This is a genomic window from Thermobrachium celere DSM 8682 (genome assembly GCF_000430995.1).
Taxonomy (GTDB): domain Bacteria; phylum Bacillota; class Clostridia; order Clostridiales; family Caloramatoraceae; genus Thermobrachium; species Thermobrachium celere.
On sequence record NZ_HF952018.1, the window covers coordinates 233,851 to 284,177 of the forward strand.

The 50,327-nt window shown below is 29.7% G+C and carries 43 protein-coding genes, 1 pseudogene and 1 riboswitch; of the genes and pseudogenes, 40 read left to right on the forward strand and 4 right to left on the reverse strand.

Features of this window, described 5'->3' with window-relative positions:
* Positions 1 to 179: 179 nt before the first annotated feature.
* From TCEL_RS01815 to TCEL_RS01855, 9 genes are all read left to right on the forward strand, one after another.
* Positions 180 to 1,019, forward strand: coding sequence for a Rossmann-like and DUF2520 domain-containing protein (locus TCEL_RS01815; RefSeq protein WP_018660517.1), 840 nt, complete (start codon positions 180 to 182; stop codon positions 1,017 to 1,019).
* Positions 1,020 to 1,021: 2 nt separating this feature from the next.
* Entirely contained in the window at positions 1,022 to 1,858 is an 837-nt protein-coding gene (panB, locus tag TCEL_RS01820) for a 3-methyl-2-oxobutanoate hydroxymethyltransferase (protein WP_018660520.1), read from the forward strand.
* Positions 1,859 to 1,870: 12 nt separating this feature from the next.
* Entirely contained in the window at positions 1,871 to 2,716 is an 846-nt protein-coding gene (gene panC, locus TCEL_RS01825) for a pantoate--beta-alanine ligase (protein WP_018660523.1), read from the forward strand.
* Positions 2,713 to 3,093 (forward strand): aspartate 1-decarboxylase, encoded by a 381-nt coding sequence (gene panD / locus TCEL_RS01830; RefSeq protein ID WP_018660525.1) that lies wholly within the window; start codon positions 2,713 to 2,715, stop codon positions 3,091 to 3,093. Before panC ends, panD begins: the two co-directional genes overlap by 4 nt.
* Positions 3,094 to 3,171: 78 nt before the next feature.
* On the forward strand, positions 3,172 to 4,647 hold the full coding sequence (locus TCEL_RS01835) for a methyl-accepting chemotaxis protein (protein WP_018660527.1): 1,476 nt from the start codon (positions 3,172 to 3,174) through the stop codon (positions 4,645 to 4,647).
* Between the two features lie 136 nt (positions 4,648 to 4,783).
* A complete protein-coding gene (locus tag TCEL_RS01840) occupies positions 4,784 to 5,509 on the forward strand; it encodes an ABC transporter ATP-binding protein (protein WP_018660529.1) in 726 nt (241 codons plus the stop codon).
* Positions 5,502 to 7,157, forward strand: coding sequence for a putative ABC transporter permease subunit (locus tag TCEL_RS01845; protein WP_018660531.1), 1,656 nt, complete (start codon positions 5,502 to 5,504; stop codon positions 7,155 to 7,157). The genes TCEL_RS01840 and TCEL_RS01845 overlap by 8 nt, the downstream gene beginning before the upstream one ends.
* A gap of 314 nt (positions 7,158 to 7,471) precedes the next feature.
* Complete coding sequence (locus TCEL_RS01850; RefSeq protein WP_018660533.1) at positions 7,472 to 8,407, forward strand: FAD:protein FMN transferase; 936 nt, start codon at positions 7,472 to 7,474, stop codon at positions 8,405 to 8,407.
* 10 nt (positions 8,408 to 8,417) lie between these two features.
* The gene (locus TCEL_RS01855; RefSeq protein ID WP_018660537.1) at positions 8,418 to 9,659 is read left to right on the forward strand and encodes an FMN-binding protein; all 1,242 of its coding nucleotides are present in this window, start codon (positions 8,418 to 8,420) and stop codon (positions 9,657 to 9,659) included.
* A gap of 126 nt (positions 9,660 to 9,785) precedes the next feature.
* Here TCEL_RS01855 and TCEL_RS01860 read toward each other — a convergent pair whose 3' ends face one another.
* Positions 9,786 to 10,841 (reverse strand): Gfo/Idh/MocA family oxidoreductase, encoded by a 1,056-nt coding sequence (locus tag TCEL_RS01860; RefSeq protein WP_018660539.1) that lies wholly within the window; start codon positions 10,839 to 10,841, stop codon positions 9,786 to 9,788.
* A gap of 273 nt (positions 10,842 to 11,114) precedes the next feature.
* On the opposite strand from TCEL_RS01860, the gene TCEL_RS13775 reads away from it, so the two are divergent.
* From TCEL_RS13775 to TCEL_RS01915, 11 genes are all read left to right on the forward strand, one after another.
* Positions 11,115 to 12,398: a phosphatase PAP2 family protein gene (locus TCEL_RS13775; RefSeq protein WP_018660540.1), complete on the forward strand. Its 1,284-nt coding sequence runs from the start codon at positions 11,115 to 11,117 to the stop codon at positions 12,396 to 12,398.
* Position 12,399: 1 nt separating this feature from the next.
* On the forward strand, positions 12,400 to 13,251 hold the full coding sequence (locus tag TCEL_RS01870) for a homocysteine S-methyltransferase family protein (protein ID WP_018660542.1): 852 nt from the start codon (positions 12,400 to 12,402) through the stop codon (positions 13,249 to 13,251).
* Between the two features lie 203 nt (positions 13,252 to 13,454).
* Positions 13,455 to 15,044 carry a methyl-accepting chemotaxis protein gene (locus tag TCEL_RS01875; RefSeq protein WP_198010632.1) on the forward strand — a complete coding sequence of 530 codons (1,590 nt, stop codon included), beginning with the start codon at positions 13,455 to 13,457 and terminating at the stop codon, positions 15,042 to 15,044.
* A gap of 62 nt (positions 15,045 to 15,106) precedes the next feature.
* Positions 15,107 to 15,496, forward strand: a complete 390-nt coding sequence (locus TCEL_RS01880; RefSeq protein WP_018660547.1) for a bacteriohemerythrin — start codon at positions 15,107 to 15,109, stop codon at positions 15,494 to 15,496.
* A gap of 64 nt (positions 15,497 to 15,560) precedes the next feature.
* Positions 15,561 to 15,674, forward strand: a riboswitch (TPP riboswitch).
* 79 nt (positions 15,675 to 15,753) lie between these two features.
* A complete protein-coding gene (gene thiD / locus TCEL_RS01885; RefSeq protein ID WP_018660549.1) occupies positions 15,754 to 16,563 on the forward strand; it encodes a bifunctional hydroxymethylpyrimidine kinase/phosphomethylpyrimidine kinase in 810 nt (269 codons plus the stop codon).
* Positions 16,553 to 17,746 carry a putative hydroxymethylpyrimidine transporter CytX gene (gene cytX, locus TCEL_RS01890; RefSeq protein ID WP_018660551.1) on the forward strand — a complete coding sequence of 398 codons (1,194 nt, stop codon included), beginning with the start codon at positions 16,553 to 16,555 and terminating at the stop codon, positions 17,744 to 17,746. The genes thiD and cytX overlap by 11 nt, the downstream gene beginning before the upstream one ends.
* Complete coding sequence (gene thiM / locus TCEL_RS01895) at positions 17,721 to 18,527, forward strand: hydroxyethylthiazole kinase (RefSeq protein WP_018660553.1); 807 nt, start codon at positions 17,721 to 17,723, stop codon at positions 18,525 to 18,527. Before cytX ends, thiM begins: the two co-directional genes overlap by 26 nt.
* A complete protein-coding gene (gene thiE / locus TCEL_RS01900; RefSeq protein ID WP_018660555.1) occupies positions 18,514 to 19,143 on the forward strand; it encodes a thiamine phosphate synthase in 630 nt (209 codons plus the stop codon). Before thiM ends, thiE begins: the two co-directional genes overlap by 14 nt.
* A gap of 179 nt (positions 19,144 to 19,322) precedes the next feature.
* On the forward strand, positions 19,323 to 20,360 hold the full coding sequence (locus tag TCEL_RS01905) for a S1C family serine protease (RefSeq protein ID WP_018660557.1): 1,038 nt from the start codon (positions 19,323 to 19,325) through the stop codon (positions 20,358 to 20,360).
* Between the two features lies 1 nt (position 20,361).
* Positions 20,362 to 22,218, forward strand: a complete 1,857-nt coding sequence (locus TCEL_RS01910; protein ID WP_018660559.1) for a hypothetical protein — start codon at positions 20,362 to 20,364, stop codon at positions 22,216 to 22,218.
* A gap of 89 nt (positions 22,219 to 22,307) precedes the next feature.
* Entirely contained in the window at positions 22,308 to 23,213 is a 906-nt protein-coding gene (locus TCEL_RS01915; RefSeq protein ID WP_018660561.1) for a DMT family transporter, read from the forward strand.
* 10 nt (positions 23,214 to 23,223) lie between these two features.
* On the opposite strand, the gene TCEL_RS01920 is transcribed toward TCEL_RS01915, so the two are convergent.
* Positions 23,224 to 24,546, reverse strand: coding sequence for a glycosyl hydrolase family 18 protein (locus TCEL_RS01920; RefSeq protein ID WP_018660563.1), 1,323 nt, complete (start codon positions 24,544 to 24,546; stop codon positions 23,224 to 23,226).
* 168 nt (positions 24,547 to 24,714) lie between these two features.
* Between TCEL_RS01920 and TCEL_RS01925 the strand changes: the two genes are divergently transcribed.
* The 9 genes from TCEL_RS01925 (at position 24,715) to TCEL_RS01965 (ending at position 37,713) form a co-directional block, all read left to right on the forward strand.
* Positions 24,715 to 25,485 (forward strand): ABC transporter ATP-binding protein, encoded by a 771-nt coding sequence (locus tag TCEL_RS01925; RefSeq protein WP_018660565.1) that lies wholly within the window; start codon positions 24,715 to 24,717, stop codon positions 25,483 to 25,485.
* Between the two features lie 177 nt (positions 25,486 to 25,662).
* Complete coding sequence (locus TCEL_RS01930; RefSeq protein ID WP_018660567.1) at positions 25,663 to 26,589, forward strand: DUF5692 family protein; 927 nt, start codon at positions 25,663 to 25,665, stop codon at positions 26,587 to 26,589.
* A 124-nt stretch (positions 26,590 to 26,713) separates the two neighbouring features.
* Positions 26,714 to 29,788 (forward strand): PD-(D/E)XK nuclease family protein, encoded by a 3,075-nt coding sequence (locus TCEL_RS01935; protein WP_018660569.1) that lies wholly within the window; start codon positions 26,714 to 26,716, stop codon positions 29,786 to 29,788.
* Positions 29,785 to 32,997, forward strand: coding sequence for a UvrD-helicase domain-containing protein (locus tag TCEL_RS01940; protein WP_018660571.1), 3,213 nt, complete (start codon positions 29,785 to 29,787; stop codon positions 32,995 to 32,997). Before TCEL_RS01935 ends, TCEL_RS01940 begins: the two co-directional genes overlap by 4 nt.
* A gap of 77 nt (positions 32,998 to 33,074) precedes the next feature.
* Positions 33,075 to 33,761 carry a TIGR00266 family protein gene (locus TCEL_RS01945; protein WP_018660573.1) on the forward strand — a complete coding sequence of 229 codons (687 nt, stop codon included), beginning with the start codon at positions 33,075 to 33,077 and terminating at the stop codon, positions 33,759 to 33,761.
* 238 nt (positions 33,762 to 33,999) lie between these two features.
* The gene (locus TCEL_RS01950; RefSeq protein WP_018660575.1) at positions 34,000 to 35,313 is read left to right on the forward strand and encodes a BglG family transcription antiterminator; all 1,314 of its coding nucleotides are present in this window, start codon (positions 34,000 to 34,002) and stop codon (positions 35,311 to 35,313) included.
* Positions 35,280 to 36,134 carry a PTS sugar transporter subunit IIA gene (locus tag TCEL_RS14030; RefSeq protein WP_018660577.1) on the forward strand — a complete coding sequence of 285 codons (855 nt, stop codon included), beginning with the start codon at positions 35,280 to 35,282 and terminating at the stop codon, positions 36,132 to 36,134. The genes TCEL_RS01950 and TCEL_RS14030 overlap by 34 nt, the downstream gene beginning before the upstream one ends.
* Before the next feature lie 11 nt (positions 36,135 to 36,145).
* Positions 36,146 to 36,427, forward strand: a complete 282-nt coding sequence (locus TCEL_RS01960) for a PTS sugar transporter subunit IIB (protein ID WP_018660579.1) — start codon at positions 36,146 to 36,148, stop codon at positions 36,425 to 36,427.
* Between the two features lie 23 nt (positions 36,428 to 36,450).
* Positions 36,451 to 37,713: a PTS ascorbate transporter subunit IIC gene (locus TCEL_RS01965; protein ID WP_018660581.1), complete on the forward strand. Its 1,263-nt coding sequence runs from the start codon at positions 36,451 to 36,453 to the stop codon at positions 37,711 to 37,713.
* 574 nt (positions 37,714 to 38,287) lie between these two features.
* Here the strand turns inward: TCEL_RS01965 and TCEL_RS01970 are convergent.
* Complete coding sequence (locus TCEL_RS01970; RefSeq protein ID WP_018660584.1) at positions 38,288 to 39,595, reverse strand: short-chain fatty acid transporter; 1,308 nt, start codon at positions 39,593 to 39,595, stop codon at positions 38,288 to 38,290.
* Positions 39,596 to 39,826: 231 nt separating this feature from the next.
* Between TCEL_RS01970 and TCEL_RS01975 the strand changes: the two genes are divergently transcribed.
* The 11 genes from TCEL_RS01975 to TCEL_RS02025 all read left to right on the forward strand — a co-directional run bounded on the left by TCEL_RS01975 (position 39,827) and on the right by TCEL_RS02025 (position 49,885).
* Positions 39,827 to 40,441 carry an SOS response-associated peptidase gene (locus TCEL_RS01975; RefSeq protein WP_018660586.1) on the forward strand — a complete coding sequence of 205 codons (615 nt, stop codon included), beginning with the start codon at positions 39,827 to 39,829 and terminating at the stop codon, positions 40,439 to 40,441.
* A 16-nt stretch (positions 40,442 to 40,457) separates the two neighbouring features.
* Positions 40,458 to 41,681, forward strand: a complete 1,224-nt coding sequence (locus TCEL_RS01980; protein ID WP_018660588.1) for an MFS transporter — start codon at positions 40,458 to 40,460, stop codon at positions 41,679 to 41,681.
* 17 nt (positions 41,682 to 41,698) lie between these two features.
* A complete protein-coding gene (nagA, locus tag TCEL_RS01985; protein ID WP_018660590.1) occupies positions 41,699 to 42,835 on the forward strand; it encodes an N-acetylglucosamine-6-phosphate deacetylase in 1,137 nt (378 codons plus the stop codon).
* A 208-nt stretch (positions 42,836 to 43,043) separates the two neighbouring features.
* Complete coding sequence (locus TCEL_RS01990) at positions 43,044 to 44,090, forward strand: HD-GYP domain-containing protein (protein ID WP_018660592.1); 1,047 nt, start codon at positions 43,044 to 43,046, stop codon at positions 44,088 to 44,090.
* Between the two features lie 172 nt (positions 44,091 to 44,262).
* The gene (locus tag TCEL_RS01995) at positions 44,263 to 44,535 is read left to right on the forward strand and encodes an acylphosphatase (protein WP_018660594.1); all 273 of its coding nucleotides are present in this window, start codon (positions 44,263 to 44,265) and stop codon (positions 44,533 to 44,535) included.
* A 165-nt stretch (positions 44,536 to 44,700) separates the two neighbouring features.
* The gene (locus tag TCEL_RS02000; RefSeq protein WP_018660596.1) at positions 44,701 to 46,773 is read left to right on the forward strand and encodes a sigma 54-interacting transcriptional regulator; all 2,073 of its coding nucleotides are present in this window, start codon (positions 44,701 to 44,703) and stop codon (positions 46,771 to 46,773) included.
* A 164-nt stretch (positions 46,774 to 46,937) separates the two neighbouring features.
* Positions 46,938 to 47,933 carry a dihydroxyacetone kinase subunit DhaK gene (dhaK, locus tag TCEL_RS02005; RefSeq protein ID WP_018660598.1) on the forward strand — a complete coding sequence of 332 codons (996 nt, stop codon included), beginning with the start codon at positions 46,938 to 46,940 and terminating at the stop codon, positions 47,931 to 47,933.
* A 15-nt stretch (positions 47,934 to 47,948) separates the two neighbouring features.
* Positions 47,949 to 48,590 carry a dihydroxyacetone kinase subunit DhaL gene (dhaL, locus tag TCEL_RS02010; protein ID WP_018660600.1) on the forward strand — a complete coding sequence of 214 codons (642 nt, stop codon included), beginning with the start codon at positions 47,949 to 47,951 and terminating at the stop codon, positions 48,588 to 48,590.
* Between the two features lie 5 nt (positions 48,591 to 48,595).
* Positions 48,596 to 48,979 (forward strand): dihydroxyacetone kinase phosphoryl donor subunit DhaM, encoded by a 384-nt coding sequence (dhaM, locus tag TCEL_RS02015; RefSeq protein WP_018660602.1) that lies wholly within the window; start codon positions 48,596 to 48,598, stop codon positions 48,977 to 48,979.
* A 135-nt stretch (positions 48,980 to 49,114) separates the two neighbouring features.
* Positions 49,115 to 49,465, forward strand: a complete 351-nt coding sequence (locus tag TCEL_RS02020; protein ID WP_018660604.1) for a CD225/dispanin family protein — start codon at positions 49,115 to 49,117, stop codon at positions 49,463 to 49,465.
* Between the two features lie 9 nt (positions 49,466 to 49,474).
* Entirely contained in the window at positions 49,475 to 49,885 is a 411-nt protein-coding gene (locus tag TCEL_RS02025; protein WP_018660606.1) for a DUF2752 domain-containing protein, read from the forward strand.
* A gap of 57 nt (positions 49,886 to 49,942) precedes the next feature.
* On the opposite strand, the pseudogene TCEL_RS13385 reads toward TCEL_RS02025, so the two are convergent.
* Positions 49,943 to 50,327 (reverse strand): annotated as a pseudogene (locus TCEL_RS13385) (transposase); the annotation flags it as partial.

Sequence of the window (50,327 nt, forward strand, 5' to 3'; positions counted from 1 at the left end):
GAAATTATCCAATTTTTTCATAATCAATTCGAAAAAGCAACCGAAAATAATCCTAAATTTTTGTAACTTGAATATAATAATATGTTTAATATTCAAAATTTTGATATAATAATCTTGAAGTATCCCTTGCACCAGAGCTCATATCCTGCAGGAGTGAGACTCAGAAAGGGGAGGATATGTTGAAAATAGGTTTTATTGGCGCCGGAAAGGTAGGAAGTGCCTTCGGACGCTACCTAAAAGAACAGGGTTTAGAAATTTATGGATATTTTAGCAAAACATCAGAATCAGCTAAATCTTCTGCTGAATTTACATCATCTAGGGAAGCTTGTTCAATTGATGAGATAGTAGAAAACTGCGACTATATATTTATAACAACTCCAGATGATGTTATACTTGAAATAGCTTCACATTTAAAACACTTCAACCTGCAGGATAAAAAAATATTTCATATGAGCGGATCACTATCTTCTAATGTATTTTTTGAATTAGAAGAAAAAGGTGCACATGGATACTCACTTCACCCTATCTTTCCATTCCCAGATAGAAATGTATACAAATACTTGAAAAATGCTTATTTTACAATTGAAGGTAAAAACCTAGAATTAATAATTGGATTTTTAGAGAAAATATCTATAAACTATATTGAAATACCTTCATATTGTAAGGAAAAATATCATGCGGCTATGGTATTTGCTTCGAATTATATAGTAGCTTTAGCAAAAATATCAAAGGAGCTTTTGAAACAATGTGATTTCCCAGATGATAAGATTGAAAAAGCTCTATACCCCCTTATGATTTCAGCTGTAGAGAATATAAAAGAAAAAGGGATAGAGGGGGCACTTACAGGTCCAATAGTTAGAGGTGATGTTGGAACAGTAAAAAAACACTTGCAAAATATAGGGGAATATAAACATATATATAGTCTACTTGGAGAAGTTGCACTTTCCATTACAGCTGAAAGGAGAAATTTAGATAGTGAAAAGTTACATTTACTTTTAAGAGCTCTAAGGGAGGAATAGTTATGAAAAAAACAACCACATATTTTAAAGAAGCAAAAAAAAGAGGGGAAAAACTTACAATGCTAACAGCCTATGATTATTCAATGGCAAAACTTATAGATTCTGCAGGAATAGATGGAATATTAGTTGGCGATTCACTAGGTATGGTAGTTTTAGGATACGAAAATACGCTTCAGGTAACAGTTGAAGATATAATACATCATACAAGAGCAGTTGCAAGAGGTGCAAAGGATGCACTAATTGTTGCTGATATGCCCTTTTTGTCCTACCACATAAGTGTTGAGGATGCTATAAGAAATGCAGGACGAATGATAAAGGAAGGTATGGCCCACGCTGTTAAATTAGAAGGCGGAGAGGAAATAATAGATAAAGTAAGAGCAATAATAAATGCACAAATACCTGTTATGGGACATTTAGGCTTAACTCCCCAATCAGTAAATGTGTTTGGAGGATTTAAAGTTCAGGGTAAAAATAAAAGCCAGATAGAAAAATTAATAAAAGATGCAAAACTTTTAGAGGAAGCAGGTGTGTTTGCAATAGTTCTTGAAGGAATTCCAAAGGAGGTTGCAGAGCGTATAACTGAAACTGTTTCTGTTCCTACAATTGGAATTGGTGCAGGTGTACATTGTGATGGACAAATTCTTGTAACCCAAGACCTACTAGGATTATACAGCGATTTTGTACCTAAATTTGTAAAGCAGTACAGGAAGCTAAGTGTAGATATAATGGAGGCCTTTAAGGAATATATAAGTGATGTAAAAAAAGGTCAATTTCCAAAAGATGAACATTCATTTAAACTAGATGAACAGACAAAAAATGAACTTGAAAAACTGTATTAAAGGAGGAATAACATGTTAATTATCAAATCAGTTGATGAAATGAAAAGGCATATGAAGGATATAAAAAAACAGGGGAGAAGCATAGGTTTTGTTCCAACTATGGGATATCTTCATGAAGGACATATGAGCCTTATAAAAAGAGCTAGAGGAGAAAATGAAGTAGTTGTAGTTAGCGTTTTTGTAAATCCTACACAATTTGGACCAAATGAGGACTATGAAAGATATCCAAGGGATGAAGAAAGAGATAAAAAGATGTGCGAAGAGGCAGGCTGCGACATCCTATTTATGCCAAATAAAGATGATATGTACAGAGAAAATTATTCAACCTATGTTGAGGTTCATGGCTTAACAGAAGGATTGTGTGGTGCCAAAAGGCCTGGTCATTTTAGAGGTGTTGCAACAATAGTAACTAAGCTTTTTAATATAGTAAAGCCAGATAGGGCATATTTTGGCCAAAAGGATGCACAGCAACTTGCAGTTATAAAAAGAATGGTTAAGGATTTAGATTTTGATATAGAAATAGTAGGTTGTGAAATAGTAAGAGATGTTGATGGCTTAGCATTAAGTTCAAGAAATACATATTTGTCAGAAGAGGAAAGAAAACAGGCACCTATATTATATAAATCTTTACTAAAGGCAAAAGAAGAAATAGAAAAGGGAGAAAGAGCTTCAGAGAAGCTAATTGACTTAATAAAGACAACAATATTAGAGATGCCAGATGCACAGATAGACTATATAGAGATTGTAAATAACGAAACATTAAAGCCAATAGAAAAGGTAGAGGGTGAAGTTTTAATAGCACTTGCAGTTAAATTTGGTAAAACAAGGCTTATTGACAATATGGTGGTGAGAGTATGATGCTTTGTATGTTAAAGAGTAAAATACATAGGGCAACAGTGACAGAAGCAAATCTAAATTATGTTGGAAGCATAACAATAGATGAGGAACTAATGAATGCAGTCGGACTACTTGAAAATGAAAGGGTTCAGATAGTAAATGTAAACAATGGAGAAAGATTTGATACATATGTAATAAAGGGTGAAAGAGGAAAGGGAGATATATGCCTAAATGGTGCAGCAGCAAGGCTTGTTCATGTAGGAGATAAGGTTATTATAATGGCATATGCGTATGTTGATGAGGAAGAAGCAAAAAACATGAGGCCTAAGGTTATTTTAGTAGATGATAACAATAGGATACTTGATTATTTAACTGAAGAGGCAAAAAAGTCAGTTTAGTTAAAAATGAAATATAAAGTTTTTCCATATTCATCCGATAAAATAACTAGATTACTTGGTTTAGAAAGGGGAAGGTAAATGGGTATTGTTGAAAGAGAATTAATAATGATCAACAAGAGAGTTTTACAAATCCACGTATTGATTTTTGTTATTTTTGCATTAGGATTTACTGGGGAATATATGAAGGGGAATAGAACACTTGTCTTCATTTTTCCTGTCTTAGCAATTGCACTTGCTGGGCTTGTTCTTTCTTATGCTATATATAATAAGAAAAAGGATTCAACAAAAATTAAATGGATTTTGATGGTAAGCTATGGTATTCCATACATTATAACTCTTTTAACTGCAGAAAAGGCAATGACATTTATATTCTTCTTTCCTTATGCTGTTATATATACACTTTATGCCGACTGGTTATTAACTATAATTCAAAATACAGTTGCATTTGTTACAATAATCTTATTTATATTAATAAGGATTAATGCAGGTGCAACAAAAAGTCTTGATACGTCAAATTATATGTTGATGATAGGAACTGTTTTAATGTATATTCCAGCAACTTTTACTATAGTTAGAGTAACTAGAAACTTACGTATGCAAACGTTATCAAATTTAGCAGAGCTTGAAAATAAAGAAAAAGACGTAAGAAAGGCAATGGAAAACTTAATTGAAATCGCAAGTTTAGTAAAGAGTAATTCAAATGAATTAAATAACATAATTGATGAAATTGCGTCATCAACAATGGCCTTTTCAAATGCAGTAGAGGAGATTGCTCATGGAGCTTCAAATACAGCAGAAGAAATACAAGATGCAAATAATGCAATACAATCTATAAGGGATGAGATAGAAAACACATCAAAAGCATCTTCAAAAATAAAGGAAGCAACAGAAGAGACAACAGAAATTGTACAAAGTGGACAAGCAATAATAAATGATCTATCAAATATGTCAAAGGAAGTTAAAGAAAAGAATGCAAGTGTGAGTCATACAATGGATGCATTAAAGATAAAATCAGATGATATTGTGAATATAACAGGTGTAATTGCGCAGATTGCAGAACAGACAAATCTTCTTGCACTTAATGCAGCAATAGAGGCAGCAAGAGTTGGAGAAGCAGGACGTGGATTTGCAGTAGTTGCAGATGAAATTAAAAAGCTTGCACTTGAGAGCAAGAATAATTCAGATAACATTGCAAGAATAATAAATGAGCTTCAAAATGAAACAATAACTTCAATAAAGGCTGTTGCAGAGCTTATTAGGATAAATGAAAAACAACAAAAATTAGTTGAAGAAGTAAGCAGTATGTTTGGAAAGATTAATTCAAATGTATCTGATATTAAAGAAAAGACAAATATGCTGAATAAAATGATGGAGAATGTAATAGTAGAAATGAATAAAATAGCAAATGCAGGAGAAAACATAGCAGCAGTATCACAGGAGACAATGGCAAATTCTGAAGAGGCAGCGGCAATGTCAAGAGAACATATTAATCAAGCAGAAAATGCAAAGAGGCTTTCAAATGAGCTTCTAGAGATGGCAAATAGACTTGTTTAAAAAAAGGGCAGGTTTTGGGCATACCAAAACTTGTCCTTTTTTACTTGTTCTATTGCATTTTAATCTTACGTTTGTTAAAATGTAATTAGATATTTAGACAAATATCTAATTACAAATTTTTCAAAGAGGTGTTGTTATGATAAAAATTGAAAATGTATCTAAAACCTATGGAAAAAACAAGGTTAAGGCACTTGATAATATTAATCTTGAGGTTAGGGATGGAGAAATATTTGGATTTTTAGGTCCAAATGGTGCAGGAAAAACCACAACGATAAAGCTTATAACAGGAATACTTAATATGGATGAAGGTAGGATATTGGTAAATGGAATAGATGTAAAAAAGAATCCTATTGAGGCAAAAAAGCAAATAGGCTTTGTTCCAGACAACCCTGAAATATTTAATAGACTAACAGGATTAGAGTACCTAAATTTTATTGCAGATGTATTTGAGATGGATAGCAAAGAGAGAGCAGATATAATAATGAAACTTGCTGAAGAATTTGAAATAAAATCCGCACTTAAAGAGAGCATAAACAGTTATTCCCATGGTATGAAGCAAAAATTAGTTTTAATAGGTGCATTGATGCATAATCCTCCTGTATGGATACTTGATGAACCTATGGTGGGGCTTGATCCTAAATCTGCCTTTACGCTAAAAAAGATGATGAGGCAGCACGCAGATAGTGGTAAAACAGTTTTCTTCTCAACCCATGTTATGGAGGTTGCAGAAAAGATGTGTGACAGAATAGGAATTATAAAGGGCGGACGAATAATATTTGTTGGAACAGTTGAAGAATTAAAGGAAAGAAAGAATGATGAGTCATTAGAAAATATATTTTTGGAGTTGATTGAAAATGAGTAAGGGATTAAGTTTAGCTAAAATTTATATAAATTCAACGTACGGATTAAGCAGATTTATAAGGGATTTAAAATATAATAAAAAGAATGCTGTAAAAACGATAGGTTTTATCCTGTTAATTATATTTTCATTAAGTGGAATGTTTGGAATGTATCTATACTTTAACATTAAGATGTATGATCTATTGAAAAAAATAAATCAACAAGGAGCAGTAATAACTTTAGCTGTAGTATCTTCCTCAACTTTAACACTTATGTTTGGTATTTTAACAGTTTTAGCAAATTATTTTTACAACCAAGAGGGAGATATTATATTAGCACTTCCTATAAAAAAGATGGATTTACTCTTTGCTAAGTTTATAAATGCATACATTGTGGAGTTAGTTGTGACATTTATATTTATGGGAGTTGGCATTGGTGTTTATGGAATAAAATCGGGTGAAGGAATTTTATTTTATTTAGTATCAATAATTTCAACTATTTTTATTCCGCTAATTCCACTTTCAATTTGTTATTTTTTAATAATACCCTTGATGAAATATGGAAACTTAACAAAGAAAAAAGACCTTTTTATGATTTTAGGTGGATTCTTTGGTATTATAATTGCCCTAATATATCAGGTATCAATAAATAAACTTGCTAGCACTAATGCTGGATCAGAGGATATAATAAAGAGCTTGATGAGAGAAAATGGATTAATTGATTTGGTTGGAAGGATTTATTACCCATCAATATGGATAAGTAATGGAATATTGAATTACAAGAGTATATCAGGAATTTTGTATTTAGTTGCATTTGCTTTATTGTCTATTTTAATTGTATATTTGCTTTTACTTACTACTTCAAATTTATATTATTCAAGTATTATTGGAAGCAGTGAGGTTACAAAGAAAAATAGAGAGATTAAAGGTGAAGAGATAGATAAAGTATTTAAGAGAAGAAGCTTATTAAGTTCACTATTTATAAGAGAAATGAAGCTTATGAATAGAGAGCCTATATATTTTTTAAATGGGCCCTTTGTAGTTTTATTACTTCCACTTATATTTGCTATAATGTTTACAGTTAACAAACAAAGTTTGGGTCCGATAGATACATTAATAAAGCAACTTGATAATGTAAAATACTTACTTTTGATTTCAACAGGTATAATAATGTTTATTGGTTCTACAACTTCAATAACATCAACCTGTATATCAAGGGAAGGTAGTGGAATATATGTTTTAAAATCACTTCCAATTAGGCCTATTGACATTATAAAGGCAAAATTTCTTCACGGTGCCTTCTTTGGGTTTATTGCCTCAATAATTGTAAGTGTAGGTCTTTTATACTTAAAGGTTCCTTTTTATATAATTTTTCTTTCAGTTGTAATAGGAAACCTATATCTTTTCGTAATCTACCTTGTAGGGATAATCCTTGAATTAAACTGGCCAAAATTAGTTTGGGATAATCCTCAAAAACCAATGAAACAGAACATTAATGCTGTTTTTATAATATTTATCGATTTTGCTTTGATAGGAATTAACTATCTTATAGCTAAGACGATACCTCAAAGCATTCTAATATTAGCATTTTTTATAATACCAATTATATTGCTTTTATTTGTATACCTATATTTAAATAAAAATATTGAGGGACTCTATAGTAGGTTATAAGATGAGTTTAATAAGTTGCAAGTATAATAAGTATTAAATGGGATAGTATATAAAAAATAAGGTTTAAAAGAACAAAAGTTTATTAATGGAATGCTTATAGTTAAAGGAAATATGAATTAAGTTTTAAAGGTTTCAGTTTGGTGAGGTGCAGCCAAATTGAAACCTTTTATTTTGTTAAGAACCTTCAATATTTGTGCATATGGCATTAAATGGATAATGTCACATTTCACCTGGGTGGCACTTTTATTTACACTTTGTTAATAAAATTTGCATCGTAATGTCACGATGCTACAATAGAATTAACTCATAAGGAGGTGTGGACAATTAAAGGGATATATGCCTTAGGAAGCGATATTTATGTTAATGTATCTGGAGCTTTTGGTAAGATAGTTACTGAACTTATTTTTAGAAGGGTTTTAAATATTGATAAGAAAATGTCAGCATTTAGTGATGACAGTGAAGTAGGATTAATTAATAAAAATGCAGGTATTAAAGAGGTTTTAGTAAGTAAAGACACACAATATGTGATAAAAAGAGCACTTGAGTTTAATAAAATATCAGATAAATTTGATATAACAATAAGGCCTTTGGCATTATTATGGAGTAAAAAACTGAAAGATAATGAAATTCCAAGTAGTGAGGAAATAGAAAATGTAAAATCATTAATTGATTCAAGAGATGTTGTTATAAAAGAAGATTTTGCTTTTTTAAAAAGAAAAGGTCAGATGATTGATTTAGGTGCAATAGCAAAGGGATATGCAACTGATATATCAAAGGATATTTTAAAGGTACTTTCAATTAAAAATGCACTTCTTGATTTTGGAGGAAACATATATACCATAGGTAAAAATAAAGAAAATTATTGGAATATAGGAATACAAAATCCATTTTCAATTAGAGGAGAAATCATAGGAGTTTTAAAATCAACAGATGAGAGTATTGTAACATCTGGAATTTATGAAAGATGCACTAAAATTGGCGATAAAATATATCACCATATAATAGACAAGTATACAGGATTTCCTGTTGAAAATGAGCTGGCAAGCGTGACGATAGTATCAAAATCATCTACTGAGGCTGATGCCTTTGCAACGATAATACTACTTGAGGGATTAAAGGAAGGAATTAAATTGATGCAGTACTATAATTTAGAAGGAATAATTGTAACAAAGGATAAGGATATATTTATAACGAAGTCCTTGTTTGAGAGATTTAATTGTGTTTGTAATTATAAAATATTTAAGATATGAGGAGGTTTTTATGTTAAGAAGAAAAAATTTAGCATATTATTTTAGACTTGCAATACAAATTATGTTTCTCATTTTAATGCCGGGATTATTTACTATGATTTTTGGACAGATGAAGCAGCTATATACTTCAGTTATTTTAGGGAAGTTTAATTTTAATTTAGTGGCTACAACATTACCACTAGTAATTTTAGTAGTTTTAACTATGATATTTGGGAGATTTTTTTGTGGTTATATGTGTGCATTTGGGACAATAAATGACTTGATTTATAGATTTTCACCCAAATTTTTTAAGACCAAGTTTAAAGCAAATAAAAGAGTAGATAACTTTTTAAAATTATTAAAATATGCTATTTTGTTATTTATTATAATAGTGGTTTGGACCTTGGGAATAAGTGAATTAAACAGCATAAATCCTTGGGATGCCTTTTCACAGCTCATTCAGTTTCCACCACAAGTTTTGAGCATTAAAGCATTAATTGTCCTTATAATAATATTTATAGATGCATTATTTATAGAAAGATTTTTCTGTAGATACCTTTGCCCTCTTGGTGCATTTTTATCAATTCTGCAGGTGTTTAGAATAGTTAAGATAAGAAAGGAAAAAACAGTATGCATAGATGGATGTACTGCTTGTACAAGGAGTTGCCCAATGGGTATAGATTTAGACAATGTTAATAGGGTTGATAGTATAGAATGTATTGAGTGTATGAATTGTGTAGGAGTATGCCCAAAGAATAATGCAAAACTAACTGTATTTGGTAGGGTGGTCAATCAAATACTTGTTATAGCTATATTCGTATTAGCATTTTTAGGATTTAAAGGTCTTGCAGAAAAAGTTATAGAGTTTAAAATGATGAAGGAAGATAAAGAGAGAAGTATTAATTTTGGTGAACACATACCAAAACCAGATGGAAAAAGAAGACATAGACATGGTAATGAGGAACAGCAACAAGTGCAAAATGTTGACGTTGCACAGGGAAAATATAAGGATGGAACATATGTTGGTTCTGCTATAGGTTTTAAACCAGGACTTACAGTTGAGGTTACAATAAGTGGTGGAAAAATATCTAAAATTGAGATTATAGACCATAATGAAACGCCAAGCTATGCAGAGCTACCGTTTAAAATTATTCCAAATGAGATAATTAAAAAGCAGTCTACCAATGTGGATGCTGTATCTGGTGCAACAAGAACGAGTGTGGGTATAATGAATGCAGTTGCAGAAGCTCTAAAGCAGGCAGAACAGAAATAGTGTTGGCAAAGCTAATATGTTGAAAATGTAGCCCCATAAAGGAATATAAAAATCCTTTTTGGGGCTTTTTAAATGAAATTGTATGTTGTTTTGCTAATTAATAATGTTTGTATATATGTTTTGAGATTATTTTAATGGTTCAAAATGGATAATGTCACATTTCACCTGGGTGGCACTTTCTATTATGTATATTGTGTTTCTTGCCTCTTCTGCTGAAACAGGAACCTTCCCACCCTCTACAATTGCACTATATAGTTCTTTGTAATATTCCCTATAATCACCACATTCACTTTGTACAGTTGTTCTTATATCAACTCCATTTAAATTTATATTTAAAATTCCATTTGATGTTTTAGGTTCCTTTCCCCAAGGAGAGTATGTATTAGGTGTAAATCCTTTTCTTAAATGCTCTTCTTGTACGTCCATTCCATACTTAACAAAGTTTCCATTTTCACCTGTTACTATGTATTTTGGTAGAGGTTCTTTGACAAGCATTGAGGCCTTAAGTATAACCTTTAAATCATCATAGAATAAAATCAGCTCAAAGCTGTCATCTATCTTTGCAAAGCTTCTTTGTTTTCGTACATCAGCGAAAAATTTATTTGGTGTTCCAAAAAGATAAAGGGCCTGGTCAATAAGGTGGGAACCTAAATCATATAGTATTCCAGAACCAGGTATGTTTTCTTCTCTCCAATAGTTTTTAGGAAAATTTCTAAACCTATCAAAGTGTGCCTCAAATTCAATAATCTTCCCTAAAACACCACTTTCAATAATCTTCTTTACTGTTTTAAAGTCGCTGTCGTATCTTCTATTTTGATATACTGATAAAATTTTGCCTTGCTCTTTTGAAATATTAATTAAATCCTCTGCCTGTTTTGTTGTAACTGTAAAGGGTTTTTCAACAACAACGTGCTTTCCCTTTAAAAGAGCCATTTTTGCATATTCATAATGGCTTTCATTTGGAGTTGCAACTACAACAAGATCTATGTCGTCACTATTTAAAATATCATCAACATTGCTACATACTTCTGCGGAGTATTTTTTCTTTGCAACTTCAATGTTGTTTTCATTTTTTGTATATATCTTTTTTAATAAGTATCCTTCTGTACAGTCTATAATTGGTGCATGAAATACTTGCCCAGATAGACCAAAACCAATCAATCCAATATTTATTGTTTTCATTATTTCACCCCTACTAATTTTGTTACATTTATATTACATTAAATCTTAATATGTATCAACTAAAAATTTACAAATAAAATAATTTAGTACAGTTTTATTTAAAAGGGACTTTATAAAGTTTAAGAAGAAATTATTTCAATATTGGGTTTGATGAAATATAATATAATTAGCTTGGAAACTTATTTAAATGTGTAAATTTAAAAAGATATTCAATAAAAACTGGAAAATGTCACATTTCACTTGGGTGGCACTTTTGAAGGATGGAGGATGAATATGCAGCAGATACTACAACATTTAGTAAATATATTTCAATCCTATGGGATACTTGGTTTAATTGTTTTAGCCTTTGCAGAGTCTTCGTTTTTCCCAATACCGCCAGATGTTGTTTTAATTCCCATGTGTATAATGGATAAAAACATGTCATTGATATATGCACTTTCAACAACACTGTCTTCAGTAGCAGGTGGGGTTTTTGGTTATTACATAGGAAAAAGGTTTGGAAAGCCTATATTAAAAAAGCTCTTTAAAGAGGATAAGATAGATAAAGTTGGGTACTATTTTGACAAATATGGAGGCTGGTCTATTGTAATTGCAGGCTTTACGCCAATTCCATATAAGATATTTACAATTGCAGCAGGTGTGTTTAATGTAAACTTTATTACTTTTGTTACGGCATCTTTGATAGGTAGAGGAATGAGGTTTTTCCTTGAAGGAATTTTAATTTTCTATATGGGGGATAGTGCAAAGTATTTCATAACAAATTACTTTGAATACATAACTATAGGAGTAGCACTTTTATTAATTGTGTTCTATGGATTATTTAGATACTTAAAGAAGAAGAATCTACTAAAACTAAACTTTGCGGTTTATAAGAATAAGATATACTCAAAGCTTAACTATTTCCATAAAAAATATAGAATTGTGGACCAAACAGCCTTTTATGTTTATACCTCAATTGTATTATCCTTCTTCTCATTGTTTGTATTTTTAGAACTTACTGAGGATAACTTTATACATAAGGATTATTCCTTAGATATTTATATTATTCAATTAGTACTATCAATAAGGAACAATGTACTAACTAAAATATTTAAGGGGATAACTGTCCTTGGAAACTATGAATGGATAATTGCGTTTACTGTTTTAGTTATGACACTTATGATAAGGAATAATAGAAAAAAGTTTTCAGCTTTTTTTGGTCTTAATATAACTTTAGTGTGGCTATTTAATGAGCTTTTAAAGGTACTTTTTAAAAGGCCAAGGCCAGATCTGATTTATAGGTTGGTTGATGCAAGGGGGTACAGCTATCCAAGTGGCCATGCAATGATTTCTTTAACATTTGCCCTTATATTAGTTTATTATTTAAACGAAAGAGATTTTAAATATAATTCTATTAAGTTTGCCGTTATAATTTTGGCTCTCATTATAGGTATTAGCCGCATTTATCTTGGGGTACACTATTTTACAGATGTTTTAGCTGGATGGTCAGTTGCTATAATCTATTCAACAACAAGCATTTTAATATATAAAAATGTATTATCAAAAGAGAGGGAATAGTATGCTTCAATTTAAAAAGGATAGAGTTATGATTTTAGACGGGGCCATGGGTACAATGGTGCAAAAATACAAAGGTATAAGGAATATAATTCCAGATACCTTAAATGTTTTGGAAGCAGAACTTATAAAAAAAATACACAATGAATATGCTAATGCAGGTTGTGATGCAGTAGTAACAAATACATTTAGATCAAATAGATTAACTATGTATGAATGTGGATTTGATTTTAAAGAGGTAATAAAAAGAGGAATAGATATAGCAAGAAGTGTAAGGAAGGATTTACTTGTTGCACAGGATATTGGTCCAATAGGAAGATTTATTGAGCCCAAAGGACCTATAAGTAAAGGACAGGCCTTTGAAATTTATAGAGAACAGATTGAGATAGGTAAAGAAGAAGGTGTAGATTTTATACTTATTGAAACTATGTATGATATTGAGGAGTTAGATATTGCTTTAAAGGCAGCAGATGATTTTAGTATACCTGTATTTGCTTCTATGACTTTTAATAAAGAGGGAAGTACCTTTTTAGGTTATACAGTTTATGACATGGTTAAAACTGTAGAAAAACATAGGGTTGCAGTAGTTGGTGCAAACTGCTCAACAGGGCCCACTGATATGGTAAATATTGTTAAAAAATTATTAAATACCACAAATATACCTGTTCTTGCTAAACCTAACGCAGGAATTCCAAGGGATGTAGAGGGTAATTTGGTATATGATGTAAATGAGGACGACTTTGCAGAGTATATATTAACCATGATTAACCTAGGGGTTAAGGTTGTGGGGGGCTGCTGTGGAACAACTCCTAGTTATATAAGGAAAATAAGAGTGAAATATGACGTTTTAGGTTAAAATTTAGTAAAAAAAGAAGAATACTAATGAATTTTGCTATAACTATGATATAATGTTGATTAGAACTGTTTAAAAACATTAGGTGGGGGAGCTATATCATGAAGAAAAATAGGTTTGGGAAGAATTTATTTAAGCTGGTTTCTCGTATTTTTATAGCAATCTTTACTATTATGGTTTTAGCTTACTCTTTTATTTTCTATTCCATGATGTTAACTATTAAACAAAATGTTGAAGATGCAGCAAGTTTTGCAGCAAGACACATAAACGGTGATGAACTAAAAAATGTGTGGAAGTTAAAGGATATGCAGTCTGAACAGTTCATCAAAATAAAGGAAAAATTGATAGATCTTAAGGCTGAAAGAAGTGTAAAATATCTATACACATTATATGTAGATGGTGAAAAGGCATATTTTATTGTAGATGGTTCAATAGAAAATGCAGCAGCATTAGGAGACGAATATGAATTTAGACCTAAGATGAAAAGGGCTATGGAGGGAAACTTATCGTCCTTAAATTTACCAATTAAGGATGACTGGGGTATGTTTATATCAGGGTATGCTCCAGTTAAAGACTCAAGTGGAAATATTGTAGGTATTATTGCAGCAGATATGGATTTTGCAGTATATTATGTTCTTGCTAAAAGACTTTTAGCTGCTCTTATAGGAACTATTATTTTGGCACTTATTTTAACTATTTTAATTACTCAAGTTTATTCTAAGAAGATAATAGATCAACTTGATCTAACAGTTGATGGAATAAATAGATTATCAAGTGGAGATTTAACTGTTAAGTTAAATATAAAAACTAAGGACGAGCTTGAAGATATAATTGAAAAGGTAGATGAATTTAGATGTACAATAAATAATATTATGAAGAACTTTAAAGAAGAATTTCAAAAGCTTTATGATCAGTCTAATACATTGAGTTTAATATCTCAAGAGCTTCATAGGACTTCTCAAGAAGTTGCTTCATCAATGCAGGAATCTACTCATGAGGTTGACAGTCAAAGTGAAGGTGTAGAAAAGGTACTAAATTTAACTAAGGAGTTTAATGATACACTAGAAAGTATAATTGAAAATATAAAGAAAATTGAAAAGGATGCCTTATCAATTAACAGCCTTTTAGATGAAGGAAGTAAGAATATCGATAATTTCCAAAATTCTATGTTAAGCATTAAGAATTCATTTACTAATGTAGCAGGAAGTATTGAAAAATTAAGTGATAATATATCTAAGATAAGTGAAATATCCACTGTAATTAACAACATAGCACAGCAGACAAATTTACTTGCCTTGAATGCAGCAATTGAGGCAGCACGTGCAGGAGAAGCAGGAAGAGGATTCGCAGTTGTAGCAGACGAGGTTAGAAAACTTGCGGAACAGACATTAGTTTCTTCAAAGAGTATACATGAAATTATAGATTCTGTATCTAATGAAAATATAGCTGTTGTTGAAAACTCAAAGAAAATGGCAGACATGATAGAAGAGCAGATAATAACAAATGAAAGTACGACAAATATATTTAAGAATATAATAAATACAATAGAAGGTTTAACTAAAAATATAAACCAACTATACAGTTATGTTTCAACAATTGAAAGTGGTAAGCAGGATATATTAGATAATGTTCAAACACTTTCAAGCTCAATAAGAAATATTTCTGATTCTGTAACATCAACAGCAGCTGCTACAGAAGAGTTGTACTCTGCAGCAGATGAACTATCAAATTCTGCTGGAGAGCTTGAAAAGATGGCAAATTATATGGTAGAAAGTATAAATAAATTTAAGCTTTGATGAAAATTCCACCTAGGTATTATGCTTAGGTGGAATCTGTATATAAAAAGGAGGAGAGTTATATGATAAAATGGAAAGAAGAATATTCAATGGGTGTAGAGCACATAGATAACCAACACAAACATTTAGTTGATATTGCTAATAAAGCATATGAAGTTTTAAAAAATGATTTGTATATTGATAAATATGATAAGATTGTAGAGATATTGAAGGAACTTGAAGACTATACAGTTTATCATTTTAATTCAGAAGAAGAGTATATGAAGGAAATTGGTTATGAAGGATATTTTCTACATAAGATAGAACACAAGCAGTTTATTGATAAGGTAAAATCAATCGATTTAAATAAAGTTGATGTGGAACAAGACAAGCACCTACTTGATATATTAAATTTCATAGTTGATTGGTTGGTAAAGCATATATTAGAAAAGGATAAGGCTATTGTTAAATAGTATTTAAACAATGCTTGAATTAACAAAAAATTTAGATTATAATAAACTTAATAAAAATGAATAATTCAGCCACAAGGGGAGATGGATTAGGCCATCTGAGAGTAAGGTCCGTTGAAACCTTTGACCCTTTGAACCTGATCTGGTTGATACCAGCGTAGGGATGTGGGATATAAAATGATTTCAAAGCTATTCCCACGGGAATAGCTTTTTTGTTACCACCCATGCTGGGTGGTTTTAATTTTTATGGAGGTGATATTGTGAAAAAGGTGTTAACAATTGCAGGTTCAGACAGCTGTGGAGGAGCAGGAATTCAAGCAGATTTAAAAACATTTTCAGCTCATTTAGTCTACGGTATGAGTATTATTACCTCAGTGACAGCACAGAATACTCAAGGAGTAATTGATGCCTATGATTTACCAGTGGAGGTGATTGAAAAACAGATTAGAGCTATTTTTAATGACATTAATGTTGATGCGGTAAAGATTGGTATGTTGTCAAATAGTAGAATAATTTCTACTGTTGCTGATTTATTAAAATTTTATAGAGCTAAAAATATTGTGTTAGACCCCGTAATGATTTCCAAAAGTGGATTTAAACTTTTAAAGGATGATGCAATTAGTAGTTTGATTAGCAACTTAATACCTATTTGTACAATAATAACTCCAAATATTCATGAGGCAAATTTAATAGCACAAATGGATATAAAAAATATAGATGATATGAAGAAAGCTTGTAGGATAATAAATGACTTAGGAGCAAGATATGTACTTATTAAAGGTGGGCATCTAAATGATGATGCAATTGATGTACTATTTGATGGTAAAGGTTATTATCAATTTAAAGGCAATAGAATCAAAACTAAAAATACCCATGGTACAGGTTGTACACTATCTTCAGCAATTGCAGCTAATTTAGCAAAAGGTTTTGATATTGTTGAATCAATAAGTAAAAGCAAAAATTATATTCAAAATGCAATTGAAAATTCCTTCAGTATAGGTTTGGGGGTTGGACCAGTCGATCATTTTTATGAATTTAGAGGAGTGGAGGTAATTAAATATGAGAGATAAAAAAGGAATGTACTTTTTCTTTTTGTGGTTTGGGGCAGCAGTCTCAGTTGCCGAAATAATGGCAGGGGCATTTCTTGGACCACTTGGTATGAAAAAAGGTTTAGCTGTAATAATTATAGGACATTTAATTGGATGTTTGATTTTAGGATTAGCTGGAATTATAGGACAAGAAAAGGATATGACGGCTATGGAAACTTTAAGCTTATCTTTTGGTGTTTATGGTAAATATATATTTTCTGTTTTAAACTTTATACAATTAGTTGGATGGACGTCAATTATGTTAATAACAGCATCTAATGGTATAAATCAAATATTTAAAAGTCTATTTGGTTATGAAAATTTTTATTTATGGGTTTTAATTATTGCCGCAATAGTTTATTTATGGGCTGAATATAGTTCCTTTAGATATCCAAAATTAAACTATATATCAGTAGTCCTTCTTATAATTCTTTCATTAACTATGTTTTATATTTTAATAAACTCAAAAAGCAATAACGTTTTAAGTAATGAACATATCTCCTTTGGTTCAGGATTAGAACTTAGTATTGTGATGCCTATTTCGTGGTTACCTTTGATTTCTGATTATACAAAACATAGTGAGAATAAAATAAGTTCATTTTTGGGAAGCTTTTTTGGATATTTTATTGCAAGTAGCTTTATGTATATTCTTGGGTTACTTTGTGCAATTAAATTTAATGAAATTGATATTGTTAATATACTTGTTAAAGGAAATTTTGGAATTGGAGCTTTATTAATAGTTGTTTTATCAACTGTTACTACAACCTTTTTAGATGTTTATTCAGCTGCAACAACTATTTTTAACATAAAAAGATTGAATAAAAAATATGTGACTTTGCTTATTGTTGGAATTAGTATAATTTTTGCATTGTTTTTTAAAATGGAACAGTATGAAAACTTTTTGTATTTAATTGGTGCAGTTTTTTCGCCTCTGTTTGCAGTTGTATTATCTGACTATTTTCTACTTAAAAATGTAAATGGAAAGGTTGATTATTTTATTTCGTTTATAAGTTTTATCATAGGCTTTGGGTTTTATATTTTAATAAAAGAAAATGGAACTTTCTTTGGAGTTACTATACCAGTTATGCTTTTAACAGCTTTGGTATCTTTAATGTTAAAGAAACTTGGAGGTGTTATATATGGAAATGTTAAACAAAGTATGTGAGGCATTGGAATTAGTAAGAAAAGTAAATCCATTGGTTCACCATATAACAAACTATGTATCTGTTAATGATTGTGCAAATATAACATTAACAATTGGTGCTTCACCAGTAATGAGTGATGAAATAGATGATGTTGGTGACTTAATAAAAATTTCAAATGCGTTAGTTTTAAATATAGGTACCTTAAATAAAAGAACTATTGAGGCAATGTTTTATGTTGGTAAAGAAGCAAATAAATTAGGTATCCCGATAGTATTTGATCCTGTTGGTACGGGTGCAACAAAGTTAAGAACAGAAATAGCTATGAAAATTATAGATGAGATTGATATAAGTGTGTTAAGAGGAAATATGTCTGAAATAAAATCTTTAATAGGCTTATCTTCCAGTACAAAGGGGGTAGATTCAACTGAAAAAATGGAAGGTGCAGAGGAAATATCAAAACTTGCATCAAAGAAGTTTAATTGCGTTGTTGGAATTTCAGGTGAGGTTGATGTGATAAGTGATGGAGAAAGAATATATAAGGTTTTAAATGGCCACAGCATATTAACAAAAGTAACAGGGACAGGTTGTATGGTAACATCATTAATTGGTTCATTTTTGGGTGCAGGGTGTAATCCATTAACTTCTTGTGTATCAGGATATGTGGTAATGGGGATATGTGGTGAAGAGGTATTTAAAAAGTCAGGAAATAATATAGGAACATTTAAGGTTAAGCTTTATGATGAGATATTTAATATAAATGAGATAAAAATAAAAGAAGGTGTTTTGCTTGAGAAATGTTGATTATAGTTTGTATTTAGTTACAGATAGAAAAATGATTGGGGAAAGAAATTTATTAAGATGTGTTGAAGAAGCAATCAATGGAGGAGTTACAATTGTACAACTTAGAGAAAAGGAAATATCTTCCTTAGAATTTTATAATACAGCAATAAAACTAAAAGAATTAACTACTAAATACAACATTCCACTTGTAATTAATGATAGGGTAGATATAGCACTTGCTGTTGATGCTGATGGTGTACATGTTGGACAAGAAGACATACCAGCTAAAAAGATTAGAGAACTTATAGGTAAAAATAAAATTCTGGGTGTATCTGTAACTAATATAGAAGAGGCATATAGAGCTGTTGAAGATGGAGCTGATTATATAGGTGTTGGAGCTATATTTCCAACTGATACCAAAAAAGATGCAACAAATTTAAATATAGATGTATTAAAAGAAATAAGAAATAAGGTAAATTGTAAAGTGGTTGCTATAGGTGGTATAAATGAAAAAAATATAAATGCTTTAAAAGGATTGTGTGATGGTGTGGCAGTTGTTTCAGCAATTTTAGGGAAAGAGAATATAGAATTGGCTGCAAAAAAATTAAAGGTTTGTTTTTATAAAAATAAGTGTTAATATAACAATATAACATATATATATTTTTTATTTCATAATTTTGTAACTAATTCTTAATTACTAATAAAAAGATAGAGTTATAATCTAATTGATATGTTTAAAAACAATATAAATGTAAATAATTAGTAAAAGGTGCTCCTTATGGAGTGTTTAATAATTAATTAAAGGGAGGAAAGGGTATGAAAAAGCTTATTTCGTATGTATTAACAATCTTTATTGTTTTAAGTAGTAGTTCATTTGTAAATGCTGCTACTAAGACAAGTACCAAAACAACAAGTAAAACAGTTGTAAGAACATTAAAAACAGCAGATAAGGTAGTTGAAATGGTAAATAAATCAGTTGTTGCAATTATAGGAAGAAATGAAAAATATAAGCCAAGTGAAGAATATTACTCAAAGCTACCTCAAAATCTACAACACGGTTCAGGAGTAGTAATAGATAAAGATGGAAAAATATTAACTAATAATCACGTAATAGATGGATTAAATGAAATATACGTTGTTACATACGATGGAAAAGCCTATAGGGCAAAATTATTGTATTCAGACAAAGATATTGACCTTGCATTGATTCAAATAGATAGAAAAGATTTACCACCTATTAAACTTGCAAATGAAAAGGATATTAAAGTAGGGATAGATGTTCTTGCAATTGGAACTCCACTTTTCTTTGGATATAGAAATACAGCAACAAAGGGAATTATTAGTGGGTTAAATAGACCAGTTGATGGTGTTTATACTTATCTTCAAACAGATGCGGCTATTAATCCAGGTAACAGTGGAGGCCCATTGGTAAATTTATATGGAGAACTTGTGGGGATTAATACTTATGGGTACTTATTTTTCCAAGGTATGAGTTTTTCAATTCCAGTTGGAAATATTAATTATTTTTTAAACCATTATAATAAGTATGGTAGAATAAGACGTTGCTATACAGGAATAGAATTTGAAGAAAACTGGGCTGCAATTTTAGGTATTCCAACAGAAGAGGGGTTAAAGGTGGTAGCATTACAAAGTGATGCTGTTGTAACAGAAAATCAGGTAAAAGAAGGAGATATATTAGAAAGTATAAATGGTAAAAAGGTTACATCAATAGCAGAGTATAATGAAATATTGAAATCTTATTTACCAGGTGATAAGGTAAAACTTACATTTGATAGAAATGGTAAAAAGTTTACAATAAATGTTGTATTAAAGGAAAAGAAGGGGGAGAATTAAAATGAAGAAACAGTTGAGTTTTGTGATTGCGTTATCGTTAGTTTTTGGTACTGTTACTCCTGCAATTGCAAAAACTAATACAGTTAATTTATATGAGGTTTTTTCAAATAAAAAAGATAAATACAAAAATGAGGTTGGAAGCCAAATTTATAAGTGGTCAATGTATCTTCCAAATGATGCACAGATTTTTAAATCAGATAAGGCTAACTATTTTAGTATGTATACTAATAGCTATCAATCTAATATTAACTTAGAGGTTAATAGAAACAAATATAATTTGACATTAGAGGATATTTTGCTTAGGCTAGAAAATAATAATATTTTGTTTGATTTGAATGATATGTTTTCAAAGGGTAAGGAGTATTCGATAGATATTGTTAAAGATGAAAAAGGTCAAAAATATATAAGAATAGTAAAAACAAACCCATTTTATGATTATTATTTTGTAGATGATGCAGCAGAAGAAAATGGAGATTTTATAGAAAATAGAATATATGTAGCAAATGGATATATATACAATTTAACTGTAAGTATGAATGGAAGATTTTACAAACAACATAAAGAAATGTTTAATAAATTAATATCATCCTTTAAGACCACCTTTGATAGTAAAAATCCATATATAAAGGAGCTAACTGATACAGCAAGTGTTGATAGAGTGTATATAAACAAAACTTATGGATATACAATGTTATTAAGACCTTATTGGAAGACAGATACGATGAATTATAGAAAACAAACATTTAAGCCTTTATATTCAATTGATGAATTAATAGGAAAACCTGAAGAAGATTCATCAGATGTAAAAATACAAGAAGGAATAAGTGTTAATGTTGTAAGTTCAGCAAAGGGCGGGGAAAAGGTAAGTGATTGGGCAAATAAAGAAATAGAGTTATTTAAGCAAAGTTATAACGAAAAAGTATATGAGATATTGGAAAATAAACAAATAAAGTTAAATGGTTTTGATGCCTACTTATTTGAGGTTAGATTTAAAACAATAACTTCAAAGTCATATGTTTTAAAAAATATCTATATTATTGGAAATGGATACAAATATCAAATAGTAGCAACAATGTTAGATGAAACCTACGAAGATTCTACTAAGAAATTAGATTATGATAGGATGATGAATTCTTTTAAACTAGAGAAAAAGTATCTAAGTACAAAGTTAGGTAGACTGCTAAGTGCAAGAGATTTAGTTGATATGAAACAAACGAGAGATATTAAACTAAAAAAATATGATTTTAAAATAAGTGTACCAAAGAGTTTTGGAAGTTATGATGAAATGTTTTCCTATGACGATAACAGCAACAGAAGATATGATTTTGAGGACAATATTAAATATTCAGATGGAAATTTAGAATATATTAATATTTCTGATATGATGAATAGGATGCAACTTAGTGTTTTTGCAAGTTTAAGTGTAAGAGATATGAATGAAATAATGAAGCAAAAGTTAGAGATATACCAAAAAGATTCAGAAGTTTTAATGGGAATTGCAAAGGTTAATATCAAATCTACTAATATAGATGGAACAGAAATTTATAGAATTGATAAAGTATATGATGTAAATAGGATAAATGAATTTGTACAAGAGGATTTTGGTAAGCAATATAATTTAGAATTAACTTGTAATCAATATCAGTTAATTATAAAAAGAGGAAATGATTTATATTCTATAAGTTTGACTTTACCTGTTGCAAATATTACAGATAAAAATATAAATACAATAGAAACAATATTTAAGTCTGTAACAATTAAGGGAAGTAAGTATGGAAACTTAAATTTAAATTGGAAACAACGTGAACTTAGTGAGTTTAAATCAGAACAATCTGTATCTACTCAAGATAATAAATAATTTATTAAAAAGGGATGATAGATAAATGTCTATCATTCCTTTTTTGTATCTATTATGTTAGAATATACAAGGTGAATAGGAGGTGGGTTATGAAGAAGTATTTGCCATATCTTGCTGGTGTTACGATGTCTTTAATATTTGGATTCTCATTTATATTTAGTAAAGCAGCTTTGGAGATGCTATCTACTTTTGAACTTTTATTTTTAAGATTTACAACAGCAACTATTACAATGTCAATTCTTATATTACTTGGAGTTGTTAAAGTTAATTTAAAGGGTAAAAACATAAAACCATTAATATTAGTAGCTTTTTGGCAACCAATAATCTATTTTATTATGGAAACAAAGGGACTACAGTATACAACATCATCAGAGGCAGGAGTTATGATGGCCTTTATTCCTGTCCTTGTTGCAATACTTGCAGCATTTTTACTTGATGAAAAACCAACAAAACTTCAGTGGATTTTTATAGCAGTATCAGTTATCGGAGTTATAACTATTGTGCTAGGTGGAGGAAATCTAGAAACGAAGGGTCAACTTAAAGGAATTATATTTTTATTATCTGCTGTATTTAGTGCCTCTATGTTTAATATATACTCAAGAAGAGCATCACAAAATTTCACTCCATACGAAACAACCTATTCAATGATGATACTTGGAATGATTGTGTTTGGAATACTTTACTTAATACAAGGTTTAATAAATGGAGATATAAACATTTTATCAAAGATTAATACTCAGGTTTCTATTTCAATCTTCTACCTTGGTGTGTTATCATCTGTTTTTGCCTTTTTACTTGTAAACTACAGTTTATCAAAGCTTCCAGCTTCACAATCATCAGTTTTTGCTAATCTTACTACAGTTGTATCGGTTATAGCTGGTATTACAATAAGAGGAGAGAGTTTTGAAACTTATAAACTGATTGGAGCTGTAATGATTATAGTTGGTGTTTGGGGAACAAACTATTTTGGAATACTTAATAAAAATAGGGCATAAAGCCCTATTTTTATCTATTAAATTTAGTTTTTATCATATTCATATAATCTGCATTTTCAAGTCCAAGTCTCCAAATTGCAACTCCAGATAGATTATAGCTATTTACTAAATCAAGCTTATATGAAATGCTCTTGTCATTTTCAAACCAAACAGAGTGTGATACCCCATTTACATCTGTATAATTAAAATAAGGCGACTTTGATACATCATCCCAAAGTATAGTTGCATTATTGCTACTTGCAAGGCTATAAATTCCATTTATACCATATGCCTTTGTACCATTTGATGACCAATCGTATCCGTATGCTGCAAGTCCTAAGAAAATCTTTTCTCTAGGTACAACAGTAATAGTATAATCTATTACCTTTTGCACCCATCCAATAGATGCAATAGCACCAGGTGTTCCCCCTGGATAGTGTTCATCGTAGGTCATTAATATAAATTGATCTACATACTTTGAAAGTTCAGCATAATCATAGGCACCTGTCCAGCTATTTGTTAAACTGTCATAAGTCTTTGCAGGAACAGAAATACCTACTATATATCCCTGAGGTTTTAGTGCAGTATAGAGTTCCTTCATAAAGGTTGTAAGATAACTTCTATCATAGTAGTAAACACCTTCAAGATCTATGTTTACCCCTTTATATCCATTTAACTTTAGGGCGTTTAAAATATTATTTATAAGAGCTTGTCTATTTTGTGCATTTTCTAGTAGTTGTTTTGCAATCTCACCGCTAAAATTGTTACTTACCATTGCAATAGGAATTATTCCATTGCTATTTGCATAATTTATCTGATCTGTAGGAACTAATCCTGATATATTACCAAGTCCGTCTGTTATATATGTGTGTGTAATAACTGTGTTAAGAAGTGAAGTGTTGTTTACCATTGAATTATAGGAGGATTTATCCCCACTGTAATAGTAAGTTGCAAATCCAATAACCTGCTTTTGATTATTCACAACAACATTTTGTGTAGTTACTTTTATATGAGCAGAATCGCCAGATGTTCCATAGCTATTGTAGGCGCGAACATAAAACCAATAGACTGTAGCAGGTTTTAAATTTGATACTTTATAGCTTGTTGCTGAAGTTGTTGCAATTTGAGTATAGTTTGAATCATTTGGTGTAGCCATAAATACTTTGTATCCTGTTGCACCTTGACTGCCTGTCCACGTTAAAGTAACCTCACTTGTCGTTACACCTGATGCACTTATGCTTGAAGGTGCTGTTGGAGGTGTGCCTTTTTTTACTCTAGCAAAAGCGGTTATAAAACTTGATAAAATAAAAGTTAAAATTAGTAGTGGTATAAGTATTTTTTTGTTTCTATTCATATACTACCCCCCCCTTAAAAATTTTATATATTATTTATCGTAATTAATAAATATACAGTTTAAATGTAATATATGGGTTATTTTCCAGTATAACTGCATACCGAAATCTTGAAAATTTTTATATATTGTGGCAATATTAACCTATAAGCACATACAAGGAGGATAAATATGGAAGATGTTATAGTAGTAGAAAATTTATTTATGGATTATGGAAGTGGAGATGTATTAAAGGGGATTAGTTTTAAAGTTCCTAAGGGCCAAATTGTAGGATATATAGGTCCAAATGGAGCTGGAAAAAGTACAACAATAAGAATTTTTTTAGGCATGACAAGTGGATATAGAGGTACAGTTAAAATATTTGGTGAGGATATTAGGGATAAATATGAATATAAAAGAAGGATAGGATATGTTCCTGAAATAGTAGAACTTTATGATAGTCTAACTCCTATAGAATATCTAAATTTTATAGGAAGTATATATGGACTTGAAGAAAATAGATTAAATAATAAAATAGATGAACTATTAAATCTTTTTGATTTATACGAAGTGAGAAATACAAGAATTTCATCCTTTTCTAAGGGAATGAAACAAAAGCTTGCAATTATTTCATCAATAATACACAATCCAGATCTAATATTTTTTGATGAACCAATTACAGGTCTTGATGCAAATAGTGCCATGGTATTTAAAGAAATGATGCAGGCACTAAAAAAGGAAGGCAAAACTATCTTTTATTCTTCCCACATAATGGAGGTTGTGGAGAAGGTGAGTGATAGAATAATTCTTTTAAATGACGGACGAATAGTAGCAGATGGAAACTTTTATGAACTTAAAGAGAAGGTAGTAGGAAGTAGCCTTGAGGATATATTCAACACATTAACAGGATTTACAAATCATTCAGAAATTGCAAGTAAGGTGGTTGAGATTATCAACTCATAATGGAAGCCACATCACTTTAAACCTAGTAAAAGTGATGTGGCTTCTATTTTAAAGGTTTTAAATGTAAAAAGTAGATACTAATATTTACTTTACCATATTTTTCTGATAATATAAAATTAGAGATGTTTCAAATTTTAAAATAATTGTTCCATTAAGTACAATAAAGGGGGAAGATTTATGTTTCTTTTTGAACAATTATCATTGGCTCAAATAGTTATGTGGTTTGTTGTATTAGCTGCACTTATATTAATTAATGAAATTGCCCGAAGAAATAAGTATGTTTCAATTTTTCTATTCATTGTTCTTCCAGCGATATTAACCTTTACAGTATGGCCTAAAACTGCTGGAGAGGGGTCAAGTGTAGGAACTTGGTTCCATTGGGCAAAGGTTTATTCAGCTCTTGCAGGATGCATAGGTTTTATGGCAATTAGATATATAAAGAAGTTGCAAAAAAATAAATATGCCCTTGCTTTTCCAGCTTTCATACTTGCTTTAAATATTATGGAGGCAGTAATAAGGGATTTCCAATGCTATAGTTATAATGGACTTGTTGATGGGGTTACAATAATTGGTGGACCTTGGAATATAATGAATGGTATTGCAGGAATATTAAATATTATAACAATATCAGGTTGGATGGGCATAGTAATTAGTAAGGATAAAAGTCAAGATATGATCTGGCCAGATCAACTTTGGTTTTGGATAATAGCATATGACTTATGGAACTTTGCATATGTTTATAACTGCGTTTCAGACCATTCATATTATGCTGGACTTGCGTTGCTTTTATCCTGTACAATTCCAGCCTTCTTTATAAAGAAGGGTGCATGGTTACAGCACAGGGCTCAAACACTTGCAGTATGGATGATGTTTGTAATGTGTTTCCCAAATTTTGTGGATACTTCAAAGTTTGCAGTAAAATCATCCCATAGCACAACAGCACTTTTTGTTGTAAGTTTACTTTCATTATTATCAAACGTAGCAGTATTTGTTTATCACTATTATAATATATTTAAGTTTAAGAAAAATCCATTTAAAGAAGAAATACACAATGATCTTAAGTCCTACAAGGCAGTATTAAGCAATAATAACTTAACCATATAAAGAGCATCTGATTTTCAGATGCTCTTTTATTTATAGCATTTAACCCTATTAAAGTTGAATCATACTTTTATAAGGTATAAAATATAGTTAAATTGAAAAATTTTCAAGTTATTGGGGTGATATTTTGTTTAATAAAATTGTAGATACAATAAAGAGCAACAAAAGGGTTATTTATCTTGCTCCAACAAGGGAACTTATTGAACATGTAAGAGGCGAAATATTAAATAGGGTAGGTTCACTGTATAATGTTGATGTTATAACCTTTGATGACTTATCAAGAAAAATTTTAAAACATCATGTAGGTAGTTTTGAATTAATCACCTACGAAGCATCCCTTGTTCTCCTTGAAGAAATACTAAAGGAACTTGGAGAAAAAAACATTAAATATTTTAATAGAGTTTATGATAAAAAAGGTTTTGCAGTAAATGCATTAAATGCAATAAGAACGATAAAAAAAGAATATGTTGATATTGATGATTTTATAAATATTATAGTTTCTTTAGGTGATGATATATTAAAAAGAAAAACAGAAGACTTAGTAACAATTTACAATGCATATCAAAACAAACTTCATTCATTAAACCTAATAGATATGGATGACATAATTAAGATTGCTATATATAATGTAGAAAAAACAACTTATTTCGAAGATGTGTCTTTATTTATTATAGATGGTTATATAGATATATTTAATAGTGAAAAGAAACTTCTAGAAGTTATAAAGAATCAGTTTCCTAATATAGAATTTATATATCATCTTCCTATAAATATACCTTATGTAGTTGATTTTGCAAAAAGGGAAGCACTAGGTTTTGTACAAAATAAAGGGTTTGAAATAAATTATAGTGACTTTTTAAATACGAAGTATAGAAGGCTTGCAGAGGTTTTATTTAACGACAATACCTTAAATGAGGGTATAGATGTTAAAATACTTGATGCACCATGTATTGAAGATGAAGTAAGGCAGGTTGCAGCAAATATAAAAGAGATATATAAAGAAAAAAATATAGAGCTTGATAGGATAGCAGTAATAGTTCCAGATAGAGAGGAATATGAGGATATATTGCTTGAAATATTCAATGAATATGGAATTCATATATCCTTAAGTGATACAGAACTTCTTTCAAAGATGCCATTTATAAAAACTATTGTATCACTGCTTAGGCTTAAAAATGAAAGATACAATAAAAATTTATTAGAGGATATAATTACAAGTCCATACATAAATGTATCTGAAAAATATAATGTTTTAAAGGTTTTAGATAGATATTTTAAAGGGAAGGATACATCAGAGTTCCTTGCAAAACTTCCAGATGATTTTAAAGTTGAAGATGAAGATCAACAGGATAATTATATAGAAAAAATATCTAAATTAAAAAAGAGCTATGATGAATTTGATAGTTTCATAAATAATATACTATCAAAGCTAAAAACTAACGCAAGTTTTAAAGAATATAAGCAGACATTAATAGATATTTTAGATGAGCTAAATATAAAAAAGAACATAATCTGCCTCTACCAAAAAGGTAAAATATCACAGGATATAATGATTCGTGACTTGAAGGCTCTTTTTGGTTTCATTGATATGTTAAATAATCTAAATGAGATATATAAACATAAAAATTCAGAAATTGAATATGCAGATTTCCTTAGCATACTAGATGAAAATATAACTATGACAACTGTTACCTTAAGTTCTAAAAAAAGCTATGGTGTAAAGGTACTAACCCCTGATCTAATAAGAGGTACAAGTTATGATTACGTATTTATAATGGGGCTTAATGAAGGTAAATTTCCAAAGCTTTCAAAGGCAACAGGAATATATACAACAAGGGAAAAAGAGATGATATATAGGCAGGGAATAAACTTTGGAAGCAACATATTTGAGATGGAGAAGGAAAAAATAAGATTTATTCTATCAATTGCTTCATCAAAGGAAGGTTTATTCCTATCCTACAGAACATCAGGAGAGGATGGTTCATATGTATCAAAGTCCCAGTTTTTAGATGAAGTTATATATAAACTTGGACTTCAAAAATCTTTAGAGGAAAGAAAAGTAAGAACCATGAGGGATAGGTTTAAATTAAATAAAATATATAGCAGAGAAGAGCTTATAAAAAAATACTGCATTACAAAGGATAGTAGAATAATTAAGGATATCCAAATAGATTACTTAGATAAAGCAATAAAAGTAGAAGAGATGAGAAACAGCAGTCATTTTACAGAATATGATGGGCTTATTGATATAGAGAGACTTAAAGAGAGTAACAAAAGTGATGTTTTTAGTGCTTCAAAGATTATGTCCTATAATAAGTGCCCATTTAAATACTTTATAGAAAATGTACTTAACATAAGAAAATGGGAAGATGATATATATTCAAGTTTAAATTTTGGGAATATTTATCATTATGTACTTGAAAAATACTACAAAGAGTATATAGGAAAACAGCTTGAATACAGAGAAGATAAGATTGTAGACCTTGCAAATGAAGCATTTAAAAATTATGGTTTAGTATTAGATGACAGCTATACAGGGATAACTAAGGAACAACTTCTTAAAAACATTAAAAGCTTTATAAAAGTTGATGTTGAATATAAAAATGAAATAAATTTTAGACCATACTATATTGAAAAAGAATTTGAACTTGATGATTTAATTGAAGGAGTCAAGATAAAGGGAAGAATTGATAGAGTTGATATGGAGTATGACGGAGATATTCCAACAGGAAGGTATATAATACAGGACTATAAAATATCAAATACAAAAGCACTTGGAGAAATACTTAAGGGAGAGGCTATTCAAGTTGTGCTCTATTATTATAAAGTAAATAAAATTTTACAAGAAGAATTAAAAAAATCTCCAGAATGCCTTGCACTTGTTTACTACGACATAAATTCTTCAATAAAAGAAAACAAGAAAAAGATAAGTGGTATTATTGTTGCAAAGGATAAAGATGAATTAAAAGTACTTAAAACACACCATACAACAAGAACTGTTGCAAGAGAAAACTTTGAAGTTGTTTTAACACATATAACCCAAAACTTTATTAATGAAAGTATAGAAAAAATTAAAAAAGCTATATTTACTCTCCCTAAAATATGTGAGTTTCAAAAGGCTTTTAATTTTAGCTGTGATTACGAAGATGTGTGTAGATATAGCAAACAAAGGCTGTCAGGTAAAAGCGAGGTGAAAATATGAGTATACAACAAATAAAGGATGTGTATGGCGTTAATGATGAACAGGCAAGAGCCCTTGATATAAACAAAAACATTGCCCTTCATGCTGGGGCAGGTTCTGGTAAGACAAGGGTTTTAACTAGGAGGTTTCTAAGGCTACTTCTTGAGGGTGGTGCAAAGGTAGATGATATTGTAGCAATAACATTTACAAAAAAGGCAGCTCTTGAGATGAAGGAGAGGGTTGTAGATCTAGTAAATAAATTTATAGAACAGGAAGATGATGCTAAAAAAAGAGAAGTCTTGAGAAAGATAAAAGAGGAAATTCCTCTTGCCAACATATCAACCTTTCATAGCTTCTGCGATACTATTGTTAAAGAGAACTATCATATTATTGGAATAGAGCCTATGTATAAAATAGTTGAAGAGGTTGATACTCTAACTATACTTAACAGAATAGCTAATGAGGTTTTTGATGAGTTTGTAAATAGTATTGAATATAAAGATAAATTTCAAACTGTTGCAGATGTTTTAGGCGTAGATTATTTAAGCAAGAAAAAGATAATAGAAGATGTTAAATCTATATATAAAGAAATTAAGACAAAGGGAGACAGCATAGAGGATGCAAAGCAGTTTACAAATAACAATATAAATGAGTTTAATTCTAAATATAAGCAATCTGAAGAGGGAAATAAATCAAAAATAGTTGATAAAGATATTTTAAATAAACTTCAAACAATTATCCAACTTGTTATGGACTTAGTAGAGGCAATAGATATAAAGTATACAGAGGAAAAGAAGAGGTTAGGTGTATTGGATTTTAATGATTTAGAAAAATATACTCTTGAGATACTTAAAAGAGTGGATGTAGGAAATAGGATAAAGGAAAGATATAAATATTTTCTTGTGGATGAGTTTCAGGATACAAATGATGTTCAGTTAGAGATACTAAAATATCTAACAGAAGAGGGAGACAAAATACAACAGGGTAAGCTATTTGTTGTTGGCGATATAAAGCAGTCTATATACCTCTTTAGAGGTGCAAACTATAAAGTATTTGAGAATGTAACAGATAAGATTGAAACTTCAGGTGGGAAGCAATTAGAACTTTCAACAAACTATAGAAGTCATGATGAAATTGTTGAAATTATAAATAATATGTTTGAAATTCTAATAGACGGGTATAAACCGTCAGAGAAGTCAAATAGTATAAAGGGTGAGGCAGGATTTGACTTTAAAATATTGGAGTCAGAAGAAAAAGATAAATTTGATGTAAAACAGCTAAAGGAAAGAAAGGTAGAAATAGATGAGCTTAAGGTCTTTTTAGAAAAAGAGGACAAAGACGAAAAGAGGAGAAATGAAGCAGAGTATGTAGCAGAAAAGATATTAGAGCTAAATAAAAAGGGAATTGAATATAAAGATATTGCTATCCTATTTAGAGGAAGAAGTGGGATATTAGAATTTGAAAATTCCTTAAAGAAGAGGCAAATACCGTATACAGTACTTGGGGGAATAGGATACTTTGAAAGGCAGGAGATAAGGGATTTAATAAATCTGGTAAGGTTTATATATAGATACGAAGACAAACTTTCCCTGCTTGGTGTATTAAGGAGTCCCTTTATTGGTCTATCCGATAATGAAGTATTGGATGTTTATAACATAATCAACGAAAATAACAATATAAACTCAGCAGAAGGGTATAACGATAAGGTAAAGAAACTTTTTGAACTAAAAGAAGAAGCTCCTTTATATAGCGTATCAAGTTTTTTAAAGAGATTGGATGAAGAACTAAAAATAAAAGAGATACTTCTTCTTCAGGAGGATGGAGTACAGAAATATAGAAATTTTGAAAAGTTTTTAGAGATTGCAGAGGAGTTTGATAGAAAGGGAATTTATTCATCACTTGAGTTTGTTGACTATATAGAAAATTTAATTGAAGTATCAGATAAAGAGGCACAGGCCTTTTTAGACACAGAAAACAGTAATGCAGTAAAGATAATGACAATACATGCATCAAAGGGACTTGAATTTGAGGCGGTGTTTATTCCTTCACTTGATTATGAGATTGAAAAAAGTAATAGAAATAAATTTGTATATGACAAGTTTGAAGGTGATAAGGGAAGATTTGGGATAGTCATAAACCATGATGCTGTAAAGGATGATTTGTATAAGTATGTTGAAGACAAAAGGAAGGAAGAAGAGAAGAAGGAAGAAATAAGGATATTTTATGTTGCAGTAACAAGAGCAATAAGGTATATATCATTGAGTGCTGTTGTTAAGAAGAGTGAAAAGACATTGATTAAACATCTAATCGAAAGAGGAGTAAACCTTGAAGAACTAGTTAAAAAAACAAGTGCATTTAAGGATTATGTTAAAGAGAAAGAAGAGAATGATGAGGAAGATAATATTGATATTGAAAGTTTTTTAGAAAACATAGATTTAAATATTGAATATATACCAAAGTCAATATTTAGTATATCAAGATATATGCTCTATAAAGATTGTCCAAGAAAATACTTTTTTAGATATATAGCAAAAATAGATGAAGATTTGTTAGATACTGATTTTTCAATTAAAAATGAAGAGGAAGACGAAGTAGATGTGGTAAAAAATATAAAAGCTTCAGAAATAGGTAATATTGTTCATAGTATACTTGAGGATGTTTCAAAGGGATATAAGGTTAATATTGAAGAGAGAATAAATAAAGATTTAGGTGAAATAGATGAAAAATATAAGGAAAAAATATGCAGGATGGTTAAAAACTTTGAAAAAATAGAAAAGAGCATAAGAATAAATGGTGAAAAAATAATTTCAAATAGAGAATTTAGTTTTAGAGTACCTCTTCCAAATACAGAGATTATCTTAATGGGAATAATTGACAGGTTAGATATATACAAGATTGAAGACACCAAAAAAGCAGTTATTATAGACTACAAAACAAATAAAGTAAATGGTGAAGAGGATAAAGAGAGGATAAAAAATCACTACATTCCTCAATTTGTTGCCTACAGCTATGCAGTAAAGAAGATATACGATATAGAAATCGAAAAGATGTATCTATATCTTCTAGATATAGGAGAGTATGTAGAAATTGATCTTACGGATGAAGATATACAAAGGGGTATAAAAGATATTGTAGAAGTATTTAAGTTTATGGAATTAAATAAAGATTTTGATAAGTACGATGCATGTACAAATTGTAATTTTTGTAGCTATAAGTTAGTATGTGAGTAAAATTAACTATATTTTTACCATTTTAAAATATAAATTGAGTAGAATAATAATAAATAAATATTAATGAGGTGGGATATATGAGGTATAGGGTTATTGGTGAAGGCTTACCTGTTGTTATTTTAAATCTTGATAGGGGCGAGACAGTAATAACAGAGTCTGGCGGAATGGCTTGGATGAGTGATGGTATAGATATGTCAACAAACATGGAGGGTGGTCTTTTTAAAGGTATTGCAAGGGCCTTTGGTGGAGAGTCTGTGTTTTTGACAAGATATACAAGTATACGAGATAATTCGGAAATAGCATTTTCGTCATCATTTCCCGGGAAAATAATTCCCATAAATTTGTCAAATGGACAGTCAATAATATGCCAAAAACATGCATTTTTATGTGGTGAAAGTTCAATCAAGCTAGATGTAGTGTTTACTAAAAAGCTTGGTGCAGGATTTTTTGGAGGAGAAGGTTTTATTCTACAAAAAATAACAGGTGCAGGTATATGTTTCCTTGAAATTGATGGTGAGGCAGTTGAATACAACCTTGCACCTGGTGAAATTCTAAAAGTTGATACAGGCCACGTAGCAGCCTTTGAGCCAACAGTTAGCTATGACATTGTAACTGTAAAGGGCTTCAAAAACATATTATTTGGAGGAGAAGGATTATTCTTAACTGAACTAAGAGGACCAGGTAAGGTAATACTTCAATCATTACCTATATCAAATTTAGCAAGGGAGATAATACCGTATTTACCTGTAAAAAGGAATGAATAAAATTAAATAAACTATTATTTATAATGCAGCCGATGGCTGCTTTTTTATATTTAATTTTTATCCTAAAAGTTCATTTTTTCCGAATTAATTGGAAAAACAATGTATATTCGAAATGTTTTTTATATTCGATAAATTATATATAATAAAATTAAATAAGAAAATTGTAATAGAAACATATTAGATTAATAAGTTTATTTTTGTAATTTCATAAAAATGAAAAATATAGGTGTGATGCTATATGGAAATAAAAAATAAAGAAATTGAGATAATAAAATATTTGTTTCAAAAGGATGATTATGTAAAAGTTAAAGAATTAGCAGAAATGTACAATGTTACAGAAAGAAGTATGAGATATACATTAGATAAAATTGAGAAATTTTTAGTTAAGAATGGATTTAGATATTTAGAAAGGAAGCATAATAAAGGAATTAAAATAATTAAACAAGAAGGGTTAAAAGAATTAATTGATAGTTACATAAAACAACCTGTACCGTATAAATATTTTTACTCAAAAGAAGAAAGATTTAAATATATAATAACCAAAATTATACAGTCAGACAAACCAATAAAAATAGATGAATTACAAAAGACACTCTATGTATCTAAGAATACAATTTTAAAAGAATTAGATGAAATTGAATTATGGCTTAGTAAAAAAAATTTAAAACTTTTAAGAAAACAAAAGATAGGTATTAGCGTAGAAGGAAGCGAATATGACAAAAGAAGAGCATTATTAGATTTAGTTGTAGATACAGTATCAACTGAAGATATATTAAATTATGTCAATAATAGAATTGCACATTCAAGAATAAAAAATATGCAATTAGATATATTATTTTCTGATTTAAATATTGATTTTCTTGATAATTTGATTAGAAGGGCAGAAATACAACTTGGTAGAAGATTCAGTGATGATGCTTATGGCAGTTTATTAACGCATCTAGCTATAATGATAAAAAGAATACAATTAAATAAAACATTGTATTTACAAAATGTTGATTTTGATACAGTTGAATGTAGTGTTGAATATGAAGTTGCTGTTTATATGATAAATGAAATAGAAAATTATTATAAAATTGTTGTGCCAACAGAAGAAATTAGATATATAGTATATCACTTATTAGGATCAAGAATTTATAAGCAAAGTATCGATGATTTAAAAATACAAGTTGATGATCAATTAAGTATTGTAATAAAAAAAATGATAGATGAAATTAAAGAGTTGTATAATGTAGATTTAAACGAACAGGAAGATAAGTTGTTTGAAGGACTTTTAATGCATATAAGACCTGCTATTTTTAGATTAAAATATAACAAAATATTAGAAAATCCATTATATAATGACATAAAAAACAAATATAGTAAGTTGTTTAAAGATGTACAATTTGTTTCAAGGCACCTAGAAGAATATATTGGTAAAAAGATTAATGAACATGAAATTTCGTATTTAGTTATGCATATAGGAGCAACACTTGAAAGTGCTTTACCTAATAAAAAGAAAACAAAAGTAGTAGTTATATGCGCGGGACAGGCATTGGAACAGCTAGAATAGTTTCTACACAAATTAAAAATCAATTTGATGTTGAGATTGTAGACACTATTTCTTATAGAGAAATAAGTAAATTAAAATATTTAAATTATGATGTAATTATTAGCACAGTTGAACTTAATAGTTATGATAAAGAGCATTATATAAAAATAAATCCAATTTTACTTAAACATGATTATGAGAAATTAGAAAAGATTTTAAGAAGAAAATATAGTAATGATATTAATTATGAAAATGAAATTGAAATAGTTAATAGATTTATAAGTATAGTTGAAAAATATTGTACAATTCAAAATAAAGAGCATTTAATTTATGAGTTGATGTATGAAATTAAAAAGACAAAGAATGTTTTACAAATGGGAAGGAGGGTATATATGCTTTCAGATTTATTGACAGAAGATATGATAAGAATAAATGTTGAGGCTAATAATTGGGAGGAGGCAATTAGAGAAGGAACAAAAATCATGAAGAAAAAAAACTATGTAGAAGAATGTTATGAAGAAACAATAATAAATAATATAAAAACATTAGGACCTTATATGGTTATTGCACCAGGTATAGTTTTATCGCATGCAAGACCTGAAAATGGAGTAAAAAAATTATCTATGAGTTTAACGCTACTAAAAAATCCTGTTGTTTTTGGACATGAAACTAATGATCCAGTAAAATTAGTAATAACAATTGCTGCAGTTGATAATGAAACTCATTTAAAAGCATTGTCACAATTAATGGAATTGTTGATGAATGAAGTAGATATGGAAAGGATTTTTAACGCTAAAAGTAAAGATGAAATTATAAGTATAATAAATAAATATAAAAATTAAGGAGGGGTAATATGAAAATACTTGTTTGTTGTGGTAGTGGACTAGGGAGTAGTTTTATGATTGAGATGAATATTAAAAAGGTTTTAAAAGAGTTAAATTTAAATGTTGAAGTGGATCATTCGGATCTTGCATCTGCTAAAGGGATAAAGGCAGATATATATGTTGGTACAAGAGATATTGCAAATCAGTTAGTAAGTCTAGGGGGGGAGGTCGTTTCATTAAATAGCATGATTGATATGAAAGAGTTAAAAGAAAAGTTGTGTAATGCTATTGAAAAAGTTAAAAACAAGTAATTTTAAATTTAGGAGGGGGTTTTATGTTAAAACTAATACTTGATATTTTAAGCGTACCTTCTATATTAGTTGGTTTAGTAGCAATGATAGGTTTAATTGCACAAAAAAAATCTCTATCTGATATTATCAAAGGAACCATAAAAACAGTAATGGGATTTTTAGTATTAGGAGGAGGAGCAGGGATAGTTGTTGGTTCGTTAAATAGTTTTGGTGCAATGTTTCAAAAGGGGTTTGGTATACAAGGTATAGTTCCTAATAATGAAGCTGTTGTTGCACTTGCTTTAAAGACTTATGGAACACAAACAGCACTTATAATGACTTTGGGAATGTTGGTTAATATTTTAATAGCGAGATTTACAAAGCTAAAATATATATTCTTAACAGGACATCATACGTTATATATGGCTTGTATGATTGCAGCAATTTTAGTTGCTGGTGGTATGAAAGGGGTATCATTAGTTATATTAGGTTCAATTATATTAGGGTTTGTAATGGCTATATTCCCAGCTATAGCACAACCAACAATGAGAAAAATTGTTGGACATGATGATGTAGCATTTGCACATTTTGGAACAGTTGGATATGTATTATCAGCATTTGTAGGCAAGTTAGTTGGTAAAAATTCAAAATCTACAGAAGAAATGGAAGTTCCACAAGGACTAAGCTTTTTAAGAGATACTTCTGTAGCAATAAGTTTAACAATGGGTATTTTGTATTTAATAGTTGCAATAGCAGCAGGTAAATCATATGTAGAAACAGAACTTAGTGGTGGACAAAATTTCATTGTTTATTCAGTTATTCAGTCAATAACATTTGCTGGAGGAGTATATGTAATTTTAGCTGGTGTAAGATTAATATTAGCAGAGATAGTACCAGCTTTTAAAGGAATTGCCGAAAAAATAGTACCAGATGCAAAACCAGCTCTTGACTGTCCAGTTGTATTCCCATATGCTCCAAATGCTGTTTTAGTAGGATTTTTATCTAGTTTTGTAGGTGGAATTGTTGGTATGTTAATTTTATTAAAATTAAATGCACCAGTTATTCTACCAGGTGTTGTACCTCATTTCTTCTGTGGTGCAACAGCAGGAGTATTCGGTAATGCTACTGGAGGAAGAAAAGGTGCTATATTAGGTTCGTTTGTTCATGGACTTTTAATAACATTTTTACCAGTTTTACTACTTCCAGTTTTGGGGGACTTAGGGTATGCAAATACAACTTTTAGTGATGCAGATTTTGGAGTGGTAGGTATACTTCTTGGAAATATATTAAAGCTATTTGTTCATTAATTTTAAAAGTCAATTTTTAATAGTTGGGACAAGCATTTATAATGCTTGCCCTTTCTAATTTAATTGGTATTAAAAAAATGAGTTAAGTTAAAATAATTTTACCAAAATATACAACAAAATGCCAACTAAAGTTAAAGTTTAAAATATGATAAAGTTTAATTAAATTAATAAATAATTATATTTTTTATATTTATTAAAAATTTTATAGTTGAAAACATTTGTTTAATTATTTTAACCATGCTATTAAATTTTACTTAGATGGAGGAATTAATCATTTCAATAATATAACTAATATATTGTTAAAAAAGAAATTTATTGAAATAAATTCTTTGTCATGTTTTTATTTATTTTTAATAAGTATAAGCTTTTTCAAATTAAGTATTATGAAATTTTTATTATAATAACATCTTTGAAATCAAATAAGCCTTTGAAATTTATTAATATGTATTTTTGAATGCTTCTTTAACAATAAAATTTTTTTTAGCTAATTTTATTGTTTTAATTATCAAAATAGGTGAGTAATTTTTGTATAAAAAATGTTGGAGCATAGCCCCAACATTTTTTTAACCTATTATTATAACAATACAAATATCAAACCAATGATTATACCTGAATATATCAAATCAACTAAACAATATCCCATAATATCCTTTGCACCAAGTTTGGCAAGTCCTAGAATTGGCAGTGCCCAGAATGGTTGAATCATGTTTGTCCATGCATCTCCCCAAGCTAGAGCCATAACAGCCTTTCCAAGTGGAACATTGAGTGATTGAGCAGCCTTTACAACAATTGGACCTTGAGCAACCCATTGTCCTCCACCAGAAGGGATGAAAAGATTAATAAGCCCTGCACTTAGGAATGTGAATAAAGGCAGTGTTTTTGCTGTAGAAATACTTACAAACCAATTAGCTATTATTGATGCAAGACCAGAATCAACCATAATACCCATAATACCCCCATAGAATGGGAATTGTAGCACTATACCTGCTGTTCCCTTTATAGCATTATCTACCGCTTTAATATATCTTATTGGAGTTTTATGCAGTAAAATTCCTGTAAATAGGAATATTAAATTTACAGAGTCTAGTGATAAAGTTCCACCATTTGAAAAATATTTTATTATATACGCAAAACCTAGAATAGAAATTATTATTGTCAATAACCTACTATTTTCAAGTTTAGAAGAGAATGAATTATCGATTGTAATTTCAAACTCTTTTTCCTCTTCTGGTTTAAATTCAATCGTTTTATCTTTATCTGGAATCATAAAGTAATTTATTAAAGGTAGTGTTAATATAAGTATAATTGATATTGAAAGGTTAAAGTTTGAAAAAAGTGTCTGGGATAAAGGTATGCTATCAAATTGAACCCCCTTTAGTCCTCCACCAGCTTCAACAACTTTAAGTGGGATAGAACCAGATAAACCTCCATGCCAAACTAAAAATCCGGAGTAGGCACTAGCAATTAGAAGCCTATAGTCAACTCCTTTAACTTTTCTTGCTAATTCTTTAGCAAGAAGTCCTCCGATAACAAGACCAAATCCCCAGTTTAACCAGCAGGCAATCGCAGATACAAAGGTTACTAATAGAATTGCTGAAGCAGGTGTTTTGGCAATACTTGCAATTCCTGTTAATGCTTTTTTGACAACAGGTGCCTGAGCTAGAGCATGTCCAGTAACGAGAACTAAAACCATTTGCATTGAAAATCCTAGAAGACTCCAGAAACCCTTACCCCAAAATGTAACTAAATCAACTGCTGATTTGCCAGTTTTGAAGATTGCTAAAACGTAAACAATGATTGTGAGCAGGATTGCAAAAATAAATGCATCTGGCAAATAGCGTTCAACAAATTTGACGCATGCGTTTGTAATTTTTTTAAACATAACCTCATCCCCCTAAAAAAATAATCTCAATTACAGTATATAATATTATTTTAAAATTATAAAAATTCTAAAAATATGATTTAAGTTTTTGCTATATTTTTAACAAGAATTATATTTTAATAAATCTCTATAATTAATTTTTTTGCCTTTTTAATTGCTAAGTTTTATCAAACTAGATATATATTTCAAAAATATGCCTTATATAATATAATCGTTGTATGGGGTGATTTTATGTGTGGACGTGTTCTTTTAGAGAGTGAGTTTAAAGAGATTTTGATAAGATATAATATATATGGTGCTGGAGATAGGGAATTTAAAAGAGGAGAGGGATTTCCAGGAGACAATATCCCAGCTATATTTAACGACGATGGGTTACAAGTTGATTTGTTTAACTGGGGATTTATTTTAAATGGAAAGAGAATAATTAATGCAAGAGCGGAGACGGTTTTAGAAAAACCCTTTTTTAAAAGGCATTTTATATTTAATAGATGTATTGTACCTGTTAATGCATTTTTTGAATGGAGGAATGAAGGCAATAAAAAGATAAAATATAAAATCAGCCTTAAAGATGATAAAATAATGTCCCTTGCAGGAATGTATGGAGTTTTTAAAGATAAAGATGGAAGTGTTAAAAAATGTATAACAGTACTTACAACAGAACCAAATAGTGAAGTAAAGGATATTCACAATAGAATGCCGGTTATTTTAGTCAGAGAAAAAGAGCAGCTATATTTAAGAAAAGAATTTAATATTGAGATTTTAGATTTGTTAAAGCCGATAGATGAGGGAAGGCTAGTAATAGAAAATGTAGATAAGAATGAGTATGAAAATATAAGTTTCTTTTAAAAAGGAGGGGGATGAGGTGAAGGGATTTAGGTATAAGTTATTTGGTGGGCTAGAAGGTAACGCCTATTATAGTGTTATAATGGAACCACTTTGGGCAATATTTGGAGGGATGATATTTTTCTATCAACCCCTTTATATGAAACATCTTAATGTAACAGAGGTGCAGATGGGATTTTTAAATTCGCTTGCATCTGCCCTTGCTGTTATAACAGCCTTTATTGGAGGACCAATAACAGATAGGTTTGGTAGAAAAAATACAACCCTAGTTTTTGACCTTATAGGTTGGAGTGCTACTATGTTCATTTGGGCTGTTTCACAAAATTATCTGTATTTTTTAATTGCTGTAATTACAAATTCCTTTTGTAAGATCTCGTACATATCTTGGACATGTTTATCAGTAGAGGATACTCCAGAGGATAAGAGGGTATACTTTTTTAGCCTTATAATGATTATTAATTTAGCGTCTGGTATTTTTGCCCCTATTGCAGGTGTCTTAGTTGAGAAGATAGGCGTTGTTTATGCAATGAGGATAATTTATGGTTTAGGTTTTTTAAGTATGACTTCAATGTTTTTGATAAGACATAAACTTGTTAAGGAAACAGAGCTTGGAAAAAAACTTATCAAACAGCATAATCAGTTTTCTTTAAAAGAAAAGATTTTGGATTACAAAGAAGCTATAATATATTTTTACAAAAATAGGGTTACATTTCTTGTGTTTTTCATTCTTTTAATTGGACAGCTACAAATGTATTTTTTATATTACCAATCTGTATATTTAAAGGATGTTATAGGTATAAAAGAATCACTAACTTCAATGGTACCTGGCATATCAGCAGTGACTAATTTGATAGTATATTTTCTTTTTATGGAATTGTTAAGGAGTAAGGGGGATAAGGACAGTTTAGCAATAGGATTATTCTTACATGCTGTTGGAGTGATATTACTTTTATTAGTAAGGCCTAAAGGTTATATAATTCTTCTATTAAGTACTATTTTTATGGCAGCAGGTAATTTGATAACCATAACCTTTAGAGAAACGCTGTGGAACAACGTTATAGGAGAAAAGGAAAGGGCAAAGGTATTCTCAACAGCAAGTGGACTTGTTGCATTAATTTCAATTCCAGCAGGATATGTATCGGGACATCTATATAACCTAAATCCAGCATATACATTTGTGGTTAGTTTAATAATGTTTGTTGTTGGATTTATAATAGCAATTAGGATAAAGAGAATTTCTTGATAGAGAAGGAATGAACTATGAAGGCGATTATAGGAGGAAAATTAGTAACAAAAGATCAAATATTATATGGAAAGGCTGTTATATTTCAAGATCGGATTGTTGATATTGTTGATGAAGATTGTATAAATAAAAGTAATTTTGAAATAATTAATGCTCAAGGTAATTATGTATCACCAGGATTTATTGATATTCATGTTCATGGATTAGGTGGCTATGATACAATGGATGCAACCTTTGAGGCATTAGATAATATGAGTAAAACTGCAGCAAAATGTGGAGTTACAGCATTCTTACCTACTACAATGACTATGCCAATAAGTGATATTTATAGAGCACTAGATAATGTTATTAAAAATAAAGATATGGTATCAGGGGCTAAGGTTTTAGGAATACACTTAGAAGGACCTTTTATAAATAAAAAATATAAAGGTGCTCAAAACGAGAAGTATATATTAAAACCTTGCTTTGATTATATACAAAAGTATATAGATGTTGTAAAAATAATAACTCTTGCTCCTGAATGTGATGAAGGGTTTAAATTTATAGATTATCTTTCAAGAAATTATGATGTTGTTCTTTCGATGGGACACACGAACACAGATTATAATACGGCAGTAGAGTCTATAAAAACAGGAATAACACATGCCACCCACACCTTTAATGCAATGAGCTCCTTTAATCACAGAGAACCTGGGGCTGTTGGTGCAGTATTTAATACAGATATAACATGTGAAATAATTGCTGACTTTGTACACGTTCATCCTGAAGCAATGAGGTTATTACTTAAAATAAAAGGAACAGATAAAGTAGTGCTAATAACAGATTCAATGAGGGCAGGATGTATGGATGAGGGTGTGTACGATTTAGGTGGTCAGAAGGTTTATGTAGATAAAACTTCTGCAATGCTTGAGGACGGAACATTAGCAGGTAGTATTCTTACATTAAATAATGCTGTGTATAATGTTAAAAATAAATTGGGAATAAATATAGTTGATGCTGTTAAGATGGCATCTTTAAATCCAGCAAAGGTAATTAAAGAGGATAGTAGGATTGGAAGTATAGAAATAGGGAAGAATGCAGACATAATAATTTTTGATGAAGATATCGACATTAAGCTTACAATAATTAATGGCAAAATTATCTTTAAAGCATAAGTTAGGAGGAAATAAGAATAAAGGTGGGATTTTGTCTGAGGGTTATTTTGAAATATTTGTCTGTAGTAATCGAAATTAAGTATTTTTAGTTATATTTTTATCCCCCATTTAAAAATAATTATACACTAAATTAATATTTATCTGTAAAGAAAATTAAAAATATGTTATAATTTAGCTAACAAAGTAGAAGGAAGAGGGGTTTGGTATTTTGAGAAAAAGAATGGTCAATATTAATGATTGTTCTATTGGAGATAAAGTAGCTTTAGATGTAATATCTGACACCGGGGCTACTATTGTTACTGAAGGAACGCTCTTAAATGAATTTATAATTAATAAGTTAAAGCAACTAGGAATTAAGCAGATACATATATATGCTAATGAGAGTTCGTATTTAAGTCAAAAAGAAATTTATTTTGAACAGTTTACAAAAAAATATACACAAAATGTAGATACAATAAAAAATTTAATAGGAGATTTAGCATCAGGTAAAAAACTTGACTACACTACAATAACTTCTATATCTGAGGATATAAAGAAAGAGATAAATGAAAAGGATAATATTATAAAATTTTTATCCACCCTTAAGGCATATGACCAATATACATACAATCATAGCATGAATGTTGCCTTTTATAGTATGCTACTTGGAAAATGGCTTAAGTTACCAGATGAAATAATAACAGAACTTACAAAGGCAGCTGTAATGCATGATTTAGGAAAAGCAAAAATTCCAGATGAAATATTAAACAAAAAGGGACCACTTAATAAAGATGAATTTGAAATAATGAAGAAACATGCTCAGTACGGATATGAAATTGCAAAGCAGGATACAAGAGTAAACATTGAAGTTTTAAAGGGAATACTTATGCATCATGAAAGAGAAGATGGGACAGGCTATCCTCTAAAGTTAAAAGGCGATAAGATAAATCTATTTGCAAAGATAATTTCAATATGTGATGTTTATGATGCATTAACTCAAGAGAGAGTATATAAGGGCAGAATGACTCCCTTTGATGCATTTAAAATGATAGAATTAGATGGATATACTAAGTTTGATACAGCAATTCTTTTAACATTCCTTCAAAACATAGCAAGTTACTACATAGGTATGCAGGTAGTATTAAACGATGGACGAGTTGGTGAAGTAGTTTATATAACACCTAAAAATGTAGCTTATCCAATTATTAAAGTAGGCGATGAACTTATTGACTTAATGAACAAAAAGGATTTAAAAATAGTTTCTTTACTAAACTAAAGTGCCACCCAAGTGAAATGTGAAATTATCCAAATTTTGTACATAAATTTTCATTGATATGCTCCCTTTATGGTAGACAGATTAAAAATGTAAAAACTGTTTGCTATAAATAGATGCACCCTTTCAAGCATATAGCTGAAGAATATAAATTTTTTTAAGGTGGAGTGATACCATGAAAAGATATAGATTTAGATTTTATGGTAGGGTTCAAGGAGTTGGGTTTAGATATTTTGTTTATACAAAGGCATATGCCTTAGGCTTAAATGGTTTTGTAAAAAATTTAGATGATGGAACAGTTGAGGCTGAAGTTGAGGGAGAAGAAAAAGAAATTTTAAAGTTTCTTGATTTAGTATTAAAGGGTAATGGTATTTCAAGGATTGATGATGTGGAAAAAGAAGAGATCGATATTAAAGGGGATAGAAAGTTTAAAATACTATATTATTAAAAAAGTGTCACCCAGGTGAAATGTGAAATTTCGCTTTGGTGACATTTTTTTATTAATAAATTTTAATCAAAAAATAATCATGTACTAAAAATAAAAATTTGACTCCTTTTTATCTTTAGCAGGAATTTGAATTGTATGTATAGAAAGTAAAAAAGGGGTGATTTTATGAGAGTAGAAAAAAGTGTTTGTATAAATTACGATAAAGGTATTCATACAAGAGTAGCTGCTGCAATAGTTAAAAAAATAAGTGATATAAAGAAAAAGTATAACGTTGATGTTTATATATCAGCTTTTGGTAAAAAAGTTCCTTTATCAAGTATGATACTAATTGTAGGGTTAAAAATTAAAAAAGGTGATATAGTATCAATAGAGGTTATGGGTGAAAATGAAGAGATTTATAAAGCAATTGATGAAATATGTGAATTTTTAAGTCAGAACGAAATTGATGAAATAGAAAAGGATGAACTTGATAATATAATTAATCAGGATGCTCTGACTTTAGAACAAATCATAAATAGTATGGCAAATGCTGTAATTGCAATCGATGTAAATGGAAAGATAACATTAGTTAATAAAGCTATGCTCAATATTTTAAAATGTAATATTGTAGATGTTTTAAATAAAGATATTGATGAGGTAATACCAAATTCAATTTTAAATATTGTTAGAATTAGTAAGAGACCAAGATTAGGTATAAAAGTTAAAATAAACGATGCTACTTTATTAGGAAATTTCACCCCTATAATTATTGATAATCAGTATAAAGGAGTACTAGCTATTTTTGAAGATATTTCAAGAATAGAGAAGATTACAGATGAACTTTTACAGGTGAGACAGCTAAAGGAAGAATTGCAAGTTGTGTTAGATACTGTTCAGGATGGTATTTGTATAATTGATTCGGAAGGTAATATAAGATATGTAAATGATGCATATGCAAATATTGTAGGTGAAAGTAAAGAGACTATCATTAATAAGAATATTTTAGATATTTCTCCCAATGGTGTTAGAGCAAGAGTATTAAAAACAGGAGAAAGAGTTAATGGTGAAATAATAAAAAAGAAGAATGGTGTAACAATTATAGCAAATGTAAACCCAATAATAGTTGATAATCAACTTTGTGGAGTTATATCTGTTATAAAGGATGTTACAGAAATAAATATGCTTTATGAAAAATTAAATATGTATGATGATAAAACAAAGTATCTACAAGATGAATTAATGAGAATAAGAAAGCCTAATGGAGCATTTTCAAATTTTAAAGGCTATAGTGGTAAAACTATAGAAGTAATAACAGCTGCTGAAAAAGCTGCAAAAACTAATTTTAATGTATTAATTTTAGGGGAGAGTGGTACAGGTAAAGAAATTATTGCAGAAGGAATTCACTATGCAAGCAATAGAGCAAATGGACCATTTGTTCGTGTAAATTGTGCCGCTATTCCTGAAAACTTAATTGAAAGTGAACTGTTTGGATATGAAAAGGGCGCATTTACAGGTGCTTTTAAAAGAAAGCATGGTAAATTTGAGTTGGCAAATGGTGGGACTATTTTTTTAGATGAAATAGGTGATTTGAATATTAATGTACAAGCTAAGATATTAAGAGCAATACAAAATAGAGAAATCCAAAGGATCGGTGGAGAAGACATAGTAAAGGTAGATGTCAGGATAATTGCTGCAACTCATAAGGATTTAAAAACCATGGTAAAAGAAGGAAAATTTAGAGAAGATTTATATTATAGATTAGATGTGATATCAATAAATATACCACCGCTGAGAGAAAGAAAAGAAGATATACCATGTCTTCTAGAGCACTTTATTAATTTACATAAAGGGAATAAAAATATAAAAGGTGTTGATAAAAAGGTAATAGATGCATTAATAAGATACGATTGGCCAGGTAATGTTAGAGAACTAGAAAATGTAGTAGAAAGAATATTGGCTTTTATAGATGAAAAAGATTTTATAACTTTAGATATGTTACCTATATATATAAATAAAACTGATAACAATATAAACAAAGAATCTAATAGGTTAATAAAAAATGTTATAATCAACGAAATATTTGAAAAGGATGAAATACTTCCTTGGAAAGAGTATGAAAAAATAATTATAGAAAAAGCTTTAAAAAAATATGGAAGTTATAATGCCGCAGCAAAGGCATTAGGGTTAACGCATAGGACAGTAGCCTTAAAGGCAAAGGAATATGGAATAGAAAAGAGTATAAAGTGGATAAGTAGGTAGATAAAAAATATCAAATTGATAAAAAATATCATAGTGTAAAAAATTTATCAATTTTTTTATCCAAAAATACTAATAGATTGAGCATTAAGTTGGTATGGTTTTTGCTATAGGTATAATAAAAGCATGCCATACCAATTTTATTTTTTAAAGGGGAGGATATAGAAATGAAAAAGGTTATAAACAATCCTAATTATGTAGTTGAAGAAATGATAAATGGTTTAATTAAGGCTTATCCTGAATATTTAAAAAGAGTTGATAATTACAATGTTATTGTTAGAAAAAGTGCACCAAACAAAAAAGTTGCTCTTGTAAGTGGTGGAGGAAGTGGTCATGAACCAGCTCATGCTGGATATGTAGGTTATGGTATGTTAGATGCAGCTGTTTTAGGAGAAGTGTTTACATCACCAACTCCAGATCAAATTTATGAGGCAATAAAGGCAGTAGATGCAGGAGATGGTGTATTACTAATAATAAAAAATTATACAGGAGATGTTATGAATTTTGAAATCACTAAGGAAATGGCAGAAATGGAAGGTATAAAGGTCGAAAGTGTAATTGTAAATGATGATGTTGCTGTTGAGAACAGTTTATATACAGCTGGAAGAAGAGGAATTGCTGGTACTGTTTTTGTACATAAGATTGCTGGTGCAATGGCTGAGGAAGGAGCAAGTCTAGAAGAAGTTAAAAGAGTTGCTCAAAAGGTTATAAATAATGTTAGAAGTATGGGAATGGCGTTAACTCCTTGTACAGTTCCTGCAGCAGGAAAACCTAATTTTACGCTTCAAGAAGATGAAATGGAAATAGGAATGGGTATACATGGAGAGCCAGGTACTCATAGAGAAAAGATTAAACCTGCTGATGAAATAGTAGAACATATGTTAAATAAAATATTTGATGATATGCCTCTATCAGAAAATGATGATGTGGCAGTTATGGTAAATGGATTATCAGGTACACCATTAATGGAACTTTATATAGTTAATAATAAAGTAAATGATGTATTAAAATCCAAAGGAGTAAATGTTTATAGAACATATGTAGGTGAGTATATGACTTCACTTGAAATGGCAGGATTTTCAATATCTATTCTAAAATTAGATGAAGAATTAAAAAGACTTCTAGATGCAAAAGCAAATACAGTTGCATTTAAAGTTTTATAGAGGGGGAACATACAGATGAGTTTAAATGGACAACAAATTAAGCAGATTATTTTTAAGATTGCTCAAATGATTGATGAAAATAAAATGTATCTTACAGAGCTAGATGCTGCAATTGGTGATGGAGATCATGGAATAAATATGAGTAAAGGTTTTCAGGCTGTTATTGATAAGATAAAGGATGATAATGGGGATAATATTGGAGATATGTTAAAGAAAGTAAGTATGGCTTTAATTGCTAATGTTGGTGGTGCATCAGGACCATTGTATGGAACAGCTTTTATGAAAGCTGGTATGTGGGTTGGTAATAGGAGAGAAATTAGTATTGAGGACTATTACAATATGTTGTTAGAAGCATTAAACGGAATTAAGGCACGAGGAAGGGCTAGTATAGGAGAAAAGACAATGGTAGATTCACTTGAACCTGCTATTAATGAGCTGAAAGTATCAATTGATAACAAATTTAATGAATTAGAATGTCTTGAAAAAATGGTTAATTCAGCTAAGTTAGGAATGGAAAATACTAAAAACATAGTAGCAACAAAAGGTAGAGCAAGTTATTTAGGAGAAAGAAGCATTGGACACTTAGATCCTGGAGCAGTTTCATGTTATTTAATATTAAAAACAATATTTGAAGAAGTTAAAAAAATAAAAGGGTGAAAAACATGGTATCATTAGTAATTGTTTCTCATAGTGAAAAAATTGCAAAAGGTATTAAGGAACTTGCTCTACAAATGGCACCTGATGTTAAAATTGAAATTGCAGGGGGAACAGGTGATGGAAGAATAGGGACAGATTGTTTAAACATAATGAATGCTATTAATAATGCATATTCAGATGATGGAGTATTGATATTGTTTGATTTAGGTAGTGCATTAATGAATTCTGAAATGGCATTAGATTTTATGGAAAACATAGACAAAAGCAAGGTAAAGATAGCAAAATGTGCCATTGTGGAAGGAGCAATTGCAGGAGCAGTTGAAGCAAGTATTGGAAAAACGATTGATGAAATATTAGAAGCACTAGAATCGTATAGGATAAATAAATAATTTTTAATCCTGATAAACGTGTCCTATATGTTTAGTTTAAACTATAGGACACGTTTTTTGGTGTTTTTTATTTAAAAAAGAATACTGCTGACTCCCATTGAATAAAATGTAATAGTTTAATTAAGGGGGAGTTTTATGTTTTGTAAAAGTTGCGGACATGAGTGTCCAGATGATGCTGTTTATTGTTTAAAGTGTGGAAGCAAATTAAATGATTTTTCAAGCAATGAAACAAATAAATACAGTGAACCAAGTATAGCAGACAAACCTCCAACATATTTAGCACAAGCTATTTTAGTAACATTGTTTTGTTGTTTACCCTTTGGAATTGTTGCAATTGTTTATGCTTCTCAAGTTGATTCAAGATGGGCAGCTAAAGACTATTATGGAGCACAAGAGGCATCAAATAAGGCAAGGGCGTGGTGTATAGCTTCGTTAGTTATTGGAATTATAATAGGAATATTCTATTTCATTGCAGCTTTAGGTTAGTGAGTAAATATGAAGGTAAGTGTTAAGAATAAAAAATTATTTTATATTATGTTAATATTATTCTGTTTATCAGTTTTGTATTTTTATAAAAATAATCCAGCAACATCAAAATACCCAACCTGCCCATTCTTGTATATAACAGGGTATTATTGTCCAGGTTGTGGATCATCAAGGGCATACTATAATTTAATGCATGGAAGAATAAAAGATGCCTTTTCACTAAATCCTTTAATGGTATTATCAATTCCTTTTGTTATCTATTATTGTATTGGTGAAATAGGAATATATGTTAATGATAGGCCAATTATAAGAAGGACAGTTATATCAAAAAAAGGTTATAAAATTATTTTTTTCATAATCGTTCTTTACTGGATATTAAGAAATATTCCGTACTATCCTTTTATTTTATTAGCACCATAGAAATATGGTGCTCAGATTGTTGATAAACCTCTTGATTCTAAAAATCAAGGGGTTTATTTATGCGGTAGCATATAAATTTTCACAGTAAATTTCTGATTTTAACATAAATATTTTATTAATACCTTTAAAAAATAAAAGGGATAGTACCCTTGCAATCTTTTTCATATTTTGAACTGCTGCTGTAAGTAAGCATTGTTCGCTTACTTTAGCTAATCCGCGGAAGCGACAATAGCGAAGCCCATGTAATTCTTTCGAATCTGCAAAGCTTCGCTCTATTGTTTCCTTTCTTCTTTTGTATATTCTTTTACCTTTATCWADTTTTTAAAAAGGCTATGTTTTTATCTTTATATTCTTCCCATACATGTCGTCTAATAGTTCTAAATTCACTTTTTCCAGTTAGGCACTTATCTTTAAATCTACAATTTGAACAAATTTCTTTATC

What these genes read in the sequence shown, in the direction of transcription:
- panB (WP_018660520.1), top strand. Translation starts at nt 1,022, where the DNA reads ATGAAAAAAACAACCACATATTTTAAAGAAGCAAAAAAAAGAGGGGAA.
- panC (WP_018660523.1), top strand. Translation starts at nt 1,871, where the DNA reads ATGTTAATTATCAAATCAGTTGATGAAATGAAAAGGCATATGAAGGAT.
- panD (WP_018660525.1), top strand. Translation starts at nt 2,713, where the DNA reads ATGATGCTTTGTATGTTAAAGAGTAAAATACATAGGGCAACAGTGACA.
- TCEL_RS01835 (WP_018660527.1), top strand. Translation starts at nt 3,172, where the DNA reads ATGGGTATTGTTGAAAGAGAATTAATAATGATCAACAAGAGAGTTTTA.
- TCEL_RS01840 (WP_018660529.1), top strand. Translation starts at nt 4,784, where the DNA reads ATGATAAAAATTGAAAATGTATCTAAAACCTATGGAAAAAACAAGGTT.
- TCEL_RS01845 (WP_018660531.1), top strand. Translation starts at nt 5,502, where the DNA reads ATGAGTAAGGGATTAAGTTTAGCTAAAATTTATATAAATTCAACGTAC.
- TCEL_RS01855 (WP_018660537.1), top strand. Translation starts at nt 8,418, where the DNA reads ATGTTAAGAAGAAAAAATTTAGCATATTATTTTAGACTTGCAATACAA.
- TCEL_RS01860 (WP_018660539.1), bottom strand. Translation starts at nt 10,841, where the DNA reads ATGAAAACAATAAATATTGGATTGATTGGTTTTGGTCTATCTGGGCAA.
- TCEL_RS13775 (WP_018660540.1), top strand. Translation starts at nt 11,115, where the DNA reads ATGCAGCAGATACTACAACATTTAGTAAATATATTTCAATCCTATGGG.
- TCEL_RS01870 (WP_018660542.1), top strand. Translation starts at nt 12,400, where the DNA reads ATGCTTCAATTTAAAAAGGATAGAGTTATGATTTTAGACGGGGCCATG.
- TCEL_RS01875 (WP_198010632.1), top strand. Translation starts at nt 13,455, where the DNA reads ATGATGTTAACTATTAAACAAAATGTTGAAGATGCAGCAAGTTTTGCA.
- TCEL_RS01880 (WP_018660547.1), top strand. Translation starts at nt 15,107, where the DNA reads ATGATAAAATGGAAAGAAGAATATTCAATGGGTGTAGAGCACATAGAT.
- cytX (WP_018660551.1), top strand. Translation starts at nt 16,553, where the DNA reads ATGAGAGATAAAAAAGGAATGTACTTTTTCTTTTTGTGGTTTGGGGCA.
- thiM (WP_018660553.1), top strand. Translation starts at nt 17,721, where the DNA reads ATGGAAATGTTAAACAAAGTATGTGAGGCATTGGAATTAGTAAGAAAA.
- TCEL_RS01905 (WP_018660557.1), top strand. Translation starts at nt 19,323, where the DNA reads ATGAAAAAGCTTATTTCGTATGTATTAACAATCTTTATTGTTTTAAGT.
- TCEL_RS01910 (WP_018660559.1), top strand. Translation starts at nt 20,362, where the DNA reads ATGAAGAAACAGTTGAGTTTTGTGATTGCGTTATCGTTAGTTTTTGGT.
- TCEL_RS01915 (WP_018660561.1), top strand. Translation starts at nt 22,308, where the DNA reads ATGAAGAAGTATTTGCCATATCTTGCTGGTGTTACGATGTCTTTAATA.
- TCEL_RS01920 (WP_018660563.1), bottom strand. Translation starts at nt 24,546, where the DNA reads ATGAATAGAAACAAAAAAATACTTATACCACTACTAATTTTAACTTTT.
- TCEL_RS01925 (WP_018660565.1), top strand. Translation starts at nt 24,715, where the DNA reads ATGGAAGATGTTATAGTAGTAGAAAATTTATTTATGGATTATGGAAGT.
- TCEL_RS01930 (WP_018660567.1), top strand. Translation starts at nt 25,663, where the DNA reads ATGTTTCTTTTTGAACAATTATCATTGGCTCAAATAGTTATGTGGTTT.
- TCEL_RS01940 (WP_018660571.1), top strand. Translation starts at nt 29,785, where the DNA reads ATGAGTATACAACAAATAAAGGATGTGTATGGCGTTAATGATGAACAG.
- TCEL_RS01945 (WP_018660573.1), top strand. Translation starts at nt 33,075, where the DNA reads ATGAGGTATAGGGTTATTGGTGAAGGCTTACCTGTTGTTATTTTAAAT.
- TCEL_RS01950 (WP_018660575.1), top strand. Translation starts at nt 34,000, where the DNA reads ATGGAAATAAAAAATAAAGAAATTGAGATAATAAAATATTTGTTTCAA.
- TCEL_RS14030 (WP_018660577.1), top strand. Translation starts at nt 35,280, where the DNA reads ATGCGCGGGACAGGCATTGGAACAGCTAGAATAGTTTCTACACAAATT.
- TCEL_RS01960 (WP_018660579.1), top strand. Translation starts at nt 36,146, where the DNA reads ATGAAAATACTTGTTTGTTGTGGTAGTGGACTAGGGAGTAGTTTTATG.
- TCEL_RS01965 (WP_018660581.1), top strand. Translation starts at nt 36,451, where the DNA reads ATGTTAAAACTAATACTTGATATTTTAAGCGTACCTTCTATATTAGTT.
- TCEL_RS01970 (WP_018660584.1), bottom strand. Translation starts at nt 39,595, where the DNA reads ATGTTTAAAAAAATTACAAACGCATGCGTCAAATTTGTTGAACGCTAT.
- TCEL_RS01975 (WP_018660586.1), top strand. Translation starts at nt 39,827, where the DNA reads ATGTGTGGACGTGTTCTTTTAGAGAGTGAGTTTAAAGAGATTTTGATA.
- nagA (WP_018660590.1), top strand. Translation starts at nt 41,699, where the DNA reads ATGAAGGCGATTATAGGAGGAAAATTAGTAACAAAAGATCAAATATTA.
- TCEL_RS01995 (WP_018660594.1), top strand. Translation starts at nt 44,263, where the DNA reads ATGAAAAGATATAGATTTAGATTTTATGGTAGGGTTCAAGGAGTTGGG.
- TCEL_RS02000 (WP_018660596.1), top strand. Translation starts at nt 44,701, where the DNA reads ATGAGAGTAGAAAAAAGTGTTTGTATAAATTACGATAAAGGTATTCAT.
- dhaK (WP_018660598.1), top strand. Translation starts at nt 46,938, where the DNA reads ATGAAAAAGGTTATAAACAATCCTAATTATGTAGTTGAAGAAATGATA.
- dhaL (WP_018660600.1), top strand. Translation starts at nt 47,949, where the DNA reads ATGAGTTTAAATGGACAACAAATTAAGCAGATTATTTTTAAGATTGCT.
- dhaM (WP_018660602.1), top strand. Translation starts at nt 48,596, where the DNA reads ATGGTATCATTAGTAATTGTTTCTCATAGTGAAAAAATTGCAAAAGGT.
- TCEL_RS02020 (WP_018660604.1), top strand. Translation starts at nt 49,115, where the DNA reads ATGTTTTGTAAAAGTTGCGGACATGAGTGTCCAGATGATGCTGTTTAT.
- TCEL_RS02025 (WP_018660606.1), top strand. Translation starts at nt 49,475, where the DNA reads ATGAAGGTAAGTGTTAAGAATAAAAAATTATTTTATATTATGTTAATA.